The organism is Streptomyces sp. NPDC020983 (assembly GCF_044333485.1).
Taxonomy (GTDB): Bacteria; Actinomycetota; Actinomycetes; order Streptomycetales; family Streptomycetaceae; genus Actinacidiphila.
On record NZ_JBIRRA010000009.1, the window covers coordinates 57,672 to 100,375 of the forward strand.

Below are 42,704 nucleotides of genomic sequence, written 5' to 3' on the forward strand. Positions count from 1 at the left end.
GGGGCTACGGCGCCGGCAACGGGCCGTGGATCATGGCCGACCTGGAGAACGGCCTCTTCTCCGGGGTCAACCAGCACTACAACGCGGGCGACCCGACCATCAACTACCGCTACACCACGGCCATCATCAAGGGCACGCACAACCAGTGGGCGATCCGCGGCGGCAACGCCCAGTCCGGCGGCCTGTCCACCTTCTACAGCGGTCCGCGGCCCAACGTCTCGGGCTACAACCCGATGCGCAAGCAGGGCGCCATCATCCTGGGCACCGGCGGCGACAACAGCAAGGGCGCCCAGGGCACCTTCTACGAGGGCGTCATGACGTCGGGCTACCCCTCGGACGACACCGAGAACGCCGTCCAGGCCAACATCACCGCCGCCGGATACGCCAACGCCTCCGGCACCGGTACGACCGGGGCGCTGCACGCGGTGGGTGCGGGCAAGTGCCTGGACGTGCCGAACTCCTCGACGACACCCGGCACGCAGGTGCAGATCTGGGACTGCAACGGGCAGGCCAACCAGAGCTGGACGCGTACGTCCTCGGGTCAGCTGACGGTCTTCTCCGGCGGCAGCCAGCTGTGCCTGGACGCGTACAACAACCAGACCACGGCCGGCACCAAGGTCGAGACCTGGACCTGCAACGGCGGAGCCAACCAGCAGTGGAGCGTCAACTCCAACGGCACCGTCACCAGCACCCAGTCCGGCCTGTGCCTCGACGTCACCGGAGCCTCCACCGCCAACGGCGCCCTCGCCGAACTGTGGACCTGCAACGGCGGCAGCAACCAGCAATGGACGCTCGGCTGACAGCAGCCGCGCTCCGAGAGCCGCACCACCCCGCCCCACGGCCCGCCGGCGCTCCCGGCGGGCCACCGGCGTGGGAGCCGCACGATCCCGAGACACGAGGAGGCGCCATGCGCTTACTGCGAAACACTGCGACGCACGCGGTCACCGCGGCCCTGTGCACCGTCGGCCTGCTGTGCACCACCACCCCGGCGCACGCCAGACCCCCAGCCGCAGCCGCCCCCTCGGTGCCGATCTACCTGGACACCGGCTACTCGTTCCAGGAACGCGCCGCGGACCTGGTCTCCCGCATGTCGCTCGACGAGAAGGTCCAGCAGTTGCGGACCAACAGCGCACCGGCCATCCCGCGCCTCGGCGTCCAGCAGTACACGTACTGGAGCGAGGGCCAGCACGGCATCAACACGCTGTTCGCGAACAACAACCCCGGACCGGTGACCGGCGGCGTCCACGCCACCAGTTTCCCCACGAACTTCGCGGCCTCCATGAGCTGGGACAAGGGCCTGATCTACAAGGAGACCACCGCCGTCTCGGACGAGGCCCGCGGCCTGCTCGACAAGTCGCTGTGGGGAACGGGCCAGAACAACCTCGGGCCCTCCAAGGACGACTACGGCATGCTCACCTACTGGGCGCCGACGGTGAACCTCGACCGCGACCCGCGATGGGGCCGCACCGACGAGGCGTTCGGTGAGGACCCCTACTTCGCGGCGCAGATAGCCGGCGCGTACGTCAACGGCTACCAGGGGCAGAACCCGGACGGCACCCCGCAGGGCAAGTACCTCAAGGTCGCGGCCACGGCGAAGCACTACGCGCTCAACGACGTGGAGCAGGACCGCACCGGCATCAGCTCGAACGTCTCGGACGACGACCTGTACGACTACTACACCGCCCAGTTCAAGAGCCTGATCGAGAAGGCGCACGTCTCCGGACTGATGACGTCCTACAACGCGATCAACGGCACCCCGTCGGTCGCCAACACCTACACCACCGACCAGATCGCCCGGCGCACGTTCGGATTCGGCGGGTACATCACCTCCGACTGCGGCGCGGTCGGCACCACCTACCAGAGCTTCCCCGCCGGCCACGACTGGGCACCTCCCGGCTGGACCACCGACCGCAAGGGCGCGAGTGCCACCTGGACCGACACCGCCACCGGGCAGCAGGTCCCGGGCGCGGCCGGCGGCCAGGCGTACGCGCTGCGCGCCGGGACCGACGTCAACTGCACCGGTGCCGAGGCGACGTCACTCAACCTCGAACAGGCGATCTCCGCGGGAATCCTGAGCGAGGGGGTCATCGACAACGCGCTGGTGCACCTGTTCACCGTACGGATGCGGACCGGGGAGTTCGACCCGGTGGACCAGCAGCCGTACACGAAGATCACCAAGGCCGCGATCGAGTCACCGGCCCACCAGGACCTCGCGCGGACGGTGGCCGACAACGCCCTCGTCCTGCTGCAGAACGACAGGCCCGATGGTGCCCGCACACCCCTGCTGCCGCAGGACCCGGCCGCGTTGGACAAGGTCGTGATCGTCGGCGACCAGGCCGGCAAGGTCACCCTCGGCGGGTACTCGGGCGACCCCACCAAGAAGGTGGACGCCGTGCAGGGCATCACGGCGCAGGTCAAGGCCGCCAACCCGGACGCGCAGGTCGTCTACGACGCCGCGGGAACGTCCACCACCGCGACCGGCGCCGCTGTGCTCGGCGACGGGACGAAGGCCGACATCCGCAGCGCGGACCTGGTGGTCGTCGCGGTGGGCACCGACGAGGCCACCGCGGGTGAGGGTCACGACCGCAGCGGCCTGGCCCTGCCCGGCAACTACGGCAGCCTCATCGACCAGGTCGCCGCCCTCGGCAATCCCAGGACCGTCCTGGACATCCAGTCCGACGGGCCGGTGGCCATCGAGGCCTACCGTTCGCAGGTCGCCGCGATCGTCTTCGCCGGCTACAACGGCGAGAGCCAGGGCGACGCGCTGGCCGACGTCCTGTTCGGCAGGCAGAACCCGGGCGGCCACCTCAACTTCACCTGGTACAAGGACGACTCCCAGCTGCCGGACATCTCCGACTACGACCTCGCCCCGAGTGGCACCGGCGGCCTGGGCCGCACCTACCAGTACTTCACCGGCACCCCGACCTACCCCTTCGGCTACGGCCTGAGCTACAGCACCTTCGCCTACTCCCACATCCGCGCCGACCGCCGCTCCGCCGACGCCGACGGCACCGTCGCGATCAGTTTCGACGTGACCAACACCGGCTCCGTACCCGGGACCACGGTCGCACAGCTCTACGCTGCGGCCGGCTTCACCGTCGAGGGCCGGGAGCTGCCGGCCAAGCGCCTGGTCGGCTTCCAGAAGACCCGGGTCCTGCGGCCCGGCGCCACCCAGCACGTCACCCTGCACGTCCGGGTCCCCGACCTGGCCTTCCACGACGGCCGGAAGGCCAGGCAGGTCGTCTACGACGGCCGGTACCGCTTCGAGGTCGGACCCGACGCGGCCACCGTCGCAGGATCGGCCGACGTGACCGTGCACGGCAGCCTCACCCCGCACGTCCGCTACGTGACCGTGCAGCCCGAGGCGGTGGTCTACGACGCCGGCGACACCATCGACCTCACCGGCCGCAACCGGTGGATCAAGGACGACACCGACCCCGCGTCCCAGCCCGGCCGCAACATGAGCGTGACCGCCGACCACGTCGTGCAGGCGGTCAACGACGACGGATCGTTCCTGGACCTGTCCGGTGCGGCGGTCCGTTACCGCAGCAGTGACCCGTCCGTCGCCACCGTGAGCCGCGACGGCCTGGTCACGACGGTGGGCAACGGTGTCGCGACCATCAGCGCGACCGTCCACGGGGTGACCGGCTCCGCGGTGATCCGCGTCCACCACACCCTCACCGTCTCCTCGGCGCGCATCGTCACCCCGGGAACGCCCGTCACCGCAACCACCACGTACACCAACACCGGGCCCACGGCGCTGCCGAACGCCACGGTCACGCTGTCCGTGCCCGACGGCTGGACCGCCACGCCCACCTCCCCCGCCGTCTTCGCCCGCATCCCGGCCGGTGCGTCGGTCACCACCACCTGGACCGTCACTCCCCCGCCGGACGCCGCGCCGGGCAGCTACGCACTGGCCGCGTCCGCCACCTACCAGGGTGCCGAGGCCGGCGACGCCGCCGCGGGGCAGCTGCTCGTGCCCTACTCCTCGATCCACGACGTCGTCACCAACGTCGGCATCAGTGACGACGCCGACCCCGGCAGCGGCAACCTCGACGGCGGAGGCCAGAGCCTGTCCCAGCAGGCCCTCGCGGCCCAGGGGATCGCCTCCGGCGGCACCGTCACCCACGACGGCCTCACGTTCACCTGGCCCACCACGGGGACGGGCGCGCCCGACAACATCGTGGCCGGCGGGCAGACCTTCCCCTTCGCCGCGAAGGGCACGACGATCGGCTTCCTCGGCACCGCGGACTACGGCAGCGCCTCGGGCAGTGGAACGATCACGTACACCGACGGGACCACCCAGGACTTCACCCTGTCCTTCCCCGACTGGTGGACCAACGCCCCCTCCGCGGGCAACGACGTCCTCGCGACGACCGACTACTTCAACAACGGCGGCGGCAAGGTCCAGCAGAAGGTGAGCGTGTACGCCGCGACCGTTCCGCTCAAGGCCGGCAAGACCATCGCCTACCTGACCCTGCCCGACGTCGGACCCGGCGCCGCCACCAACCAGGTGGCGCTGCACATCTTCTCCATCGCCGTCGGCTGACGACCGCCGCACCACGGCAGCACCGGCGAAGCCGTGCGGCCCGGGCCTCCCCGCCCGGGCCGCACGGCCTTTTTCGTGCGGACGGGGGACGACGGCGTGGCGCGGACGGCACCGGCCGTCCTCGGGCGCGGGCGGCGCCGGTGCCGGGGAAGTGGCCGGAAGACACCGCCGATTACTCTAAGGTGCGATGTACCAAGTGCCCTCAGGTGCGACGCACCCTGCGTACCAGCACTGAACGGCGGCAGCGGACAGCAGCCGGCGCCGCCCGCACGTGCTCAGGAAAGCGAGCTGATCAGCCATGGCGGACAATGCCACGTTGAAATCCCAGTACCTTGCCCAGATCCAGGCCGACCTGGAACGCACGGCCAAGGAGAAGGAACGCATCGCCGGTGAACTGGCGTCGCTGCAGCAAAAGCTGACGAATCTCGAACAGGACCACGCTCTTCTCGTCGGAGTGCAGCAGGCCCTGGCCGGGTCCTCCTCCGCCGCCGCGCAGGACCCCGGTCCGGCCCCGGCCCCCGCGGAGGCCCCCGAGCCCCCGCGGGCGGCGGTACCCCGGCCCCGCAAGCCCAAGGCGGCCCCGCGCGCTCCCGGGAAGGCGGCCCGCAAGCCGGCCGCGAAGGACGGGGACGGCGCCGCGGCGAAGGCTTCCGCGGCTGCGCCGACGCTGGTCGAACTGGTCGTCGCCGACCTCGCCGGGAGCAGCGAGCCCCGTTCTGCCGCCGAGGTGACCACCGCCCTCGCCCAGGCCCACCCCGGCCGGAAGATCCAGTCCACCGTGGTGCGCAACGCTCTCGAAGCCCTGGTCGCCAGGGGGCAGGTGCAGCGTTCCAAGCAGGGCCGGTCCGTGTACTACTCGACCGCCGCGGACTCGGCGCCCGCCGCCGTCGCGGCCGCGCCGGCCGCCCCCGCGGAGGCGGCCGCGTAGGGTCCTCCCGGGAACGTCACCCCCGGGGGGCGGCGCTGTGCCCGCCCCCCGGTCCGCGGGCCGGACGGCTCACGTCCGGCTCCGTGCCGTCATGGCGCGCTGGATCAGGATGAACGCGAAGAGCAGCACCCCGGTGGCGATCTTCGTCCACCAGGAACTCAGCGTGCCCTCGAACTGGATGAGCGTCTTGATCAGACCCAGCACCAGCACGCCGAACAACGTCCCCACCACGTAGCCCGATCCGCCCGTCAGCAGCGTGCCGCCGACCACGACCGCCGCGATGGCGTCGAGTTCCAGGCCCACCGCGTGCAGGGGGTCACCCGACTGGATGTACAGGGTGAACAGCAGCCCGGACAGCGCGGAGCAGAAACCGCTGACGGTGTAGACGGCGATCTTCGTGGCCGCCACCGGCAGGCCCATCAGCAGCGCGGACTGCTCGTTCCCGCCGATGGCGTACACCCGCCTGCCGAACCGTGTGTAGTGCAGCACGTAGAACGCGAGGGCGAGCACCGCCAGTGAGATGACGGCGGCGATCGAGAGGAACGACCCGCCGGGCAGTGCGACATGTGTCTGGGCGAGCCGGTCCACCGTGGGGTCGGTGATGGAGATCGACTCCTTGCTGATGACCAGGCACAGCCCCCGGAAGAAGAACAGCCCCGCCAGGGTGACGATGAAGGGCTCGATCTCGAAGTGGTGGATCACGTAGCCCATCAGGTAGCCGCCGAAGGCGCCGACCCCCAGGGCGATGGGAGCGACGAGGAGGAGGGGCAGACCCTGCTTCTCCACGAGCCAGGCGGTCAGCATCGTCGTGAAACCGATGACCGAGCCCACCGAGAGGTCGATCCCACCGGTGAGGATGACGAAGGTCGCACCGACCGCGGCGACGAGCAGGTAGCCGTTGTCGATGAAGAGGTTCATGAAGACCTGGGCGTCCAGGAACCCGTAGGACTGGTACCGGAAGGCGCCGAAGCCGAACATGAGCAGGAACAGCGCGGCTGTCACCAGGACGGGCAGGCGGCGGTCCTGCAGCAGCCGGCGTCCCTCCGCACGTGTCCGGAAACCGTCGATCACGCTCACGACGACACCTCCATCCGCGGGGCCGCCTCGGCGGACGCGCCCGGGGTTTTCCGGCCGGGGCCGAGCCGCTTGGCGCGAGCGCCGAACACCTTGGCCCGGAAGACGGGCGACTGCATGAGGCAGACGACGATGACGACGGCGGCCTTGAAGACCAGGTTGGTCTGGGTGGGCACACCGATCGTGTAGATGGTGGTGGTCAGGGTCTGGATGATGAGCGCTCCGATGATCGTGCCGCCGAGGTGGAACCTGCCACCGGTGAGCGAGGTGCCGCCGATCACGACGGCGAGGATGGCGTCGAGTTCGATCCACAGGCCCGCGTTGTTGCCGTCCGCGGCGGAGACGTTGGAGCTGATCATCAGACCGGCGATACCCGCGCACAGGCCGCAGAACATGTAGGCCATGATCTTGATGCGCCGTGACCGGATACCCACCAGCCGGCTCGCCTCGGCGTTGCCGCCCACCGCCTCGACCAGCAGTCCCAGGGCGGTGCGGCGGGTGAGCGCCATGCTCAGCACGACCACCAGTGCGACCACGAAGAGGGAGAACGGCAGGGCCAGCCAGTAACCCCCGCCGATGAGCGAGTACGCGTCACTGTTGACGGTGATGATCTGACCGCTGGTGATCAGCTGGGCGATACCGCGGCCCGCGACCATCAGGATCAGCGTGGCGATGATCGGCTGGATGCCGAGCCGGGCGACCAGCAGGCCGTTCCAGGCGCCGCACACCAGGGCCACGGCGAGTGCCAGCGCGAAGGCCATCAGCACTCCGGCCACGCTGCCCTGGTCCGCCTGCTTGCTGACGACCAGGCACGCCAGGGCACCGGAGATCGCCACGACGGCGCCGACCGAGAGGTCGATGCCCCCAGTGGCGATCACCAGGGTCATACCGATCGCCACGAGGATGAGCGGGGAGCCGAACAGCACGATGGAGACCAGGCTCCCGTACAGGTGCCCGTTCTTCAGATGGATCTCGAAGAACCCCGGCGTGAAGGGGACGTTGATCACAAGCAGCGCGACCAGGGCAGCCACCGGCCAGAACAGCCGGTGCTGTGTCGCCGCGCGCCACAGGGATGTGAAGCTCACTGATGCTCTCCGCTCGCAATGATCTCCAGGACCCGCCCGGCAGTGACATCGGGCCCGTTGGCCAGCCGGGCCACGAGCCGGCGGTCGCGGAGCACGCCCATGGTGTGGCTGAGCCGGAGGACCTCCTCCAGCTCGGCCGATATGTAGACCACGGCCATACCCTCTTCGGACAGTGACACGACAAGCTTCTGGATCTCCGCCTTCGCCCCCACGTCGATGCCCCGGGTGGGCTCGTCGAGGATGAGCAGCTTCGGCTGCGTGATCAGCCAGCGGGCGAGGAGGACCTTCTGCTGGTTGCCACCGCTGAGCGAACCGGTCTTCGCCTCGGGGTCGGCCGGGCGGATGTCCAGCGCCGCGATGTACTTGGCGACCAGTTCGTCCCGCTGCGACGCCGGTACCGGACGGGTCCACCCGCGTGCGGCCTGAAGGGCGAGGATGATGTTCTCCCGCACCGTCAGGTCCGGGACCAGGCCCTCGGTCCTGCGGTTCTCCGACAGGAAGGCGACCCCCCTGCCGATCGCGTCGTTCGGCTCCCGCAACACGGCCTGCTCGCCGCCGATGTACACCTTGCCGCCGTCGGAGGTGTCCGCACCGAACAGCAGCCGGGCCAGTTCCGTACGGCCCGATCCGAGGAGCCCGGCGAGCCCGAGAACCTCCCCGGCGCGGACCTCCAGGTCGAAGGGGGCGATGCCGCCGGCCCGGGAGAGGCCCTGCGCTTTCAGCCATGGCTCGCTGGTGTCCGTCTCGGCGTGGTGCTCGCTGAGTTCCTCCAGCTCGTCCAGATCCTTGCCGATCATCAGCTTGACCAGGTTCACCTGGTCGAGGTCGGCGACCAGGTGCTCGCCGACCAGCGTCCCGTTGCGCAGGACGGTCATCCGGTCGCAGACCTCGTAGATCTGGTCGAGGAAGTGCGAGACGAACAGGATCGCCACGCCCTCGTCCTTCAGCCGCCGCATGAGGGCGAACAGCTGCTCCACCTCGTCGCGGTCGAGGCTCGACGTCGGCTCGTCGAGGATCAGCACCCGGGTCCCGGTCACGCCGCCGGCCGCGGGGTCACCGGAGCCGATGGCGCGGATGATGGCGACCAGCTGCTGCACGGCCAGCGGGTAGGAGCCCAGCGGGGCGGACACATCGAGGTCGAGGCCGAGCCGGGTCACCAGCTGCGCGGCCCGCCTGCGGAGTTCCTTCCACCGGATCCGGCCGACCCCGACCGGTTCACGGCCGATCAGGATGTTCTCCGCCACCGAGAGGTTCGGGCAGAGGTTGACCTCCTGGTAGACCGTGCTGATTCCGGCCTGCTGGGCCTGCAGCGGACTGGTGATGCGGACCGGCCGCCCGTCCAGGACGACCGTTCCGCCGTCGAGCGGGTGCACCCCGGTCAGCACCTTGATGAGGGTGGACTTCCCGGCCCCGTTCTCCCCGAGGAGTGCGTGGATCTCGCCGGGGAACAGGCGGAAGTCGACGTCCGACAGAGCCCGTGTGCCGGCGAACTCTTTGACTATGCCCGTCATTTCGAGGACGGGCCGAGGCTCTGCCATGGCAGCGCTCCTAGCTGGAATCGTCGCGACGTGGCGGGGGTCCCCCGCGCCCGGGGGCCCCTCGTCGGCGGGGTGTCAGTACTTGCGGCTCGGCAGTGCTGCCGCGGCCTGGTCCGCCGTGTAGTCGCTCTCCTTGGTCTTGATCCAGCGGGGAAGCGTCGACCCCTTGCCCGCGTGGACCGTCTTGACCGCGTCCATCAGCTGGGGGCCGAGCAGCGGGTTGCACTCCACGATCCCGTTGATCTGCCCCTTCGACATCGCCACGAACCCGTCGTGCACACCGTCGACGGACACGATCTTGATGTCCTTGCCGGGGGTCTTGCCGGCGGCCTGGATCGACTGGATGGCACCGATGGCCATGTCGTCGTTGTGGGAGAACAGCACGTCGATGTCCGAGTGCGCCTGCAGGAAGGCGGCCATCACCTGCTTGCCGCCGGCCCTGGTGAAGTCACCGGTCTGGCTCGCGATGATCTTCCACTCCGGGTGGCTCGCCTTCATGATCTTGGCGAAGCCCTTGGCGCGCTCGATCGCGGGGGCGGCACCGGTGGTGCCTTCCAGCTGGGCGATCTTCACCGGGCCCTTGTTGCCGGCGAGGACCTTCTCCAGCATGTGCGCCGCACGCTCCCCCTCGATCTCGAAGTCCGAGCCCACCAGGGTGACGTAGAGCGACGGGTCGGAGGTCTCGACGGAGCGGTCGGTGAGGATCACCGGGATGCCGGCCGCCTTCGCCTCCTTCAGCACCGTGTCCCAGCCGGTGACGACGACCGGCGAGAACGAGATGACGTCGACCTTCTGGGCGATGTAGCTGCGGATCGCCGAGATCTGGTTCTCCTGCTTCTGCTGCGCGTCGGAGAACTTGAGGTTGATCCCGGCCGCCTTCGCGGCGTCCTTCACCGACTGGGTGTTGGCCGCGCGCCAGCCGCTCTCCGATCCCACCTGGGAGAAGCCCAGGGTGATCTGCTTGCTGCCGCTGCTGCCGTCCGACCCGGTGGACTTGGCGGGATTCTTCTTCGCGCACGCCGCGAGGATGCCGGCGGCCGAGACCGCGGCGCCCGCGGTGAGGAATCCGCGTCTGTCGATCATGTCTGCTCCTTCGAGGGAATTGCGGCTGGTGCACTGGTGCAGGTTGCTGACGCACCCCTTGCGGGCGCACAGCAGCACTGCCGCGGGTGCAGCTGGTGAGTGGTCAGCAGGTGGCGCGGAAGGTCCGGGCACAGATGAGCGCGGTGGTGTCGCAGGTGACCCGCGCGGGAGCTCCGTCCGGGGGCTCCGTTGCGGCAGGTGTCTGACAGGCTGAACGACGTGACGTGCTTCCCGGGACACCACGGGTCAGGGTCGCGACACCAGAGCATGGATGTGTGCGCTCACCTGGGGGTGGCGTGCGATGACTGGCAGAGCGCCGGTGCTCCTGCGGCATGCGGGGGAGACACCGGCTGCGGCAAAGCGTGGCCGTGTGCGGCTGGCTGGGGATCCGTCCACTGGGTGAGCGCTAACATATCCGCTGGAGACGCCGGGCGCCACCCCTTCGTCACCGAGATCCGCAGCTCCTCCGCCACCACCCGGCCCGGAGCGGCCCCCCCTGCGGTGAGCGCTAACACCATGGTTCCCTCTCGCACTTCGCGAACAACGCGATCTCTGTCGTTCCGTCACCCACACCTGCCCGCGGCACGATCGCGCGAGGCGCTCGGATGCCGTACGGACATTTCGCGGCACCATAGGGCGCCCACAGGGGGACGTCAATAGATCGCACAGCCCGCGCACAGTCCGCACGCACACATCCCGCCACGTCGGCGCCGGGAGCGGGGCCGGCCGCCCCGTCCCGCGGACCGCTCACGGTCGGCGGGCGGCCGCCCGCCGACCGGCAGTTCCACGCGTGCCACGAATGTTTCGCACGCCGGCCACGGGCCGGACGCGCCGGCCGGACGCACCCGCGCCGACCACGCACGACCGATGGTCCGGGGGCCCCGGCGAATCCTGGCGCCCCGGCCGCCGGGCGGCCCTCAGGACGGCCGCCCGGGGTGTTCCCCGGCGTGCGGCACGGGCGGTGGCACGGACGGAACGCCGAAATTTTCGCGCCGCGAGCCGTTGACCTTCCGGGGCGGACGGGTCCACACTTGCCACCGTTTCGCCTGCTCGCCACGTCGGGACACGCTGTCCCTGACGCCGTGGCGGCCAGACCCTCGTGATTGGTCCCCCCACAGCATCCGGGCCGGTGCGCCCCTTTCCCGCACCCGGCCGGAGCGCCAAGAAATGAGGTCGACATGGCGCCGGAGAACTGCCGCGCCCCCAACCCGCCGCGCCGCACCGGGTGTTGCCCACCCGGTGACCGGCGTCTGCCCGTCTTCGCATGTTAGCGCTAACAGCAACGGCTGTTCACGCATCCTCCCCGGTGGACCAGCGGCCCCCCAGGGTCCGCACGGCGCCGGCGCCGGCACCCGTCCGCGGGCCGCTGCCGGACGCACCGCACCGACAGTCCGGACGGCCGCACCAGGCCCTGCCGGAACCGCTTACCGAAGGATGAGGAGTTCCCTCATGCACAGAGGAAGATTCCGCCACAGGCGTCTGTTCGTGGCGCTCACCTCGATGCTCGCGGCCGTGGGCGTGGTGGTGGCCATGCTCGTCGCCAACCCGGCGCAGGCCGCCACCAGCGGGGCCCTGCGCGCTACCCAGTCCGGCCGCTGCCTGGACGTGCCGAACGCCAGCCAGACCGACGGCACGTACCTGCAGATCTGGGACTGCTCCGGCGGTACCAACCAGCAGTGGACGCTGACGGCCAGCAACCAGCTGATGGTCTACGGCAACAAGTGTCTGGACGTCCCGGGCCACGCCACCACGGCCGGCACCCGGGTGCAGATCTGGAGCTGCAGCGGCGGCGCGAACCAGCAGTGGCGGGTGAACTCGGACGGCACGATCGTCGGGGTCGAGTCCGGACTGTGCCTGGACGTCACCGGCGCGGCGACCGCCAACGGCACCGCGGTGGAGATCTGGACGTGCAACGGCGGCAGCAACCAGAAGTGGTCCGGCCTCTCGGGGTCGACGACCACGCCGCCGACGTCGGGTGGGACGTGTTCGCTGCCGTCGTCGTACCGGTGGTCGTCGACGGGTGCGCTGGCGCAGCCGGCGAACGGGTGGGTGTCGCTGAAGGACTTCACCAACGTCGTCTACAACGGCAAGCACCTGGTGTACGCGTCGAACGTGAACGGCTCGTCCTACGGGTCGATGGCCTTCAGCCCGTTCACGAACTGGTCGGACATGGCCTCGGCCGGGCAGACCGGGATGAGCCAGTCGGCGGTGGCCCCCACCCTGTTCTACTTCGCACCCAAGAACATCTGGGTGCTGGCCTACCAGTGGGGCGCCTGGCCCTTCATCTACCGCACCAGCAGCGACCCGACCAACCCCAACGGCTGGTCCTCGCCGCAGCCGCTGTTCACCGGCAGCATCTCCGGCTCCGGGACCGGCCCCATCGACCAGACCCTCATCGGTGACGGCCAGAACATGTACCTGTTCTTCGCCGGCGACAACGGCAAGATCTACCGGGCCAGCATGCCCATCGGGAACTTCCCCGGCAGCTTCGGCTCGAACTACACCACCGTCATGAGCGACACCCAGGCCAACCTCTTCGAGGCCGTCCAGGTCTACAAGGTCCAGAACCAGAACCAGTACCTCATGATCGTCGAGGCCATGGGCGCCAACGGACGCTACTTCCGGTCCTTCACAGCCTCCAGCCTCAGCGGCACCTGGACCCCCCAGGCCGCCAGCGAGAGCAACCCCTTCGCCGGCAAGGCCAACAGCGGCGCCACCTGGACCAACGACATCAGCCACGGCGACCTCGTCCGCAACAACCCCGACCAGACCATGACCATCGACCCCTGCAACCTCCAGTTCCTCTACCAGGGCAAGAACCCCAGCGCAGGCGGAGCCTACGACCAGCTCCCCTGGCGACCCGGCGTCCTCACCCTCCAGCACTGACCCACCACAGCAACGAGTGGGCGCACCCCGCCGGGGTGCGCCCACTCGCCGTTCCCCGCGCGCCGGGCCGGCCGGGGGTCAGGCGTAGAACCTGGACAGGCTCTGCAGTACCGCCGCGGGCTTGGCGCCGCCCTCGATCTCGACGGTGCCGTCCACGGTGATCTGGAGCCCCCCGGGGACGTCCACGGCCTCCGACAGGCGCGCGGCCAGCCGAAGACGGGATCCGACGCGGACCGGCGCGGGGAAACGGACCTTGTTGAGGCCGTAGTTGACCTTCGTACTGACGCCCTCGACCTCCAGCAGAGCCGTGAACAGCGGGATGAACAGGGACAACGTCAGGTACCCGTGGGCGATCGGGGCACCGAAGGGGCCCGCGGCGGCGCGCTCGGTGTCCGTGTGGATCCACTGGTGGTCGCCGGTCGCGTCGGCGAAGCCGTTGATCCGCTCCTGGGTGACCTCGATCCAGTCGCTGGTTCCCAGATCGGTGCCGGCGAGCGCCTTGAGTTCGTCCAGTCCCCGGACGGTGATGGTGGAGGCCGTGGTCATGAGGGGCGGTCCCTGCCTTTCGGTGGTGGGGGTCATGCGCCGTGCGGCTGCTGCTCCTCGCGCAGCCGGCGCTTGAGGATCTTTCCCGAGGCGGTGCGCGGGAGGCTGTCGACCAGCTCCACGGATGCGGGGATCTTGTACTTGGCGAGCCTGCCGCTCAGCGCGGCCAGCAGGTCGCCGGGGACGAGCGCGACGTCCTCCGCCGGGACGACGAAGGCCCGCCCGACCTCCCCCCAGCGCGGGTCGGGGACGCCGACGACCGCGCACTCGGCGACGCCGGGCAGGGTGCACAGGACGTCCTCGACCTCCGCCGGGTAGACGTTCTCCCCGCCCGATATGTACATGTCCTTGATCCGGTCGGCGATCGTGACGTACCCGTCCGCGTCCACCCGGGCCGCGTCGCCGGTGCGGAACCAGCCGTCGCGGAAGGCGGCGGCGGTCTCCTCCGGCAGGCCCCAGTAGCCGGGCCCGACGTGCGGACCGCGGACGGCCACCTCCCCCAGCTCGCCGACCGCGACCGGCGCCCCGTCGGGTCCGAGGACACGGACGTCGCTGAAGAAGTGCGGGACACCGGCCGAGCCGGCCTTGCTGACGGCGTGCTCGGCGTCGAGGAAGAGGGCGCCGGGGGCCGCCTCGGTCATGCCGTACCCCTGGAGGAAGGTGAGGCCGCGCCGCTGGTACGTGTGGATCAGCGAGGTCGGCACCGGTGCTCCGCCGCAGGTGAGCAGGCGGACCGAGGAGAGGTCCGCGCGCGCCCAGCCGGGTTGGCGCGCGATGCGGTCGAACATGGTGGGGACACCGAACATGAAGCTGATCCGGTGCCTCTCGATCAGTTCCAGGGTGGCCGCCGGGTCGAAGGACTCGGCCAGGACGCAGGTGCCGCCCTTGAGCAGGACGGGGAGGGTGAGCATGTTGAGCCCGGCCATGTGGAAGAGCGGCGCGCAGACCAGCGCCCGCTCGTCGGCGGTGAGGTCGTGGTCGATCAGGACGTTGACGGCGTTCCAGACGAGGTTGCCGTGCGCGAGCACGGCGCCCTTGGGGCGGCCGGTGGTCCCCGAGGTGTACATGATGAGGCAGAGCTCGTCGGGCGTGACGGTCTCGTCGATCGGCTCGGCGGACGAGGCGGCGAGCAGGTCCTCGTAGGCCGGGCCGACGTCGACGGAAGTCGGGAAGCCCGCGGGGACGAGCCCGGCGCACGAGGGACTGTGGAGCAGGACGCGCGCGCCGCTGTCCTGGAGCTGGGAGGCGATCTCGGCGGAGGCCAGGCGTGTGTTGAGGGGGACGAAGACCGCGCCGAGGACACCGGTGGCGAAGAGCGTCTCCAGGTAGGCGGGGTGGTTGGGTCCCAGATAGGCGACACGGTCGCCGCGCCGGACTCCCGCGGCGCGCAGCGCGTGCGCCAGGCGGGTGGTGCGTTCGTGCAGGTCCGCATAGCTGAGACTGCGGTCGCCGTGCACGAGTGCGGCACGGTGCGGGGTCTTGCGTGCCCTGCGGGCGGGCCAGGAACCGATGCCCTCGTTGCGCATGTGAGGCTCCTTCAGGATGTCAGGAAGTGAGTCCCAGCAGCCGAGCGGCGTTGGACTTGAGGATCTTGGGCTTCACGCTCTCCTTGACGGGCAGCTTGTCGAAGTCGGCGAGCCAGCGGTCCGGGGTCAGTACCGGGTAGTCCGACCCGAAGAGGACCTTGTCCTGGAGCAGCGTGTTGGCGTAGTGGACGAGTTGCGGCGGGAAGTACTTGGGCGACCAGCCCGAGAGGTCGATGTGCACGCCGGGTTTGTGGGTGGCGACCGCGAGCGCCTCGTCCTGCCAGGGGAAGGACGGGTGCGCGAGGATGATCTTCAGGTGCGGGAAGTCGGCGGCGACGTCGTCCACGTCCATCGGGTTGGAGTACTTCAGCCGGATGCCGCCACCGCCGGGGACGCCCGCGCCGATGCCGGTCTGGCCGGTGTGGAAGAGGGCGACGGTGCCGGTCTCCTCGATGACCTCGTAGAGTCCGTACGCCATCCGGTCGTTGGGGTGGAAGCCCTGGATGCTGGGATGGAACTTGAACCCGCGCACCCCGTACTCCTCGACCAGCCGTCGTGCCCGCGCGACACCCGCCCTGCCCCGGAAGGGGTCGACGGAGGCGAAGGGGATGAGGACGTCGGGGTTGGCGGCGGCCGCCTCGGCCACCTCCTCGTTGGGGACGGGCGGGGTGCCCGTGGCGTGTTCGGCGTCGACGGTGAAGACGACGGCGGCCATGTTCCGCGCGCGGTAGTAGGCGGCCATCTCGGGGAGGGTCGGCTTGCGGTTGCCCTCGACCTTGAAGTAGGCCTCGGAGGCGGCGCCGAGTTCGGCGGACAGTGACGCATCCCCCCGCGAGGAGACCTCGGCGTGGGTGTGGACGTCGATGGCCGTCAGCTTCTCGGGGTCGATGGGAAGGGCGCCCTTCACGCGTCCTCCCCCTCGGGGATGCGCGGCGCGGGGATACCCACCGACTGCGGCTCGCGGCCGACGGAGCCGTGCCAGCCGTCGGCGAGTGTCCGCGGGGTCCAGCCGCCCTCCGCGTAGGCGACGGCGACCTCCTGCGGGTGCGACCACAGCGTGAGCCGGTCGCCGCCGATGCCTATGCACTGGCCGGTGATGTCACGGGCGGCGTCGGAGGCGAGGAAGGGCAGCAGTGCGGCGCAGTCCTCGGGGGTGCCGAAGCCCTCCCCCTTGCGCAGGAAGTCGGGCAGCGGCTGTCCCTGCCGCAGCCGAGCGACGTAGGGCGCGAAGGCGGGGATGGTCTCGGTCATGGCGGTGGCGGCCACCGGCACGATCGCGTTGACGGTGACGGCGGAGCGGGCCAGCTCCATGGACCAGGTGCGGACCATCGCGGCGATCCCCGCCTTGGCGGCGGCGTAGTTGGTCTGGCCGAAGTTCCCGCGCTGTCCTGCCGGGGAGCCGACCAGGACGAGGGTGCCGCCGTCGCCCTGCTCGCGCATCCGGACCGCCGCGGCGCGGGCGCATGTGAAGGTGCCGCGCAGGTGGGTGCCGATCACCGCGTCGAAGTCGTCGTCGGTCATCTTCCACAGCACCCGGTCGCGCAGGATGCCGGCGTTGGTGACCATGACGTCGAGGCGGCCGAACTCGCCGACGGCGCGGCCGACGAGCCGGTCGGCGGCCTCGCTGCCGCCGACGGCGACGGCCTCGGCGACGGCTCTGCCGCCGGCCCGGGTGATGGTCCCGGCGGCCTGCTCGGCGACCTCCTCGTCGAGGTCGTTGACGACGACGGCGGCGCCCGCGGCGGCGAGTGCGGTGGCGTAGGCGAGGCCGAGGCCCCGTCCGCTGCCGGTGACGACGGCAACCTTGCCGGTGAGGTCGGGGAACGCGTGGGAAGTGGGTTCAGCGCTCATGGAGACAGAAGCTAGGAGCAATCATTGTTACTGTCAATGATTGTTCTCGACCGTCGTTCTGGGAGATGATGCAGGCATGAGCGACGCACCCTGGATGCGCGGCCTGCACGCCGATACCGGATACCTGCTGTACCGACTGGGCCTGCGGTCCGGCAGCCTGTTCAACGCCCGCCTGGGGCAGTACGGGCTCCGGCTGCGGCACTACGCCGTGCTGCGCTACCTCTCGATCGTCGAGGGCGCCCGGCAGCGGGAGCTGAGCGACCAGCTCGGGTACGACCCGAGTGCCATCGTCAGCCTCGTCGACGACCTGCAGCGGCTCGGCCTGGCCGAGCGCCGTCCGGACCCGGCCGACCGGCGCAACCGGATCGTCGTGCTCACGGCGGCCGGGCAGCAGTTGCTGCCGCAGAGCGAGCAGGACGGCGCCCGGGTCACCGACGACCTGCTGGCCCCTCTGGACGCGGAGGAGCGCCGGACCCTGCACACCCTGCTGCTGCGGATCGCCGAGCCGGCGGAGCCCGCGGCCGCCGGTGACTGACGGGCCGCCCGGCCCGTGCCCGGCTCCCCCGCCGCCCGCTCGGCGGCAGACCGCCTGCTCGACGTGCTCGGCGCCTTCGGGCAGGCGCACCCCGTCCTGACGCTGACCCAGATCGCCCGGCGCGCCGGCCTCCCGCTGCCCACCGCGCACCGGCTGGTCGGCGTGCTCACCGGCTGGGGCGCGCTCGAACGCGCGGAGGACGGCCGCTACCAGGTGGGCCTGCGGTTGTGGGAGGTCGCCGCGCTGGCTCCCCGCGGGGTGGGCCTGTGGCAGGCGGCGATGCCCTTCCTGGAGGACCTGTACGAGGCCACCCACGAGAACGTGCAGCTCGCGGTGCGCGACGGCATGGAGGTCGTCTACACCGAGCGCATATCGGGCCGCTCGGCCGTCGGTGTCCACAGCCGGGTCGGCGCCCGCTGGCCGCTGCACGCCACCGGCGTGGGGCTGGTGCTCCTCGCCCACGCGGACGCCGCCCTGCAGGACCGCTACTGCGCGGGCGAGCTGGCCGCGTTCACCCCCTACACCGTCACCGACCCCGTGCGCCTGCGCCGGATGCTGGCCGACGTACGGCGCACCGGGTGCGCGGTGAGCGACCGGCAGATCACCGAGGACGCGCTGTCGGTGGCCGCGCCGGTACGCGGTGCCCGCGGCCGGGTGGTCGCCGCCGTCTCGGTCGTCGTACCGGTCGCGGGCACGCGGGCCCCCGCGCTGGTCCCCGTCGTCCGGGTCGCCGGCCGGGGCATCTCCCGGGCGCTGGGCTGGCAGCCGGAGGCGGAGTGAGCCCGGCTTCCACCCCGCGGAAGTCCCGTTGCCCGCGGCCGGGCGGTGTCAGGAACCTGTCCCCCACGCGGAGGAGCACCGGCGCTCCGCCGCAGAAGGAGGGGACTCCTGCCATGACCACGCACTCGGCTTTCGCCCGCGACCAGTGGTACGTCGCCGCCTGGGCCTCCGAGGTCGGCCGCGGCCTGCTGGCGCGCACCGTCCTGGGCGAACCGCTCGCCCTGTACCGCACGCAGGAGGGCGAACCCGTCGCCCTCGCGGACCGCTGCGTGCACCGCCGGTTCCCGCTGTCCGCGAGCCGCCTCGACGGCGACAGGGTGGTCTGCGGCTACCACGGCTTCACCTACGACACCACGGGGACCTGCGTCTTCGTGCCCGGTCAGAAGCGCGTCCCGCGCACCGCGAGGGTCGCTTCCTACCCGGTGGCGGAGGTCGATTCCCTCGTCTGGGTCTGGATCGGCGACCCGGAGGCGGCCGACCCCGCCACGATCCCGCGCGCCCCGCACCTGGCGGACGGGGGCTGGGTCACCGTCACCGGCATGGAACCCGTCGACTGCGACTACGGCCTGCTCGTCGACAACCTGATGGACCTCTCGCACGAGACGTACCTGCACGGCGGCTACATCGGCACCCCGGAGGTCGCCGAGACCCCCATCACCACCGAGGTGGACGAGGAGGCGGGCGTCGTCCGCGTCTCCCGGCACATGCCCGACGCCGAGTGCCCGCCCTTCTACGCGCGGTCGACCGGCATCGAGGGCCGCATCCAGCGGCTCCAGGACATCGAGTACTTCGCCCCCTGCCTCTACCTGCTGCACAGCACGATCAGCCCCACGGGGCAGGACGCCCCCCGGTTCCGCACCGAGATCACGTACGCGATCACGCCCTCGGCACCCGGCAGGGTCTACGACTTCTGGGCCGTCTCGCGGAACTTCGCGGTCGGCGACGACGAGGTGACCACCTTCCTGCGCGACTTCAACCACACCGTGGTGATGCAGGACGTGGACGCCCTCAACCTGCTGCAGCGCTGCCTGGACACCGAGCCGGAGGGCTACCAGGAGCTCAGCATCAACATCGACACCGGCGGTCTGGCCGCGCGGCGCATCCTGGCCCGGCTGGCCGCGCGATGAGTACGCAGCGGCCTTCCGCGGGCGCCGCGGTCCTGCGCGTCCGCTGGCTGCCCGGCACCGACGTCCTGCAGGGCACCTGCCACTGCGGCGCCCGGAACGAGTGCCGGGGTCCCGCCGAGATGTGGGACTGGCTGCTCGCCCACCCCGACCACCCCGCACCAGAGGACCACGCCGGTGAACGACACGCTTGACCTCGTCGTCGCCGGCCGCCGCGCGGAGGCGGCCGGCGTGGTGTCCCTGACGCTGCGCCGCCCCGGCGGCGGGGCGCTGCCGGACTGGCGGCCCGGCGCCCACGTGGACCTGCTGCTGGCCGAGGGGCTGGAGCGGCAGTACTCGCTGTGCGGCCCGCCCGGCGCCGAACACTGGCGGATCGCCGTCCTGCGCGAGGCGGACGGCCGCGGCGGCTCGGACTTCGTGCACCGCTCGCTCACCCCCGGCACCCCGGTCCGGGTGCGCGGCCCGCGGAACCACTTCCCGCTGGAGCCCGCCCCGGCCCACCGCTTCGTCGCGGGCGGTATCGGCATCACCCCGATCCTCCCCATGCTGGACGCCGCCGGTGCCTCCTCCTCCGACTGGTCCCTGCTGTACGGGGGGCGTTCCAGGGCCTCGATGGCCTTCGCGGAGGAGCTGGCCGCACGCCACCCCGCAGAGCGCGTCACCCTCACCACGGGCCGGCTCGACCTGGACGGCCACCTCGCGAACCTGCGGCCGGGCGAACTCGTCTACGCGTGCGGCCCGGCGTCGCTGCTCGAAGCCGTCCGGTCCCGTGTCCCGGCGTCCGTCCTGCGTCTGGAGCGCTTCACCGCGGCACCTGCCGCCCCACCGGACGGCGCGCCGTTCGAGGTGGAACTGGCGCGGTCGGGACGGGTGCTGACGGTCCCGCCCGGCTTGAGCATCCTGCAGGCGGTGCGGCAGGCGGGCCTCGACGTCCTCTACTCCTGCACGGAGGGCACCTGCGGCACCTGCGAGACCGACCTCCTGGCCGGTGAGGCCGACCACCGCGACAGCGTGCTCACCGAGGCGGAACGCGCCGCCGGCGAGACGCTGATGATCTGCGTCTCGCGCTGCCGCACACCGGGCGGGCGGCTGGTCCTGGACCTGTGAGCAACGGTCAGCCCACCGGCCCGCCCGCGTAGTTCTCGGCCAGCTCGGCCGCGGCGTGCGGGGAGGCCGCGATGCGCTCCAGCTGGGAGAGCTGCAGCCGGGTGTCGAACGCGGACTGGCCGGGCGCGGTGTGCAGGGTGGTCGTCATGAACCAGGAGAAGTGCTCGGCACGCCACACCCGCCGCAGGCAGGTGTCGGAGTAGGCGTCCAGGCCCGCGGTGGAACCGGTCCTCGCCAGCTGCCCGAAGGCGCGGGCCAGCACGACGACGTCGGAGGCGGCGAGGTTCAGCCCCTTGGCCCCCGTGGGCGGAACGATGTGCGCGGCGTCCCCCGCGAGCAGCACCCGGCCCCAGCGCATCGGCTCGGTGACGACGCTGCGCATCGGGAGCACGGACCTCTGCGTGATCGGGCCCCTGGCGAGGCTCCAGTCCCCGTCGACGGCGAGGCGGGCGTCGAGCTCGTCCCAGATCCGCCCGTCCGTCCAGGCGGAGGGATCGGTGCCGTCGGGCACCTGGAGGTAGAGCCGGCTGACGGCCGGGGAGCGCATGCTGAGCAGCGCGAAGCCGCGGGGCGAGTGCGCGTAGACCAGCTCGTGGTGGGAGGGTGCGACGTCGGCGAGTACGCCCAGCCACGAGTAGGGGTAGGTCCGTTCGAAGGTGCTCAGCGCGCCGTCCGGTACGCCCCTGCGGGTGACGCCGTGGAAGCCGTCGCAGCCGACGACCCAGTCGCAGGCGAGGGTGTGCTCCCTTCCGCCGCGGGTGTAGCGCACGAGCGGCCGGCCGGTGCCGGCGCCCGTCACCGCGGAGACCGGGGAGTCGAACAGCAGGGGTGGCCCCTCGTTCAGCTGGAGCGCGACGAGGTCCTTGACGACCTCGGTCTGCGCGTAGACCCAGACCCTGCGCCCGCCGGTGAGCGAGGGGAAGTCCACGCGGTGGCGGCGCCCGCCCCAGCGCAGTTCCACGCCGTCGTGGGGCATGCCCTCGCGGTCGAGACGTTCACCGGCGCCGGCGGCACGCAGCGCGTCGACGGTGCCCTGCTCCAGGATGCCGGCGCGCTGGCGCCGTTCGACGTAGCCGCGGCTGCGGGACTCCAGCACCACGCAGTCGACACCCGCCAGGTGGAGCAGGCGCGCGAGCAGGAGTCCCGCGGGGCCGGCGCCCACGATGCCGACGGTGGTGCGGGCGGGGGGCGGTCCGGGGGTCACGGTCATGCGGAGGCCTCCTCCTCGAGGATGCGGTCGGCGATGGCGAAGGCCGTGTTGGCGGCGGGCACGCCGCAGTAGACGGCGGACTGGAGCAGGACCTCCTGGATCTCCTCGCGGCTGAGCCCGTTGGTGCGCGCGGCTCGGATGTGCATCGCGAGTTCCTCGTGGTGGCCGCGGGCGATCAGCGCGGTGATGGTGATGCAGCTGCGGGTCCGCCGGTCCAGGCCGGGGCGGGTCCAGATCTCGCCCCAGGCGTAACGGGTGATCAGGTCCTGGAAGGGGGCGGTGAAGGACGTGGTGGCGGCGGCCGCGCGGTCGACGTGGGCGTCCCCCAGCACCGCGCGGCGGACGGCGGCGCCGCCGGTCTCGGCGCCCGGGCCGAGGTGGCCGAGCAGCGCGTGCAGCACCCGCTGCGGCTGCTGCACGGGGGCGAGGTGGGCGGCGCCGCTGATCTCGACGAGGCCGGCCCCGCTGATGCCGTCGGCCAGCTCGCGGGCGTGGACCGGCGGTGTGGCGGTGTCCTGGCGCCCGGCGACGACGAGGGTCGGCGCCTCGACACGGGAGAGCTCGGCCCGCAGGTCGAAGGCGGCCAGGGCCTCGCAGCAGGCGGCGTAGCCCTGCGGGTCGACGGCCCGGTGGTCCGCGACCAGGGCGCGGGCGGCGTCAGCGGACTCGAATCCGGGGGTGAACCAGCGGCCGGGAGCGGTGGCGGCGAGACCTTCCACCCCTTCCTCGCGTACCCGCCGGGCGCGCTCCCGCCAGCCCTCGGGTTCGCCGAACCGCGCCGAGGAGCAGACGACGGCGAGCGACGCGACCCGCTCGGGCCGGTGGACGGCGAGCCAGGTGCCGACCGCACCGCCGAGCGAGACCCCGGCGTAGTCGAAGCGCCGCACGCCGAGGGAGTCGGCGAGTTCGAGCACGAGAGCGGCGAGGCCCGCCACGGTCGGCTCCCGCAGCACCGCGGCGGGGGTGCCGCCGTGACCGGGGAGGTCGTAGCGGACCACGCGGCGTCCACGGGCGAGCGCGGGCACCTGCGCGTCCCACAGCCGCAGGCTGGTGCCGAGGGAGGGGCCGAGGACGAGGACGGGGGCGTCCGCGGGGCCGTCGGTGGTGTGGTGCACGGGCGTCATCGGTCCCCCCGGGGGTGCTGGGCCCGCGCGGCGCGCAGGGCGCGGTCGGTCAGTTCGGCTGCCGCCCCCACGTACCGGGCGGGGTCGAGGAGCCGGCCCAGTTCCTCCCGTCCGACCACGCCGCGCAGCTCCGGCTGCTCCGCGAGCACCTCCCGGAGCGGCCTGCCGCCGGCGGCGGCCGTGGCGCAGGCGCGGGTGAGAAGGCGGCGGGCGGGGCCGCGGCCCAAGGAGGGCCCGAAGGCCGCGACGAGGCGTTCGGACACCACCAGGCCCCCCGTCAGGTCGAGGTTCTCGCGCATCCGGCGCTCGTGGACCCGCAGCCCCGCCGCCATCCGCGCGGTGTCCCGGGCGGCGCCGCCGGCCAGTCGCAGTGCCTCGCGCAGGGTCTGCCACTCGGCGTGCCAGGCGCCGGCGGGCCGTTCGTCCTCGGCCGCCATGGCGGCGAACAGCACCGCGGCGTGCTGCGGGAGCCGGCGCCCCGCCGCGGCGACGAGCGCGGCCCGTACCGGATTGGCCTTGTGCGGCATGGCGGAGGAGCCCCCGCCGCCGCTCTCCGCGAGTTCGCCGATCTCGGTACGGGAGAGCACCAGCACATCGGCGGCGATCTTCGCCAGCGCGCCGCCGACGAGGGCCAGGGCGGCCCCCAGTTCCGCGACCGGGGTGCGCAGGACGTGCCAGGGCAGCAGCGGCTCGTCGAGGCGGGTCTGTGCCGCGTACCCGGCCAGGAGCCCGACCCGGCCGTCGAGCGCGGCCAGCGTGCCCGCGGCGCCGCCGAGTTGGACGGGCAGCGCGAGGGCGGCGAGGCGGTCGCGGGCGGCCAGGACCAGGCTGAGCCAGCCCGCGGCCTTGAGGCCGAAGGTGGTCGGCACGGCGTGCTGGGTGAGCGTACGGCCGGGCATCACCGTGCCGCGGTGCTCGGCCGCGAGCCGGGCCAGGGCGGCCGCGGTGGCGTCGAGGTCGGCCAGGACGAGCGCGCGGGCCCGGCCGGCGACCAGCATCAGAGCGGTGTCGAGGATGTCCTGGCTGGTGGCGCCCCGGTGGACCCACCGGGCCGCCTCCTCGCCGACCGCCGCGGTGAGGTCGGCGACGAGGGGGATCACCGGGTTTCCGCCCTCACGTGCGCGGACGGCGAGGCTGCGCGCGTCGAACCGCTCCGCCCTGGCCGCCGCGTCGACCTCGGCGCAGACCGCCGGAGGGGCGCCGAGCGCGCGGGTGAGCGCGGCCTCGGCGTCGAGCACGGCCTGGAGCACGGCGCGGTCGCCGGTCGCGGCCTCCACCGGGGAGTCCGCCCACCCGGGGGCCAGCAGCCCGGTGTCGGCGCCGTCGTCGTCCGCCGGGGCGCCGCGCCGGGGGTCAGCGGGATCGGTCGAAGTCAAGGAAGACCGTCTCCTCCGCGTCGCTCCCCTGGATCCTGATGTCGAAACGGTGGACGCCCGCGCTCTCCTCGCGGGCGACCAGCGTCGCGCGCCGCCGCGCGGGCAGGGCGGCGAGCAGCGCGTCGTCCTCGTGGCCGGGGAAGTAGGCGCGGGTGTGGAGGTGGTGCAGCAGGCCGCGGGCGAAGACGGCGACCGAGAGGTAGGGGGCGTCCGGCGGCGGGGGGAGCGTGCGCACGACGTAGTGCCCGTCGGCGTCGGTGGGCACCCGTCCGAAGCCGGTGAAGACGAGTCCGTCGCGGCCGACGACGGCGCCGCCGGCGGGATCGCGGCGCAGGGAGCCGGGGGCTCCCGTCCGCCGGCCGTCCGGTCCGGCCTGCCAGAACTCCAGCAGCGCGTCGGGGACCGGCTCCCCCGCCCCGTCCCGGACGACGCCGTGGACGGTGACGGTGCGGGGGTCGCCCGCGGGGGCGATCTCACCGCCCCTGGCGAAGGGCAGCGCGTAGCCGTAGAAGGGGCCCACGGTCTGGGAGGGCGTGATCACTGCTCTTCGTCCCCTTCCGTCCAGGTTGCCGACGGCCCGTCGAGCACGATGTCCCACCGGTAGCCGAGCGAGAACTCGGGCTCGGACAGCTCGTGGACGTACTCGGCGACGAGCCGGTCCCGCGCGGCCGCGTCCGTGACGGACCGCAGGATCGGGTCGTGGCGGAAGAGCGGGTCGCCGGGGAAGTACATCTGGGTGACCAGGCGCTGTGCGAAGGCCGTGCCGAACACGGAGAAGTGGATGTGCGCCGGACGCCAGGCGTTGAGGTGGTTGCGCCACGGGTAGGCCCCGGGCTTGACGGTGGTGAACCGGTAGCCGCCCCGGTCGTCGGTGAGGCACCGTCCGACTCCGGTGAAATTCGGGTCCAGCGGGGCCGGGTGCCGGTCGCGCCGGTGGGCGTAGCGGCCGGAGGCGTTGGCCTGCCATATCTCGACCAGCTGCCCGCGTACGGGACGGCCCCGGCGGTCGAGTACGCGCCCGCTCACGGTGATGCGCTCGCCCAGCGGCTCGCCCGCGTGGTGGCGGGTCAGGTCGGCGTCCAGGTCGATGACGTCGCTGACGCCGAAGACCGGGCCGGTCAGTTCCACGGCCTCCGGGTCCCGGACGGCGACGAGCGGCTGCGTGGGGTGGCGCAGCACGCTGCTGCGGTAGGGGGCGTAGTCACGGGAGGGGTGGGGGCCGCCGCTGCCGGAGAGGGCGGCCATCTCCGCGTCGACGGCCTTCTGGTCGGGTGTCATGCCTGGCTCCATGGGTGTCGGCGCTCCGGGAAGGGGGACGCTCCGTGGCCGGCGCCCGTGCGCGCCCCGGACGGTGCCGCTCACAGGGCGGCCCGCGTGCCCTCGGGGACGGTGAGCCGCGCTCCGGTGCGTTCGCGCAGCTCCTCCAGGCCGACGCCCGGGGCGCGTTCGACGAGGAGCAGCCCGCCGGCTGTGACGTCGAGGACACCGAGATCGGTGATGACGCGCTGGACGCAGGCCCTGCCGGTGAGCGGCAGGGTGCAGTCGGTGACGATCTTCGGGCTGCCGTCCCGGGCGTTGTGCTCCATCACCACGACGACCCTGCGGGCGCCGTGCACGAGGTCCATGGCCCCGCCCATGCCCTTGACCGTCTTTCCGGGGACGGCCCAGTTCGCCAGGTCGCCGCGCTCGGAGACCTGCATGGCCCCGAGGACGGCGACGTCGATGTGGCCGCCGCGGATCATGCCGAAGGAGAGCGCGGAGTCGAAGAAGGACGCGCCGGGGAGGACGGTGACGGTCTCCTTGCCCGCGTTGATCAGGTCGGGATCGACCCGGTCCTCGGACGGGTAGGGGCCGACGCCGAGTATGCCGTTCTCCGACTGGAGCACGACGTCGACGCCCTCGGGAAGGAAGTTGGGTATCAGCGTCGGCAGGCCGATACCGAGGTTGACGTAGGAGCCGTCGGGGAGTTCGCGTGCCGCGCGCGCGGCCATGTCGGCGCGGGTCCAGGGCATCAGGCGCTCACCGTGCGCCGCTCGACCCGCTTGTCGGCGGCCTGGGCGGGGGTCAGCGCGACCACGCGCTGCACGAAGACCCCGGGCACGTGCACCTGGTCGGGGTCGATCTCCCCGGGTTCCACGAGCTGTTCGACCTCGGCGACGGTGATCCGCCCCGCCATGGCGGCGAGGGGGTTGAAGTTGCGGCCGGCCTTGCCGAAGACGAGGTTGCCGTGCCGGTCGCCCCTGGCGGCCCTGACGAGGGCGAAGTCGGTGGTGATCGCGCGTTCGAGCACGTACTCGCGGCCGTCGTAGGCCCGTACCTCCTTGGCGGGCGAGGCCACGGCCACGGACCCGTCGGCGGCGTAGCGCCACGGCAGCCCGCCGTCGGCCACCAGGGTGCCGACGCCGGCCGGGGTGAAGAAGGCGGGGATGCCGGCGCCCCCCGCACGCAGCCGCTCGGCGAGGCTGCCCTGCGGGGTCAGCTCCAGCTCCAGCTCGCCGGAGAGGTACTGGCGGGCGAACTCCTCGTTCCGGCCGACGTAGGAGCCGGTGACCCGGACGATCCGGCGCGCCGCGAGCAGGATCCCGAGCCCGCCGCCGTCCACCCCGCAGTTGTTGGACACCACGCTGAGCCGGCGGGCCCCCTGCCGGAAGAGCGCCTCGATCAGCACGTCGGGCACGCCGCTGAGTCCGAAGCCGCCCACGGCCAGCGAGGAGCCGTCGGCGACGTCGGCCACCGCCTCCTCGGCCGAACGAACCACTTTGTCCATGCGCTCATCCACTCAATAGTGTTCGCCTGATGAACTTTTGTTCGCAACGAGTGGGGGGAGTTTCCGCCCGGCCGCCGCCGGCTGTCAACAGCGGGCCGGGCGCGGCGAACGGGTACGGTGTGCCGCACCCGCCCGTCCCAGGAGGTCAGATGCCGTCCACCGGCCGCGCCGAGGCGCCCGTCGGCCCCCTGGAGCGCGGACTCGCCGTGCTCCGCGTGCTGGCACGGGCGCCGGGCGGACGGCTGCGCGCGAGCGAGGTGGCCAGGGCGACGGGGCTGGCCCGCTCCCCCGTGGACCGCGTCGCCACCACCCTGGCCCGGCTGGGCCACCTCCGTACGGAGGGACGCGAACTCGTCCTCGCACCGCGGCTGATGACCCTCGGCGCGGCCTATCTGCGGTCCCGCCGGGTCCCGGACGCGCTCGGCCCGCCCGCCGCCGAGTTGGCGGAGGAGCTGGACGAGTCGGTCTCCCTCGCCGTGCCGGACGGTGACGCCGTGCGCTTCGTGGCGCAGCACACCCGGCGCCGGGCGCTCTCGGTCTCCTTCCGGGTCGGGGACGTGCTGCCCGCCGAACGGTGCGCGCCCGGCCCGCTCTTCGCCGCGGGCTGGCCTCCGCAGCAGTGGGCGGCCTGGCGGGAGCGGTCGGCGGCCGATCCCCGGGACGAGGGCTTTCCCGCCGCTCCGCGGCTGTACGGGGCCCACCCCGGAGAGGACCGGTTCTCCGCGCTGGCCGCGACCGCCGCCGCGCAGGGCTGGGCGGTGGACGACCAGCTCATCGAGCCCGGCCTGGTGGCGGTGGCCGTGCCGGTCCGCGATCCGGGCGGCAGGGTCCTGTGCGCGCTGAGCGTCGTCAGCCACACGAGCCGGCACTCGGCCGAGGGCCTGCGGACGTTCGCGCTGGACGCGATGCGCCGCACGGCCGGCCGGATGACGGCCGCCCTCGGGTCGGCGCCCGCCGCCCTGCCCGGGACGGCCGCGCCGGACGGCACCGCCGACGCCAAGCGGGAGCTGGGCCCGGAGTACCTCCAGTCCCTCGCCCGCGGGCTCGCCGTGCTGGGCTGCCTCGGCGACGTCCCCGGGGGCATGCCGCTCGCCGCGGTGGCCCGGTCCGCAGGACTGGCCAGGGCCACCGCGCGCCGCTCGCTGCTGACGCTCCAGCAACTCGGCTACGTGGCCTTCGACGAGGGAGTGTTCACGCCCCTGCCCCGGGTGCTCGACCTCGGCTACCGGCTGCTGTCCGGCCTCTCCCTCGGTGAGATCGCCGCCCCGCACCTGGCGGCGCTGGTGCAGCAGGTGCACGAGTCCGCCTCCGTGGCGGTCCTCGACGGGACGGACATCCGCTACGTCGGCCGGGTGGCGTCGCACCGGATCATGAGCGTCAGCATCGCGCCGGGGACCCGCTTCCCCGCGCACGCGACCTCGATGGGCCGGGTGCTGCTGGCCGGGCTGGCGCCCGCCGAGAGGGCGCGGTGGCTCTCGGGGGCGGACCTCCCGCAGCTCACCCGCTTCACGCTGACCGATCGCGGCCGCCTGGCGGCGGTGCTCGACCGCACCGCCGAGGACGGGTACGCGCTGGTGGACCAGGAACTGGAGGAGGGGCTGCGCTCGGTGGCCGTGCCGGTGCGGGACCGGGAGGGACGCGTGGTCGCCGCGGCGAACGTCTCCCTGCACGCCGGGCGCACCTCCGCCGAGGAGGCCCGGGCGGTCGTCCTGCCCGCACTGCGCCGGGCAGCCGCACGGATCGGCGCCGATCTCGCGGTGGTGGCCGGGGACGGGCCCGGCCGCCTCTGACGACCGTCCAATTCGAGACGACCGTCACAGAAGCGCCGTACATCACTGCGCGCGTCCTCCCACGGCTCTACGCTGTGCCCGTGACCAGTGCCGACGCCCCTCTCGACGCGCCCGAGCCGCGCACCCAGTCCCTCATGCTGTCCTTCTTCGGCATCCACCTGCTCGGGCGGCCGCTGGCGGTCTCCTCCGGCAGCGTCATCGCCGTGCTCGAGGAGACCGGCGTCAGCGAGGAGGCCGTGCGCACGACGCTCAACCGCATGGTCAAGCGGGGCCTGCTGGAGCGGCACCGGCAGGGCCGCAGGACGTACTTCGGCCTCACCGCGCACGCGGCCCAGGTGCTGGCGGACGGCCGGGACCGGGTGTGGCGCACCGGCGCGGTCAACCGCGACTGGGACGGGCAGTGGACCATGGTCGGCTTCTCGCTCCCCGAGGCCTGGCGCCGGGAGCGCCACGACCTGCGCTCCCGGCTGATCTGGGCCGGCTTCGGCCCGCTGCAGAACGGGCTGTGGGTGGCCGCGGCGCCGGTCGACGTGCGCGAGGCGGTGTCGGGGCTGGGTCTCGACGCGTACCTGCGGGTGTTCCGGGCCACCGTGGCGTCGCCGACCGAGGTCCGCGAAGTGCTGGAGCAGGCCTTCGACATCGCCGCGATCGGCGCCCGTTACCGCTCCTTCCTCGACCGCTGGGACCGCACCGACCCCGTGCCGGGCTCCCCGAGCGAGCTGGCCGGGCAACTGCTCCTGCACACCGACTGGCTGGGGTTGGTGCGCCAGGACCCGCACCTGCCCGCCGAGCACCTGCCGGCGGACTGGCCCGCCGCGCGGGCCGAGGCCGTCTTCCGGGGCCTCGCCCGGCGCTGGGAACGCCCGGCCGCGCAGGCCGCCGCGCAGTTGCTCGACACGCTCGACCTCGACTGACCAATCCTCGTCACTGCATTGACGGCAGTCACGGAGCAGACCTACATTCGTCGCACTTCGGCACGCTCCCCCACCCGAAATGCGGAGTACCCATGCCTCGTCTGCCCTCCCGCGCGCTCGCCGCGGGGTGCGCGGCCCTCCTGCTCTCGCTCGCCGTCCCGGCCGCCGCAGCCCGCGCGGCGAGCGGGACCCACACCTCCGGCGGCCGGCTGTCGGGCACCCTCGCCGACGGCGCCACCTGGACCGCGGACGTCCCCGCCCGGTGGAACGGCACCGTCCTGCTCTTCAGCCACGGCTTCGGCTCGCTCGCCCCCGCCGACGCGCCGAGCGACGCGGCCGGGGCGGAACTGCTCGCCGAGGGCTACGCCCTGGCCGGCTCCTCCTACGACCCGCACGGCTCGCTGTGGGCCCTGGACTCCGCCGAGCGGGACCAGCTCGCGACGCTCGACGCGTTCAGGACGCAGGTCGGCGAACCGGACAGGGTCGTCTCCGTCGGCCAGTCGATGGGTGGCCTGGTCAACGCCCAGCTGGCGAGGGACGGTGCGGGCAGGATCGACGGCGCGCTGAACCTGTGCGGTCTTGTCGCGGGCGGCGTCGACCTCGACAACTACCAGCTGGACGCCGAGTACACGCTGGCCACCCTCTTCGACCCCGCCGACGCCGACCGCCTGGTCGGCTTCGGCAGCGCCGACGACGCCAACGCCCTCGCCGGCCGGCTCACCGCCGCCGTCACCGCCGCCCAGCAGACCGCCTCGGGACGCGCCCGGATCGCCCTGGCCGCGGCCTACCTCAACCTCGCCGACTGGGCGCCGGGCGAGTCCGCCCCGCGCGCCACCGACTACGCCGGCCAGGAGGAGCAGCAGTACGAGTGGATCGCCCAGGGCCTGCTGTACTTCCTCGTCCCGGCCCGCCTGTCGGTGGAGCAGTCGGCCGGCGGCAACACCTCCTGGAACAAGGGCGTCGACTACGCCGCGCTGCTGCACCGGTCGGCCCACGCCCCGCAGGTCGCGGCGCTGTACCGGGCGGCCGGCCTCGACCTGCACGCCGACCTCGCCGCGCTGACCCGGGGTGCGCACACCACCGCCGACCCGGCCGCCGTCGCGGCCCTGGAGCGGACCTCGACCGCCGGCCAGGGACTGGCCGTTCCGCTGCTCGACGTGCACACCACCGCGGACCAGCTCGTCCCCGTCGAGCAGGAGGCCGCCTTCGCCCAGCGGGTGCGCGCGGCCGGCGACTCGCACCTGCTGCGCCAGGCCTACGTCGCCCGGCAGGGCCACTGCAACATCACCACCGCCGAGACGGTCGCCTCCCTGCACGCGCTGGAGCAGCGGCTGGACACCGGCCGCTGGGGCACCGCGGCCACGCCCGAACGCCTCCAGCGCACCGCCACCGGGCTGGACCTCGACGGCGCCGCCTTCGTCCGTTACCGCCCCGACGCCCTCTCCGGCGTCCGGCGCTGATCCCGGGAGCCCACGTGTCGACGACGACCGACGCCGCATCCAAGACCTCCACCTCGGGCCCCGGACTGAGCACGGGCACGCTGGTCGCCGGGCTGCTGGCGGTCTGCCTGGCCCAGATCGGCCTGGCCATACCGGCCACCCTCAACGGGCTCTTCCAGAGCGACCTGCATCCGGTCGGCTCCCAGCTGACCTGGATATCGGACGCCTTCCTGCTCCCCGTCGCCGTGCTGGAGCTCACCTTCGGCCTGCTGGGCGACCTGTTCGGGCGCAAGCGGCTGCTGGTCGGCGGCGCCGCGCTGCTCGCCGTGGGCGAGCTGGTCAGCACCACGTCCGGCGGCATCCACCAGCTGTGGGTCGGGCAGGCGCTCGCCGGGCTCGGCGCCGCGGCGCTCTTCCCGACCTCGCTGGCGGTCCTCGCCGCGGGCGCCACCTCCCGCACCCAGCGGGCCCGGGTGATCGCCATGTGGGCGGCACTGCTGTCCACCGGCGGTTTCCTCGCTCCGCTGCTCGGCGGCATCACCGCGACGTACGGGTCGTGGCGCTGGTCCTTCGCCGTCGTCACGGCGCTCGGGGCGGTCAGCGCGGCGGTCAGCGCCCGGTTCGCGGTCACCTCCCGTGCCCCGGAGGGCCGTTCGCTGGACCTCGCCGGCCAGGTCACCATCGGCCTCGGTCTGTTCGCACTGCTCTACGCGATCATCCAGGGCCCGGAGGACGGCTGGGGTTCGCCGTCGATCGTCGTCGCCTTCGTGCTGGCGGCCGTCTTCCTGGCCGCCTTCGTCCTCGCCGAACTGCGCGCCGCCTCCCCCCTGCTGCGACTGGACCTGTTCCGCAACCGGTCCTTCGCAGTCGCCTCCGTGGTGGCCGTGGTCGGCATGTTCGCCTTCCTCGGCACCGCCTACGCGGTCAGCATCCGGCTGGGCCCCGTCCAGGACCAGAAGCCGATGCGCACCGCCATGGCGTTCCTGCTGCTCAACGGCATCGCCCTGGTCATGCTGCCGCTGACGGAGCGGCTGCTGAGGACCGTGGCTCCGCGGCTGCTGCTGGTGTCGGGCCTGGCCCTGATGGCGGCGGGCGACTACTGGGCGGCTACCCTGCCGGCCACCGACCGGGCCTTCCTCTCGCTGATCGTGCCGCTGGGGCTGGTCGGCCTGGGCTTCGCGGTCACCGTCTCGTCGATCACGGCCACCGCCGTCACCACGGTGCCGGCGCACCTGGCGGGCATGGCGAGCGCGACGACGAACCTGCTGCGCGACTTCGGATTCACCCTCGGGCCCGCCGTCATCGGCGCGGTCGCCCTGAGCCGGGCGTCGCACACCTTCTCCTCGTCGCTCCACGACTCCGCGCTCCCCGAGGCGCTCAAGGGCGCGGGATCCGAAGTGCTGGCGGAGGGCGGCCCGCTCGCGGTCAACGGTGCCTCCGCGGCCAGTCCGAAGCTGTCCGGCCTGCACCCGATGGCCCTGGACGCCCTGGGCCACGGGTACGCGATCGGCTTCGTGGTCTGCGGCTCGGCGGCGCTCTTCTCCGCCCTGCTGGCAGTGGTCGCCCTGCGGGGCCGGTCGGCCGACGGGGAGGAGGCGGAGAGCCTCGGCTGACAGCGGGCCGGGCACCCGCGCCGGACCGGCTACGGCAGATCCGCCGTGCGTTCCGTCTCCGGCTCGGGGTGCAGGGCCCGTGCGCATTCGGCCAGGTGGTCGGCGAGCGCCTGGCGGTTCTGCTCCTCCAGCGCGGCGAGCATCACCTGCTCGATCTCGTCGAGTGCCCGGTCGCAGCGGCGCAGCGTCGCCAGGCCCGCGCGGGTGAGGCGCACCCGCAGGACGCGGCCGCCCCGGGGGTCCGGCCGGCGGAGCACCAGGCCGCGCCGTTCGAGATCGCGGACGACCAGGTTCATGGCCTGTGCGCTGACGAAGGCGATACGCGCCAGCTGCGCCGAGGACGGCCCGTCGCGCAGGCGCAGTTCGCTCAGGGCCATGTACTCGGTGGTGGTGACACCGTGCCGGGCCAGCGCGTCGTCCAGGCGCCCCCGGATGCGCCGCTCCAGCCGGAACACCAGATAGCTCAGGCGCGGCGTCGCCGCCCCGGGGCGAGCGGCCGCGCCGGCGCGTGATGTGGTCACGGCCGAACGATACCCGCCCGCCGCCCGCCCGGCGGTGGGCACCCGCCCGCCGAGTACGTATCAAGGTCGTTGATAACAAGCAGCTTGATAACAAGTAGATTGACAACGTGGCGCAAAACGCCTCTCCATCCGGCTGATCATCTTCTCCCCGGCGCAAGGACGTTGACGCCACGTCAGCCGGACAGCATCCTTCCCATGACGGATGCCGATGTGCTCGGACCCACCCCCGGCATCCCGGTCCCCCCACACAGGAGAAACGATGAGACGGATCTCTAAGGCGCTGGCCGCCGTCTGCGCAGCAGCCGCGTTCACCGCCCTGACCCTGTTCCTCGGGCTCACCTCCCCCGCCTCCGCGGCGAGCCTGACCCAGGTGACCAACTTCGGCAACAACCCCGGCGGCGCGCAGATGTACGTCTACGTGCCCGACACACATCCGGCCAACCCGGCGATCCTGCTCGCCCTGCACGGCTGCGGCGGCTCGGGACCGGGCTTCTACTCGGGCAGCGAGTTCGCGTCGCTGGCCGACCGCTACGGCTTCATCGTCATCTACCCCAGCGCCCAGCAGGAGGCCGGGTTCGGCAAGTGCTGGGACACCTGGTCGGCCGCGGCCAAGGTGCGCGGCGGCGGGAGCGACCCGGTCTCGCTCGTGTCGATGATCACCTATGCCGAGCAGACCTACCACGGCGACGCCAACCGGGTGTACGTCACCGGCTCGTCGTCGGGCGGCATGATGACCGACGAGATGCTCACGCTGTACCCGGACGTCTTCAAGGCAGGGGCGGCCTACATGGGCGTGCCGTTCAACTGCTTCGCCGACGCGGCCGACTACCCGCCGGGCACCAGCAAGTGCACCAGCGGCACCATGGTCCGCACCCCGCAGCAGTGGGGTGACGCGGTCCGGGCGGCCTACCCCGGCTACAGCGGCGCGCGCCCGCCGATTCAGTTGTGGCACGGCACCGCGGACACCCTCGTGCCGTACCAGCTGCTGCAAGAGGACATCAAGCAGTGGACCAACGTCTTCGGGCTGAGCCAGACCCCCACCTCCACCGACACCCCGCAGTCCGGCTGGAACCGCAGCCGTTTCACCGACTCCTCGGGCAGGGTCGACGTCGAGGCGTACAGCATCCAGGGCGCCGGCCACGTCCTGCCCCAGACCGGCATGGCCGCCTACGCCATCCACTTCTTCGGCCTCGACGGCACGAGCGGCACGACCGGCGGCACGTCGACCGGCACCACGACCGGCACGACCTCGGGCACCACGACCGGCACCACGACCGGGACGAGCACCGGCACCACGACCGGGACGAGCACGGGCACCACGTCGGGCACGACGACCGGCACCACGACCGGGACGAGCACGGGCACCACGACCGGGACGACCTCGGGTACGAGCACGGGCACCACGACCGGCACGACCGGGGGGAGCACCGGCAAGGGCTGCACGGCCACGTACAGGACGGTCAACTCGTGGCAGGGCGGCTTCCAGTCCGAGGTCACCGTGACCAACTCCGGCAGCTCGGCGATCTCCGGCTGGAAGGTCTCCTGGACCGAGCCCTCCGGGAGCGCGATCACCCAGATGTGGAACGCGACCGGCAGCGGCACCTCCGGCGCGGTCACGGCCACCAACGTCTCCTACAACGGCGCCCTCGGCGCGGGAGCGGCCACCACCTTCGGCTTCACCGGCAGCGGCTCCGCGCCCAGCCCCACCCTGACGTGCGCCGCCGCCTGACGCACGGCGGCGGGAGGCGTACGCCACGGCCGCACCGGGACGCGCGGGCCGGGTAGGGCACCGGGCACCGGGGCGGCGAAGCGGCTGGAACGGTCCTGCGGGACCGTTCCAGCCGTTCGTGCGTTCAGCCGCCGTGGGCCGTCAGGAGGCCGTCGCGCAGGTGCCGCCGTTCATGGTGAAGGCGTGCGGATCGCTCACCTGGCCGCTCGACGTGCCGTTGAACCCGAAGCCGACCGACGCCCCGGGCGCGATGGAGGCATTCCAGCCGGCCGGCTTCGCGCTGACGTTCCGGCCGCTCTGGGTGATCTCGGCCTGCCAGCGGTCGGTGATCTTCTGGTCGTCGGCGAAGGACCACGCCAGCTCCCAGGGGGAGATCGCGCTGCTGCCGGTGTTCTTCAGCGTCACCAGCGTCGTGAAGCCGCCGCTCCACCGGTAGGAGGTGTAACTGACCTGGCAGGACGCCGCGTGGCTCCCGCCCCTGCCGAGGTCGTCCGCGTACGAGGCGACCCAGGCCAGCGGCGCGTTCCAGTTGATGGCGCTCTCGTTGGTGGAGTAGGACTCGATGTCGTCGATGTAGCACATCGCCGGGGCGCAGCCGGTGAGCTTGCTCTGCGCGGTCGGGTCCTCCAGCTGGTTGTCCGGGCCGCCGGCCAGGGTGCCCGCGGGCGGGCTGGGCAGGTCGGCGTTGAGCTGGTGCGCCCAGATGCGGCTGTGCTGGTTGTGCGAGTTCCGCTCGCCGAACCCGGTGACGTAGGACTGGTTCAGCGGGTTGCGGCCCAGGATGTAGTCCAGGGCGTGCAGCGCCGCGTCCCGGTAGGTGGTGTCGCCGGTCAGGTCGCCGGCCACGCCCAGCACGACGGCGTTGTTGAGCACCTGGCTGTTGGAGCCCCAGACGTAGTGGTTGCCGGCCGGCGCGTAGGGCAGGCCGTAGCGGGTGTCCCGGGAGTCCTGGGCGTAGCCGTCGGCGGCCTCGGTCACCATCGAGCGCACCGCGGTCAGTTCGTCGCCGGTCAGCTTGTTCGGCACCGTCGCCAGGTCGAGGGCGCCGAGGGCGGCGGTGGAGCCCCACGAGAAGCCGTCGGGCGGGAAGACGGCGGCGGTGTCGCCGTTCAGCGGTGAGTCGAGGACCGCCTGGCGGTAGGTGTCGTCGCCGGTGGTGATGAACAGCTCGGCCGCGGCCCAGTAGAACTCGTCGGTGACGTTGTTGTCGCTGTAGGAGCCGCCGCCGGTGGAGTCGTTGGGGTCGGCGTAGACGGCGGGGTGAGCCCGGGCCGCGGTCCACGCCTTCTTCGACGCGGTCAGGCAGCGGTCGGCGAAGGCCGCGTCGTAGGGCCGGAAGAGCCGGGCGCACTGCGCGGCGGCCGCGGCCAGGTTGAGCGTGGCGGCGGTGGACGGCGGGTGCAGCTGCCGGGGCTGGGCGTCCTTGTCGGGTGCCTGCGGCAGACCGGTCCACGCCTGGTCGTGCAGCTTGTGGTGGGCCATGCCCTCCAGCGGCTGGCCGTCGGGCACCTGCATCTCCATCAGGAAGTTCAGTTCCCAGCGGGCCTCGTCCAGGATGTCGGGCACGCCGTTGCCCTTCTCGGGCACCTTCAGCTTGCCGTCGCCGAGCGGGGCCCCGTCCGCGCCGCGGGCGGTCAGCGTGCGCTCGTAGGCGTTCATCAGCTCGGAGACCGATATGCCGCCGTTGACGACGTATTTGCCCTGGTCGCCGGCGTCGTACCAGCCGCCGGCCGCGTCCAGGGTGTAGTCGCACACGCCCGGCTGGCAGGGCACGTCGTTGTCACCGGTGTTGGGGGCGACGTTGAGGTGCCCGGCGGGGCGCGCGTAGGCGGCGCCGGCGATCGAGCCGTCGATGGCGATGCCGCTGCGCTGGTTGTAGTAGTAGGCGAGTGAGCCGGTCCGCAGCGCGGAGTAGACGTCCTTGGCGATGGTGAACGGCTCGCTGGTGTCGTCGCCGACGGTGACGGTGTAGCCGTCCCCGGCGGTGGTGTAGCTGCTGAAGTCGAAGGTCTGGACGTTCTGGCCGGAGGTGGGGTCGGTGCCGCCGGGCACGGTGGTTCCGGTGGCGACGGCGGATCCGGCGGCGTTCTTCAGCGTCCAGGTCTGCGGGTCGGCCGCGTCGGTGACGACGGTGCCGTCCTTCGGCCCGTCGGGCAGGTAGCCGACCTGGTTCACGCGGACCGGTGAGCCGGTGTCGGGGGTGTAGACCGGCGGCTCGGCCCCACCGCGCAGCGAGATGTCGTCCAGGCACAGGGTGAACGGCTTGGAGCTGCCGCCCACCTGGAAGGCGAGCTGGGCGGCGTCGTTGTCCGCCTTGGCGGTGAAGACGTGGGTGACGGGCACCGCGGTGGTGCCGATCTGGTCGTGCTCGGACAGCTCCGTCGTGTAGGGGTCGACGGCCATCTGCACGTTGGTGGTGATGGTGACCGGCACCGACGCGGTGGCGGTGTAGCTCAGCTCGTAGCTCTCGCCGGCGATGAGCGGCAGGTCGCTCTGCCCGATGATGGCGTCCCACGGATTGGCGGTGTCCCCGGGGATGTCGGCGCACAGCCGGCCGTCCACCACGGTGGCCGGGTTGTTCGCCGTCCACCACCACGGCGCGGTGGAGCCGTTGGAGAAGTCGCCGTTGACGATCTGCTCCGGCGCGTCGTCGCCGGCGGCGGTGGCCGCTCCCACCGGGGCGACCAGGGCCGCGCAGAGGAGACCGGCGACGGTCAGGCCGCCCATGACACGGGAGCGGGCCTGACGGCCTGCTCCGGGAGGTCTGGGGACGTGGGAACGGGGTGAGTGGGGGATCACGGATGTTCCTTCCGGGGGGACAAGGACATGGGAGCGCTCCCACGAAATGTTCGGGGGTGCTCGTAACGGCGTCAAGATGCAGGGCGCGGAGGGTGTTTGCCGCGCGGCGCGGTCCGGACCCGGCTGCCTGCGGGACGCCCCGGTGCGCGCCGCGGCGGGCACCCCGTCCCCGGACGCGCTCCGGACACCGGTGCGCACACGGAAGCTTGACAGGAGCGCGCCGATGGGCCAGCTTCGTATGCGGGCATTATGTTAGCGCTCACTTCACCGCGATCCACCCGTTGCCGGCCGTCGCCGCTGCGGGGTGTCCGGCAGCGCGCGGACACCGGCAGCGGATCCTTCCCCCCACGCAAGGAGCTTGGCATCCCATGTCCGCGTACAAGACGCACCGTGCTGTCGTGCCCCGGTCACCACTGATCCGCTCCAGGGCACCCGAGTAGCACCAGCGGCCGCGGCGCCACGGCCACGGTCCCCCGCACCCTCGGCAGCGAGCCGGGCGGTGAGCGCCTCCGGAACGGGAGCCGCGGACCCAGGGGACCGGGACGGCCGCCGGCGCGCCCCGCACCACGCGACAAGTCCGGGCAGCCACCCGGGCCGCACCGGCGCTCCACCGCGCCGCGGCGCATTCCACACACCGGGCGGGCCCGACCGCAGCTCCGGCGGCGGCAGCACTCCTCCTCGCCGTCCGTCTTCCCGCCCGGGCCGTGCTCTCCGGTCCCGGAGCCGCCCTGCGGCCTCCGCGGCACGCCCGGGCGAGGACTGCTCCGTGCGGCAACCGCCCGTACCCCGGGGAGGTCGCTGATGCCGGTATCGGCGACCGCCCGGTTCCCGGCACCGTGCCGGAAGGCGGGTCCCCGCCCCCGGCGCGGCCACGGTGCCCCCGGCCGGACCGACCGCCGGCGCGGCGGCCCCGCGCAAGCGGCGGGTGCGCCGTCCTGCGGCGTCCACCGGCCCGGGCGGCACCGCGGCGCACCGTCAAGAACACCGGCGGCTCACGCCTGGCCCGGACCACCGGGTGAGCGGCCGCCCCCTCTTCACCCCCCGCACACCGTCGAGCCCAGGAGAGACCATGACCTCACGACGAGACGACGCGACAGCGGCAACTCCCCCGTCCCCCAGCCGCAGAGCGGTGCTGGCGGCGTTGGGAGCCGTGCCCGTCCTCGCCGTCGCACTGCCGCCTTCCCGAGCGACCGCGGCGACGGCCGCCGTGGTCATCGACCCGTCGAAGCGGCGGCAGACGATCCGCGGCTTCGGCGGCATGAACCACCCCGCCTGGGCGGGTGACCTGACGGCCGCCCAGCGCGAGACGGCGTTCGGGAACGGGGCGGGCCAGCTCGGGTTCTCCGTCCTGCGCATCCACGTCGACGAGGACCGCACCAAGTGGAGCAACGAGGTGGCGACGGCGCAGGCGGCGGTCGCCCACGGGGCGATCGTCTTCGCGTCGCCGTGGAATCCGCCCGCGAGCATGACGGAGACGTTCACCCACGGCAGCCAGACCGACGCCAGGCGCCTGCGGCACGACATGTACGGGGCCTACGCCCAGCACCTGAACGACTTCGTCCAGTTCATGAAGAGCAACGGGGTGGACCTGTACGCCATCTCGATCCAGAACGAGCCCGACTACGCCTCGACCTGGACGTGGTGGACGGCGAGCGAGATCGTCACCTTCCTGCGCAACAACGCCGGTTCGATCAGCACCCGGGTCATCGCGCCGGAGTCCTTCCAGTACGTCAAGAGCATGTCCGACCCGATCCTCAACGACGCCACGGCCCTGGCCAACCTCGACATCCTGGGCGCCCACCTCTACGGCACGTCCTACTCCGACTTCCCCTACCCCCTCTTCCAGCAGAAGGGGCAGGGCAAGGAGCTGTGGATGACCGAGGTCTACTACCCCAACAGCACCGACTCCGCCGACCTGTGGCCCGCCGCCCTCGGCGTCGGCGAGCACATGCACCACGCCATGGTCGAGGCCGAGTTCCAGGCGTACGTGTGGTGGTACATCCGGCGCTCCTACGGACCCATGCGCGAGGACGGGCAGATCAGCAAGCGCGGCGCGATCATGGCGCACTTCGCGAAGTTCGTCCGCCCCGGGTACGTGCGGATCGACGCGGCCTCGAACCCGCAGACGAACGTCTACACCTCCGCGTACACCGGCGGCACCACGGTGGTCGTCGTGGCGGTCAACAAGGCGACCAGCTCCGTGAGCCAGCAGTTCACCCTGGCCGGCACCACACCCACCAGCGTGGCGTCCTACGTGACGGACGCGAGCCGGAACGTGGCGTCCCTGAGCGGGGCCGGCCTGTCGAACGGCACCCTCACCGCCACGCTTCCCGCCCAGAGCGTCACCACCTTCGTCATCACCGTGGGCTCCTCCGGGGGGACCGACACCACGCCGCCCACCGCGCCCGGCACACCCACCGTCAGCGCGGTCACTTCCACCTCCGTCACCCTGAGCTGGCCGGCCTCCACCGACAACACCGGTGTGACCGGCTACGACGTGGTCCAGGTGGACGGCGGCACCGAAACCGTGGCCGCGACCTCGGCCACGGCCGGTGCCACCGTCACCGGCCTGACCGCGGGCACCGCCTACACCTTCGCCGTCTACGCCCGCGACGCCGCCGGCAACCGCTCCACCCGCAGCACCACCGTCACCGCCACCACGAGCACGGGCAGCGCGACGGGCGGCTGCGGGATCACCTATCAGGTGACGAACAGCTGGAGCGGCGGCTTCCAGGGCGAACTGGTCATCCGCAACACCGGCACCACCGCCCTCTCCGGCTGGACCCTCGCCTTCTCCTTCACCGCGGGCCAGGCCGTCACCCAGATGTGGGGCGGCGTCCCCACACAGAACGGGGGCGCGGTGACCGTGACCCCGGTGGACTACACCCGCACCATCCCCGCCGGCGGCTCCGTCACGGTCGGCTTCCTGGCGAACCAGGGCAGCAGCAACCCCGCGCCCACCTCCTTCACCCTCAACGGCGGCACCTGCACCACGGCCGTCTGAGCCCGGCACGGCCCACGCACCTCCGAGCAGAGGAGAACCCGAACGATGCTCCAGACATGGTGGCGCCGGTTGCGGCGCGGCGCTCTCGGCGCGGGGCTGGCGGTGACGGTCGCCGCGGGTGTCCTGGCGGGCACGGCACCACCGTCGCAGGCGGCGACGCAGCAGCCGTGCGACATCTACGCGGCGGGCGGCACACCCTGCGTCGCCGCGCACAGCACGGTCCGCGCCCTGTACGGCTCCTACAGCGGCAGTCTCTACCAGGTACGGCGCTCCTCCGACAGCAGCACCCGCGACATCGGCGTCGCCAGTGCCGGGGGCCGCGCGAACGCCGCGGCGCAGGACTCGTTCTGCGCGGGCACCTCGTGCGTGATCACGACCGTCTACGACCAGTCCGGCCACGGGAACGACCTGAAGTACCAGGGCCCGGGCGGCGCGGGCGGATCCGACACCCCGGCCGTCGCGACGTCCGAGGCCCTGACCGTCGCCGGCGGCAAGGCCTACTCCCTCTACATCAAACCCGGCAACAGCTACTGGCGCGACGGCCACCTCACCGGCGTCCCGACCGGAAGCGCGCCCGAAGGCGCGTACATGGTGACCAGCGGCACGCACGTCAACAGCGGCTGCTGCTTCGACTACGGCAACAGCGAGACCGACCGCAGGGCCGACGGCGCGGGCGCCATGGACGCCATCTACTTCGGCACCAGCTGCTGGTTCGGCGGCTGCTCCGGCAACGGCCCCTGGGTGCAGGCCGACCTGGAGTACGGGCTCTACTCCGGCGGAAGCCAGAGCTGGAATTCCGGCCAGCGCCCGTTCACCAGCAGCTACGTCACCGCCATGCTGAAGAACAACGGCACCAGCAGGTTCGCGATCAAGGGCGCCGACGCCCAGGCAGGCGGTCTCACCACCTTGTGGGACGGCGGTCTGCCGCCGGGGTACAGCCCCATGAAGAAGCAGGGGGCCATCATCCTCGGCAGCGGCGGCGACTGCTGCAACGGCAACACCAACCAGTCCCAGGGCACCTTCTACGAAGGCGCGATCGTCGCGGGCTACCCGTCGGACGCGACCGACAACGCCGTCCAGGCCAACATCGCCGCGACCGGCTACGGGTCGAACGCCACCCCGGGGAACACCGTCACCGTGACCAGCCCCGGCCCGCAGAACGCGACCGTCGGCACCCCCGTCGACGCCCTGCAGGTCCAGGCCGCCGACTCCGCCCCGGGCCAGTCCCTCGGCTTCACCGCGAGCGGCCTGCCGGCCGGCCTGTCGATCAGCTCCTCCGGACGCATCACGGGAACACCCACCACGGCCGGAAGCTACACGGTGACCGTGACCGCCACCGACACCACGGGGGCCAAGGGCACGGCGTCGTTCCCGTGGACCGTCACGGGCGGGGGTTCCACCGGCGCCGCGTGCCACGTCACCTACACCAGGTCGAGTGAATGGCCCGGGGGCTTCACCGCCGACGTCTCCCTCGGCAACACGGGCTCCGTCCCCGTCAACGGCTGGTCCCTCACCTTCTCCTTCCCCGGCGACCAGAAGGTCACCAGCGGCTGGAACGCCACCGTGACGCAGTCGGGCCGATCCGTGACGGCGGCCAACGTCGCGTACAACGCCGCCATCTCCCCCGGCGGAACGGTGTCCTTCGGCTTCCAGGGCACCTACACCTCCGACGACTCCCCGCCGTCCGCCTTCACCCTGAACGGCGCCGCCTGCTCCTGATTCCCTGCCTCCTTCGCTGCGGGGGGCCGTACCGCCGGAGCTCCGGCGGTACGGCCCCCCGCAGCGAAGGAGGCAGGGAATCAGGAG

At 72.5% G+C, this 42,704-nt stretch carries 33 protein-coding genes and 1 pseudogene (1 of these 34 only partly in view); 17 read left to right on the forward strand and 17 right to left on the reverse strand.

Annotated features, from left to right (window positions below; genetic code table 11):
* From ACH4SE_RS21305 to ACH4SE_RS21315, 3 genes are all read left to right on the forward strand, one after another.
* On the forward strand, positions 1-800 hold the 3' portion of the coding sequence (locus tag ACH4SE_RS21305) for an arabinofuranosidase catalytic domain-containing protein (RefSeq protein WP_398544978.1). 778 nt of this gene lie to the left of the window's left edge; only the last 800 of its 1,578 coding nucleotides appear in the window; the start codon falls outside the window, past its left edge; it ends in the stop codon at positions 798-800.
* A 107-nt stretch (positions 801-907) separates the two neighbouring features.
* On the forward strand, positions 908-4,549 hold the full coding sequence (locus ACH4SE_RS21310; RefSeq protein WP_398544979.1) for a glycoside hydrolase family 3 C-terminal domain-containing protein: 3,642 nt from the start codon (positions 908-910) through the stop codon (positions 4,547-4,549).
* A gap of 316 nt (positions 4,550-4,865) precedes the next feature.
* Complete coding sequence (locus ACH4SE_RS21315) at positions 4,866-5,477, forward strand: hypothetical protein (RefSeq protein WP_398544980.1); 612 nt, start codon at positions 4,866-4,868, stop codon at positions 5,475-5,477.
* A gap of 69 nt (positions 5,478-5,546) precedes the next feature.
* On the opposite strand, the gene yjfF is transcribed toward ACH4SE_RS21315, so the two are convergent.
* The 4 genes from yjfF to ACH4SE_RS21335 form a co-directional block, all read right to left on the reverse strand.
* Complete coding sequence (gene yjfF / locus ACH4SE_RS21320) at positions 5,547-6,554, reverse strand: galactofuranose ABC transporter, permease protein YjfF (protein WP_398544981.1); 1,008 nt, start codon at positions 6,552-6,554, stop codon at positions 5,547-5,549.
* Complete coding sequence (locus ACH4SE_RS21325) at positions 6,551-7,636, reverse strand: ABC transporter permease (RefSeq protein WP_398544982.1); 1,086 nt, start codon at positions 7,634-7,636, stop codon at positions 6,551-6,553. The genes yjfF and ACH4SE_RS21325 overlap by 4 nt, the downstream gene beginning before the upstream one ends.
* On the reverse strand, positions 7,633-9,174 hold the full coding sequence (locus tag ACH4SE_RS21330; protein WP_398544983.1) for a sugar ABC transporter ATP-binding protein: 1,542 nt from the start codon (positions 9,172-9,174) through the stop codon (positions 7,633-7,635). The genes ACH4SE_RS21325 and ACH4SE_RS21330 overlap by 4 nt, the downstream gene beginning before the upstream one ends.
* 75 nt (positions 9,175-9,249) lie before the next feature.
* Positions 9,250-10,257: a substrate-binding domain-containing protein gene (locus ACH4SE_RS21335; RefSeq protein WP_398544984.1), complete on the reverse strand. Its 1,008-nt coding sequence runs from the start codon at positions 10,255-10,257 to the stop codon at positions 9,250-9,252.
* A gap of 1,500 nt (positions 10,258-11,757) precedes the next feature.
* On the opposite strand from ACH4SE_RS21335, the gene ACH4SE_RS21340 reads away from it, so the two are divergent.
* A complete protein-coding gene (locus tag ACH4SE_RS21340) occupies positions 11,758-13,143 on the forward strand; it encodes a non-reducing end alpha-L-arabinofuranosidase family hydrolase (RefSeq protein WP_398545258.1) in 1,386 nt (461 codons plus the stop codon).
* A gap of 78 nt (positions 13,144-13,221) precedes the next feature.
* Here the strand turns inward: ACH4SE_RS21340 and ACH4SE_RS21345 are convergent, their stop codons facing one another.
* Genes ACH4SE_RS21345 through ACH4SE_RS21360 form a run of 4 tightly spaced genes read right to left on the reverse strand, consistent with a single transcriptional unit; the run spans position 13,222 to position 17,066 of the window.
* The gene (locus ACH4SE_RS21345; protein WP_398544985.1) at positions 13,222-13,689 is read right to left on the reverse strand and encodes a MaoC family dehydratase; all 468 of its coding nucleotides are present in this window, start codon (positions 13,687-13,689) and stop codon (positions 13,222-13,224) included.
* A gap of 32 nt (positions 13,690-13,721) precedes the next feature.
* The gene (locus ACH4SE_RS21350; protein ID WP_398544986.1) at positions 13,722-15,215 is read right to left on the reverse strand and encodes a long-chain fatty acid--CoA ligase; all 1,494 of its coding nucleotides are present in this window, start codon (positions 15,213-15,215) and stop codon (positions 13,722-13,724) included.
* Between the two features lie 19 nt (positions 15,216-15,234).
* Entirely contained in the window at positions 15,235-16,104 is an 870-nt protein-coding gene (locus ACH4SE_RS21355; RefSeq protein WP_398545259.1) for an amidohydrolase family protein, read from the reverse strand.
* Positions 16,105-16,118: 14 nt separating this feature from the next.
* Complete coding sequence (locus ACH4SE_RS21360; RefSeq protein WP_398544987.1) at positions 16,119-17,066, reverse strand: SDR family NAD(P)-dependent oxidoreductase; 948 nt, start codon at positions 17,064-17,066, stop codon at positions 16,119-16,121.
* A gap of 76 nt (positions 17,067-17,142) precedes the next feature.
* On the opposite strand from ACH4SE_RS21360, the gene ACH4SE_RS21365 reads away from it, so the two are divergent.
* From ACH4SE_RS21365 to ACH4SE_RS21385, 5 genes are all read left to right on the forward strand, one after another.
* On the forward strand, positions 17,143-17,601 hold the full coding sequence (locus ACH4SE_RS21365) for a MarR family winged helix-turn-helix transcriptional regulator (protein ID WP_398544988.1): 459 nt from the start codon (positions 17,143-17,145) through the stop codon (positions 17,599-17,601).
* 15 nt (positions 17,602-17,616) lie between these two features.
* Positions 17,617-18,381: an IclR family transcriptional regulator gene (locus tag ACH4SE_RS21370; RefSeq protein ID WP_398544989.1), complete on the forward strand. Its 765-nt coding sequence runs from the start codon at positions 17,617-17,619 to the stop codon at positions 18,379-18,381.
* Positions 18,382-18,494: 113 nt separating this feature from the next.
* Positions 18,495-19,508 carry a Rieske 2Fe-2S domain-containing protein gene (locus ACH4SE_RS21375; protein WP_398544990.1) on the forward strand — a complete coding sequence of 338 codons (1,014 nt, stop codon included), beginning with the start codon at positions 18,495-18,497 and terminating at the stop codon, positions 19,506-19,508.
* Entirely contained in the window at positions 19,505-19,699 is a 195-nt protein-coding gene (locus ACH4SE_RS21380) for a hypothetical protein (protein WP_398544991.1), read from the forward strand. The genes ACH4SE_RS21375 and ACH4SE_RS21380 overlap by 4 nt, the downstream gene beginning before the upstream one ends.
* The gene (locus tag ACH4SE_RS21385) at positions 19,683-20,612 is read left to right on the forward strand and encodes a PDR/VanB family oxidoreductase (protein WP_398544992.1); all 930 of its coding nucleotides are present in this window, start codon (positions 19,683-19,685) and stop codon (positions 20,610-20,612) included. The genes ACH4SE_RS21380 and ACH4SE_RS21385 overlap by 17 nt, the downstream gene beginning before the upstream one ends.
* A gap of 7 nt (positions 20,613-20,619) precedes the next feature.
* Here ACH4SE_RS21385 and ACH4SE_RS21390 read toward each other — a convergent pair whose 3' ends face one another.
* From ACH4SE_RS21390 to ACH4SE_RS21420, 7 genes are all read right to left on the reverse strand, one after another.
* Positions 20,620-21,822, reverse strand: coding sequence for a 4-hydroxybenzoate 3-monooxygenase (locus ACH4SE_RS21390; RefSeq protein ID WP_398544993.1), 1,203 nt, complete (start codon positions 21,820-21,822; stop codon positions 20,620-20,622).
* Positions 21,819-22,946 (reverse strand): 3-oxoadipate enol-lactonase, encoded by a 1,128-nt coding sequence (gene pcaD, locus ACH4SE_RS21395; protein ID WP_398544994.1) that lies wholly within the window; start codon positions 22,944-22,946, stop codon positions 21,819-21,821. The genes ACH4SE_RS21390 and pcaD overlap by 4 nt, the downstream gene beginning before the upstream one ends.
* The gene (pcaB, locus tag ACH4SE_RS21400) at positions 22,943-24,322 is read right to left on the reverse strand and encodes a 3-carboxy-cis,cis-muconate cycloisomerase (protein WP_398544995.1); all 1,380 of its coding nucleotides are present in this window, start codon (positions 24,320-24,322) and stop codon (positions 22,943-22,945) included. The genes pcaD and pcaB overlap by 4 nt, the downstream gene beginning before the upstream one ends.
* Entirely contained in the window at positions 24,300-24,863 is a 564-nt protein-coding gene (gene pcaG, locus ACH4SE_RS21405) for a protocatechuate 3,4-dioxygenase subunit alpha (protein ID WP_398544996.1), read from the reverse strand. Before pcaG ends, pcaB begins: the two co-directional genes overlap by 23 nt.
* Positions 24,860-25,600: a protocatechuate 3,4-dioxygenase subunit beta gene (pcaH, locus tag ACH4SE_RS21410; RefSeq protein WP_398544997.1), complete on the reverse strand. Its 741-nt coding sequence runs from the start codon at positions 25,598-25,600 to the stop codon at positions 24,860-24,862. The genes pcaG and pcaH overlap by 4 nt, the downstream gene beginning before the upstream one ends.
* An 80-nt stretch (positions 25,601-25,680) precedes the next feature.
* The gene (locus ACH4SE_RS21415) at positions 25,681-26,334 is read right to left on the reverse strand and encodes a 3-oxoacid CoA-transferase subunit B (protein ID WP_398544998.1); all 654 of its coding nucleotides are present in this window, start codon (positions 26,332-26,334) and stop codon (positions 25,681-25,683) included.
* Positions 26,334-27,089, reverse strand: coding sequence for a CoA transferase subunit A (locus tag ACH4SE_RS21420; protein WP_398544999.1), 756 nt, complete (start codon positions 27,087-27,089; stop codon positions 26,334-26,336). Before ACH4SE_RS21420 ends, ACH4SE_RS21415 begins: the two co-directional genes overlap by 1 nt.
* Positions 27,090-27,238: 149 nt before the next feature.
* On the opposite strand from ACH4SE_RS21420, the gene ACH4SE_RS21425 reads away from it, so the two are divergent.
* From ACH4SE_RS21425 to ACH4SE_RS21440, 4 genes are all read left to right on the forward strand, one after another.
* Positions 27,239-28,879: an IclR family transcriptional regulator C-terminal domain-containing protein gene (locus ACH4SE_RS21425; RefSeq protein ID WP_398545000.1), complete on the forward strand. Its 1,641-nt coding sequence runs from the start codon at positions 27,239-27,241 to the stop codon at positions 28,877-28,879.
* Positions 28,880-28,953: 74 nt separating this feature from the next.
* Positions 28,954-29,793 carry a PaaX family transcriptional regulator C-terminal domain-containing protein gene (locus tag ACH4SE_RS21430; RefSeq protein WP_398545001.1) on the forward strand — a complete coding sequence of 280 codons (840 nt, stop codon included), beginning with the start codon at positions 28,954-28,956 and terminating at the stop codon, positions 29,791-29,793.
* A 92-nt stretch (positions 29,794-29,885) separates the two neighbouring features.
* Positions 29,886-31,253, forward strand: coding sequence for an alpha/beta hydrolase (locus tag ACH4SE_RS21435; RefSeq protein ID WP_398545002.1), 1,368 nt, complete (start codon positions 29,886-29,888; stop codon positions 31,251-31,253).
* Between the two features lie 14 nt (positions 31,254-31,267).
* Positions 31,268-32,845, forward strand: a complete 1,578-nt coding sequence (locus ACH4SE_RS21440) for an MFS transporter (RefSeq protein ID WP_398545003.1) — start codon at positions 31,268-31,270, stop codon at positions 32,843-32,845.
* 29 nt (positions 32,846-32,874) lie between these two features.
* Here ACH4SE_RS21440 and ACH4SE_RS21445 read toward each other — a convergent pair whose 3' ends face one another.
* Positions 32,875-33,366, reverse strand: coding sequence for a MarR family winged helix-turn-helix transcriptional regulator (locus ACH4SE_RS21445; RefSeq protein WP_398545004.1), 492 nt, complete (start codon positions 33,364-33,366; stop codon positions 32,875-32,877).
* A 259-nt stretch (positions 33,367-33,625) separates the two neighbouring features.
* Here ACH4SE_RS21445 and ACH4SE_RS21450 point away from each other — a divergent pair, with 259 nt between their 5' ends.
* Positions 33,626-35,095 (forward strand): PHB depolymerase family esterase, encoded by a 1,470-nt coding sequence (locus ACH4SE_RS21450; protein WP_398545005.1) that lies wholly within the window; start codon positions 33,626-33,628, stop codon positions 35,093-35,095.
* Positions 35,096-35,236: 141 nt separating this feature from the next.
* Here ACH4SE_RS21450 and ACH4SE_RS21455 read toward each other — a convergent pair whose 3' ends face one another.
* The gene (locus ACH4SE_RS21455; protein WP_398545006.1) at positions 35,237-37,822 is read right to left on the reverse strand and encodes a glycoside hydrolase family 9 protein; all 2,586 of its coding nucleotides are present in this window, start codon (positions 37,820-37,822) and stop codon (positions 35,237-35,239) included.
* A 1,141-nt stretch (positions 37,823-38,963) separates the two neighbouring features.
* On the opposite strand from ACH4SE_RS21455, the gene ACH4SE_RS21460 reads away from it, so the two are divergent.
* The 3 genes and pseudogenes from ACH4SE_RS21460 (at position 38,964) to ACH4SE_RS21470 (ending at position 42,617) form a co-directional block, all read left to right on the forward strand.
* A complete protein-coding gene (locus tag ACH4SE_RS21460; protein ID WP_398545007.1) occupies positions 38,964-40,898 on the forward strand; it encodes a cellulose binding domain-containing protein in 1,935 nt (644 codons plus the stop codon).
* Positions 40,899-41,060: 162 nt separating this feature from the next.
* A pseudogene (locus ACH4SE_RS21465) lies at positions 41,061-42,002 on the forward strand (arabinofuranosidase catalytic domain-containing protein); the annotation flags it as partial.
* A gap of 33 nt (positions 42,003-42,035) precedes the next feature.
* Positions 42,036-42,617, forward strand: coding sequence for a cellulose binding domain-containing protein (locus ACH4SE_RS21470; RefSeq protein WP_398545260.1), 582 nt, complete (start codon positions 42,036-42,038; stop codon positions 42,615-42,617).
* Positions 42,618-42,704: the final 87 nt, after the last annotated feature.

Bases quoted from the DNA above. Each gene is read 5' to 3' on its own strand.
- ACH4SE_RS21310 (WP_398544979.1), top strand. From the start codon at position 908: ATGCGCTTACTGCGAAACACTGCGACGCACGCGGTCACCGCGGCCCTG.
- ACH4SE_RS21330 (WP_398544983.1), bottom strand. From the start codon at position 9,174: ATGGCAGAGCCTCGGCCCGTCCTCGAAATGACGGGCATAGTCAAAGAG.
- ACH4SE_RS21335 (WP_398544984.1), bottom strand. From the start codon at position 10,257: ATGATCGACAGACGCGGATTCCTCACCGCGGGCGCCGCGGTCTCGGCC.
- ACH4SE_RS21340 (WP_398545258.1), top strand. From the start codon at position 11,758: ATGCTCGCGGCCGTGGGCGTGGTGGTGGCCATGCTCGTCGCCAACCCG.
- ACH4SE_RS21345 (WP_398544985.1), bottom strand. From the start codon at position 13,689: ATGACCACGGCCTCCACCATCACCGTCCGGGGACTGGACGAACTCAAG.
- ACH4SE_RS21350 (WP_398544986.1), bottom strand. From the start codon at position 15,215: ATGCGCAACGAGGGCATCGGTTCCTGGCCCGCCCGCAGGGCACGCAAG.
- ACH4SE_RS21360 (WP_398544987.1), bottom strand. From the start codon at position 17,066: ATGAGCGCTGAACCCACTTCCCACGCGTTCCCCGACCTCACCGGCAAG.
- ACH4SE_RS21365 (WP_398544988.1), top strand. From the start codon at position 17,143: ATGAGCGACGCACCCTGGATGCGCGGCCTGCACGCCGATACCGGATAC.
- ACH4SE_RS21375 (WP_398544990.1), top strand. From the start codon at position 18,495: ATGACCACGCACTCGGCTTTCGCCCGCGACCAGTGGTACGTCGCCGCC.
- ACH4SE_RS21380 (WP_398544991.1), top strand. From the start codon at position 19,505: ATGAGTACGCAGCGGCCTTCCGCGGGCGCCGCGGTCCTGCGCGTCCGC.
- ACH4SE_RS21390 (WP_398544993.1), bottom strand. From the start codon at position 21,822: ATGACCGTGACCCCCGGACCGCCCCCCGCCCGCACCACCGTCGGCATC.
- pcaD (WP_398544994.1), bottom strand. From the start codon at position 22,946: ATGACGCCCGTGCACCACACCACCGACGGCCCCGCGGACGCCCCCGTC.
- pcaH (WP_398544997.1), bottom strand. From the start codon at position 25,600: ATGACACCCGACCAGAAGGCCGTCGACGCGGAGATGGCCGCCCTCTCC.
- ACH4SE_RS21415 (WP_398544998.1), bottom strand. From the start codon at position 26,334: ATGCCCTGGACCCGCGCCGACATGGCCGCGCGCGCGGCACGCGAACTC.
- ACH4SE_RS21420 (WP_398544999.1), bottom strand. From the start codon at position 27,089: ATGGACAAAGTGGTTCGTTCGGCCGAGGAGGCGGTGGCCGACGTCGCC.
- ACH4SE_RS21425 (WP_398545000.1), top strand. From the start codon at position 27,239: ATGCCGTCCACCGGCCGCGCCGAGGCGCCCGTCGGCCCCCTGGAGCGC.
- ACH4SE_RS21435 (WP_398545002.1), top strand. From the start codon at position 29,886: ATGCCTCGTCTGCCCTCCCGCGCGCTCGCCGCGGGGTGCGCGGCCCTC.
- ACH4SE_RS21450 (WP_398545005.1), top strand. From the start codon at position 33,626: ATGAGACGGATCTCTAAGGCGCTGGCCGCCGTCTGCGCAGCAGCCGCG.
- ACH4SE_RS21455 (WP_398545006.1), bottom strand. From the start codon at position 37,822: ATGGGCGGCCTGACCGTCGCCGGTCTCCTCTGCGCGGCCCTGGTCGCC.
- ACH4SE_RS21460 (WP_398545007.1), top strand. From the start codon at position 38,964: ATGACCTCACGACGAGACGACGCGACAGCGGCAACTCCCCCGTCCCCC.